Genomic DNA, 42,452 nt, shown 5'->3' with positions numbered 1-42,452 from the left:
AGATGAAGTAGCGCCGCGACGGCGCCTTGCCCATGTACAGGGTGTTGCCCAGGGCAGTCTGGGCCAGGTGGCGGATGAACTTGTTGAAGCCGCGGCCGTACATTTCGAGGATGTTGTTGGTGGCGTTGGCGAAAAAGCCGCCGCCTTTGCCGAAGTGGCGGTCCAGGCGGTTGCCAAAGACGTCCTGGAACTGGCCGCGCAGGCGCGTGGGGTCGCCCTTGTCGTCGCGCTGAACTTCGTCGGGGGTGGCGCGGTAGCCCCAGTAGAAGGGGATGAACAGGCTGGCGGCTTTTTTGGCTTCCTGGCGTTGATAGAGGTAGGTGTCAGGGTCGTCAACAACGTCCTTCCAGCGCGCGGTGCGCTCGTCTGCAGGTAAATCGCTGGCTTCTTGAAACCTTGCGCCATACACCCCTGGTTTCAAATCCACTCGATCCAACCGCTCATTGACCCCCTTGCATAACCCCGTTTCCACAGCCTCATAGGAAGCCCCTGGGTCATTGACGCCATGCAAAAAGATCACTACGCCTGGCATGTCGGCCGGGACCTCGATCCACTTGATGGAGTTCGGGATGGTGTTGAGCCGGGTAGTTCCCCGGGCAACGACTTGTTCGCTCATGTAGGGCGATGCTCCGTGTTGAAAAAAAGGGGGAATCAGTCGGCCTTGGGCTTTCGCAGTGCCGTGGCGTCCAGACGTTGCATCGATTCGCGCGCCACGCTGCTGCTGTGGCCCAGGGCGTCGGCAATACCGGCGAGTACTCCACCGTCGGCTGTCTGCAGTTGGAAGGGCTGGTCGGCTGCCGTGCGCGGCGCCTTGTCCGAGTGACCGGGGTAGTGGAAACCCACGCGCTGGTCCGCAGGGTCGCGTGTGAAGCTGGGCACGCGTGCGCTGTCGCTCTTGCCGTCGAGCCAGTCATGTTTTGCGGCGTGTACGATGGCCTTGCCCGGCGTGCCTATTTCCACCCCCCCGCCGCCTAAACGGATATAGCTACCATCGTCGGCCACCAGGCGAATGGTGGGAGCACTGATCAGCACTTCGCCCTCGGTGGCCGATACGTGAACGTTGTGCTGGGCATTGACGACCACGTTGTCCTCCTGGGCTTGCACCAACACCTGGCCGCGATTGGCAATGGCACTGATGCCGCCATCCTGGGCAAAGGCCGAGACGCCCTGGCCGGCCTGCAGGCGCATGGCAGCACCGCTGGTCAGGGCCAGTTGGTCGTGGGCGATGGTGTCGTGGTCGGTGCCTGCAAAGTGAGCCTGGCCCGCAGGCGTGGCGCTGACGATGCCGGCCGCGCTGGCCAGGGCCAACAGCGGGTCGCCGCTGGCGGTACTGTCGGCGGTGGGCCATTGCTCGGCGGACTTTTTCAGGGCATCCAGGCCTGTGAGGTTCAGGGCGCCCGCCCCGCGTGCTTCGGCGGTCTGGCCCAGCGCTGCGAACAGGTCGGCGCACTCGCCCAGCAGTTTGAGCAATTCGTCACGGTCCAGTTGGCCACCACTTGCCCGTTCCCGGGCATAGGTGCTCAACAGCAAGCCATGAGCCGCGCGAACGGCAATCGCGGCATCGCTGCGCAACTCTGCCCCTTCGCCACGTGGCTCGCTGCGGCCTTGCTGGCGTGGCGTGGCAAGTTTGCCCAAGTTGAGTTCCGAAGCGCGATGGGTGCTGGCCAGCCTTGTCCGCAGTGCGCCGGGGGTGTCATCGAATAACAACTCGTTGTAGCCGCGGCCCTCATGTTCGCGGCTGCGTATGCCGGACAGCGCCCGGTTGCCGGGCAAGCCAGGTTCGTTACTGAACTCTGGGGTGGGGTGATCGCCGTTGTACACCGCGGCACCGATCAGCGGGCGGTCGATATCCCCTGCGAGAAAGTGCACCAGCACCTCCTGGCCGACCCTCGGCAGAAACTGATGACCGAAGCCCTGGCCCGCACTGGGCATGGCAACCCGTAGCCAGGTGGTCTGCAATGCCTGGTCGTCAGGTGGTATCTCGCCGTCATTGACGCGCTGCCAGTGGAAGCGCACCTGGATGCGTCCCATCTCATCGGTGAACACCTCTGTGCCGGGTGGGCCGACGACGGTGGCTGTCAAAGGGCCAGCGATTTTAGGCCGAGCTGTCAGCAGGGGGGGGCGATAGGCAATGGTGTTGCGGATGCAGGTAAAGTGGTTTTCGTAGGTCGACTCTTGCCCGGTGAGATAGGCGTTGCTGCCTTCGTGTTCGACGCTCAACAGCAGGAAATGTCGGTCTTCGTCCGGGTCTCTATCGTGGACGAAGTGTTCTCGTAGTTCAAAGCTGGCGCCTGGTCGCATCGCCCTGCAATTGCTGGTGCCGCTAAAGGTCTTGGCCTGAACTTCCCTGGCCTCAATGCGGTGGCGCAACCAGCGATCTCCCTCTTCGCAGTCGACATGGCTGTATTGGGTGTCGCAACGGTAGTGCTCGTATGGGGTGACATCGCCCTGGTCGTTGAGCGTCTTGAGTCTGACTTCCATCCGGACCCTGGGCTTTTTGTAGTCGAAGCCTCGCGTGGTAAACAGGCCGGGCGCTACTTCGCGCTCCGCGCACCATTGGGTAATCGAGTCCTCCGTTTCGGTGACGCGTGCGCTGTGAAAGCGGATGCTGGGTTGTTCCGGTAGCGCTGATAGCCAGTCCGTACTGTCGACGATGATCAGGGTGTGCCGCTGCAAGCTGTGCTCGAAGTAGAAGAACAGTCCATCGGCTTCCAGCAGTCGCAGCACGAATTCCAGGTCCGTTTCGTTGAACTGCGTCAGGTAACTGTGTTTCTTGAGGGGCTTGCTGAGGCGAAATTCGTAGGCGCTGATCAGTTCATACTGGGCAAACACGGCGCCCAGCACATCACGAACGGTCTTTTCCTGAAAAATGCGCAGGTCGCTGCGCCGACTTAACATCCACAACCAAGGGCTGAGCGTGGCCTCGTAGCGAGCCACCCCGTTATCGCAGTCATGCAATGAAAAGGAAGTTATCAGCCCGTGCAAGGGGCGCTGGCTGCGGTCCGCCAATTCGATTTCCACCCTTGCAGGTTTGCCCATCATGGTTTTTAGCGGGCACTGAGCATCCTCGCTGAGCAGCACCAGCTTGAACTCGAACAGTTGTGATAACCCTTCACGACCCTTCAAGCTTTCAAGCCAGAGTTCGTCGTAGCGCGTCTCTTCAGTGTGAAACTTGATCAGGCGGTTATATTGAGCGCAAAGCCAGGCAGGACGGCTGGAAGACATGGACAGATTCCTCGCGTGGAAGGGTTACCGAGGCGAGAAAGGTATCGAGTGGCACAACAGCGGGTATGCAGGATGTTTCTGAAACTTGGTGGGAAAATTCGCTTTTTTTAATCAGAGGCACTTTGGGCCCGATAAATTAGGTTTGGAATGCAGAACGTTTCTGATGTTGCGTTGTATCCTGCCCGATGGCGTGTGCAGGCCCGCGAGCGGAAATACTCTCCGTAGCGTCGCTGACTGTTTCAGCGGCCGGTTTGACAGGGCGATCAATCGAGGCGCACGTGCCAAAACGCTCTGCACACCTCCTTCTAAGGTGCGCTGATTTGTTATGGCAACGGTGCGTGGGGCGCTCAAGGCTGCGCCGGGTCCCCGATTCCTGGTCTGTCAAACTGCACAGTTGCCACCCTCTTGTTCGACCGCCGGAGGCGGCGACTCTACCAATCGAGGAGTTGCCGATGGACCCTTTTGCTCAAGAACCTGCAGCCTCGCGCCCATGTGAAGATCGCCTCTGTCACCGCTAACCGAGCCTTCGGCGTGATTGATTCTGATGCCCGTCCCATGTTCCAGGTGGTCGGGGGCATAAGTGCCGAAGATGCTCTGGTCCACGCATCCCCCATTCTCAAATCTGCATACGAAACCGCCTACGAACTCACCGACAACGGCTGGAGCCACACTGGCTTAATCTGGTAGGGACTCGAACTGTTGTCTAGTGCACGGGCGTTGGTGGATGCGGTGGCGGAGGGGATAAGCGCCAAAGACGGCTGATGAGTGTCGAGGGCGTTCTGGTCAGATGATCTTTGTTGATACGGCTGGCCAGCGTAGCCCTGGCAGCAGCGGCTACTTTCCCGGAAGTCGCCCCCTCACACCTCCACCAACGCCCCCAACTCCCGCTCCAACTCCTCCATATCCCCCAGATTCAACTCAATGATCCGCCGCAAGTGCCCAATATCCTCCAACCCGATATGCAGGCACGCGAACCCCAGGTGGCCATGTTCTTCATGACGCAACTCGGCGTCCATGCGCACGTCGATCAGGTCGGTGAGGTGGATGTTGATCAGGAAGTGTTTGTTCGGCTCTACCGCCCAGTCATCGGGCCGCTGGATCAGTGCGCCGCGCAGAGACAGGTCGATGAGTTTCACCTGCCAGGTGCGGTCACCCTGGCTGATCTGGGTCTTGGCGTCGAAGGATACGCGCTTGAAGCGGCGGCGCTCGTCATGGTTATCGGTCATGGATACACCCTCTGCGATTCCCATGACTATAGCTTAGTGTCTCAAAGCCATCTTCGAACCCGTCGACAATACTGACGATAGGTGTCGCCGAACAGCTGTTCCAACTGCGCTTCATCGGGGCGGATGAAAGCCCGGTTCATGATAGCGACCAGCATGGCCAATAGCAGCCGAAAGGATCCCTAGCCATAGGGCGTTACCTGTGCAGGGGCCTACTTATCGCGACCGGCATTTGCCGCCGGTGTTCACTGGTCTGCTGGTACTTGCCAAGTACCCCGCAAGGGCGGATAAAAATGATGGTCGTCCTGTAATTAAGGGCTCTAGACCAATGTTGGGGGTGGCCTTTCCCGGCAGTGTCGCTAGACTCGCGGGGCTGACTTTCGTATCCACCTGGTTGGAATAAAAAAAATGAACAACAACAATAGTCCGCTGCGCCATCTGCCATGGCTCGTGGTGGCAGTTCTGGGCGCGTGCGCCCTGGGCGTCGTGGCCTTGCGCCGCGGTGAGCCGATCAACGCACTGTGGATTGTAGTGGCGGCGGTAGCGATCTACCTGGTTGCCTATCGTTACTACAGCCTCTTCATCGCCAATACTGTGATGCAGCTCGACCCGCGTCGGGCCACGCCTGCGGTGGTCAACAACGATGGTCTGGACTATGTGCCGACCAACAAGCACATTCTTTTCGGTCACCACTTTGCCGCCATTGCCGGCGCAGGCCCGCTGGTGGGCCCGGTGCTGGCTGCGCAAATGGGGTACCTGCCAGGCACGCTGTGGCTGATTGCCGGCGTGGTGCTGGCTGGCGCCGTGCAGGACTTCCTGGTGCTGTTCATGTCCACCCGCCGCAACGGGCGCTCGCTGGGTGACATGGTGCGCGAGGAGATGGGCCGCATCCCCGGCACCATCGCCCTGTTCGGCTGCTTCCTGATCATGATCATCATCCTCGCGGTGCTGGCGCTGATCGTGGTCAAGGCGCTGGCCGACAGCCCGTGGGGCATGTTCACGGTGATGGCGACCATTCCGATCGCGATGTTCATGGGCGTGTACATGCGTTACATCCGCCCGGGCCGCATCGGTGAGATTTCCATCATCGGCGTGTTGCTGTTGCTGGGCTCGATCTGGCTGGGGGGCCAGATTGCCGCGGACCCTTCGTGGAACAAGATATTCAGCTTCACCGGTATCCAGATCACCTGGATGTTGATCGGCTATGGCGCCGTGTCGGCGGTACTGCCGGTATGGCTGGTGCTGGCACCGCGTGACTACCTGTCGACCTTCCTGAAGATCGGCACCATCATCGCGCTGGCCATCGGTATCCTGATCACCACGCCGCTGCTGAAAATGCCGGCGCTGACCCAGTTCATCGACGGTACTGGCCCGGTGTGGAAGGGCGGCCTGTTCCCGTTCCTGTTCATCACCATCGCCTGTGGCGCGGTGTCGGGCTTCCACGCGCTGATTGCATCGGGCACCACGCCCAAGCTGCTGGATAACGAAACCAACGCCCGTTACATCGGTTACGGCGGCATGCTGATGGAATCGTTCGTGGCCATCATGGCAATGGTTGCCGCCTCGGTGATCGAACCGGGCGTGTACTTCGCCATGAACAGCCCGCCCGCCGTGGTGGGTTCCGACGTGGTGGCCGTGGCAACCGCGGTCAGCAACTGGGGCTTTGCGATTACCCCGGATGCGTTGATGGCGGTGGCCCATGATATTGGCGAGAACACCATCCTGGCCCGTGCCGGTGGTGCGCCGACGTTGGCGGTGGGTATCGCGCAAATCCTGCACCACGTGCTGCCGGGTGAGAACACCATGGCGTTCTGGTACCACTTCGCGATCCTGTTCGAAGCGCTGTTCATCCTGACTGCGGTGGACGCCGGTACCCGTGCCGGGCGGTTCATGCTGCAGGACTTGCTGGGCTCGTTCATACCGGCGCTCAAGCGCACCGAGTCGTGGGCCGCCAACATCATCGGCACTGCCGGGTGCGTGGCGCTGTGGGGTTACCTGCTGTATCAGGGCGTGATCGACCCGCTGGGCGGCATCAACACCTTGTGGCCGCTGTTCGGTATCTCCAACCAGATGCTCGCCGGTATCGCGCTGATGCTGGGTGTGGTGGTGCTGATCAAAATGAAGCGCCAGCGCTACATCTGGGTGCCGCTTATTCCGGCGGTGTGGCTGCTGGTGTGCACCACTACCGCAGGCTTCATCAAGCTGTTCGACGCCAATCCGGCCGTCGGCTTCCTGGCCTTGGCCAAGAAATACAGCACCGCGCTGGACGCTGGGCAGATCATTGCCCCGGCCAAGGACATCAACCAGATGCAGCACGTGATCTTCAACGCGTACACCAACGCGGCGCTGACCGGGCTGTTCCTGTTCGTGGTGTTTGCGATCCTGTTCTACGCCATCAAGGTGAGCATCGCTGCCTGGGGCAAGAAAGAACGTACCGACAAGGAAGCCCCTTTCCAGGCGGTGCCTGGTGCTTGATAACGAGGTAGGCAGACATGTTCAATGACCTGAGCCGGCTGGGCAAATACCTGGGGCAGGCGGCGCGCCTGATGGTGGGCATGCCCGACTACGACAACTACGTAGAGCACATGCAGACCAAGCACCCGGACAAGCCGGTGATGGACTACGAGGCGTTCTTCCGCGAACGCCAGGAGGCCCGCTACGGCGGCAAGGGCGGGCCGAAGTGTTGTTGAGTTGAAGATCATGCCCGCAGTCGTCAGATGGGCATGAATGGCTTTTGTGGGAGCGGTCAGAGCCCGCTCCCACATTCAGCCCCCCTGAAAAATGCTGGAGCATGTCATTTGTCTTCCCCCATACCCGTCACCATCCTCAGCGGCTTCCTGGGCGCCGGCAAGACCACCTTGCTGCGCCACCTGCTCAAGGCCGAACACGGCCTGAAAATAGCCGTGATCGAAAACGAATTCAGTGACGCCGGCATCGATACTCAACTGCTGGGCGATGCGCCGGTGCAGGTCATGACCCTGGCCAACGGTTGCGTGTGCTGCACCATCCACACCGACCTGACCAAGGCCCTGTACCTGTTGATGGAGCGCTTGGACAGTGGCGAGATCGCTTTCGACCGCCTGGTGATCGAGTGCACTGGCCTGGCCGACCCCGCGCCTGTGGCACAAACCTTCTTCATCGACGAGGAACTACGCGAGCGCTATATCCTCGACGGCATCATCACCCTGGTGGACGCGGCCAACGCCGAGGTACACCTGGCCCAGACCATTGCCCAGGCCCAGGTGGGCTTCGCCGATCGGTTGCTGGTGAGCAAGACCGACCTGGTCAGCCCGCACGCCTTCGAGGCCTTGAGCGAACGCCTGACTCGCATCAACCGCCGCGCACCGATACGCGTGGTGCGCCATGGCGAGATCGACCTGGCTGAGCTGCTGGACGTGCGTGGCTTCAACCTCAATGGTAGCCTCAACGTGCGGCCGGTGGTGGCAGCGGACAGCCTCGACCGCATTTCCAGCATGGTGCTGCGCACCGAACAGCCGCTGGATATCGACAAGCTCAGCGCGTTCATGAACCAGTTGCTGGAGGACCATGGTCGGCAGTTGCTGCGCTACAAGGGCGTGTTGAACATCGCCGGCGAAGACCGCCGGCTGGTGTTCCAGGGCGTGCTCAAGCTGTACGGCTTTGACTGGGACACCGAGTGGAGCGAAGGTGAGGTGCGCGAAAGCGTGATGGTATTCATCGCCGATGACCTGCCCGAAGCCACTATCCGCGCCGGCTTCAACGCGCTTACCTGATTGAATGGCTGGCACAAAAAAGCCCGGCGCATTGGCCGGGCCTTTTGCACATCAGGGTGCTGCTATCAGTTGCCGTAAACCGGCAGCTTGGCGCAGATGGCCTTGACCTTCTCGCGAACGGCGTCGATCACCGCTTCGTTGGAAAGGTCGGCCAGGATGTCGCAGATCCAGCCGGCCAGTTCCTTGCACTCAGCCTCTTTGAAACCACGGGTGGTGACGGCTGGGGTGCCGAAACGCAGGCCCGAAGTAACGAATGGCGAGCGTGGGTCGTTCGGCACGGAGTTCTTGTTCACGGTGATGAAAGCCTTGCCCAGAGCGGCGTCAGCGTCCTTACCGGAGATTTCCTGCTTGATCAGCGACAGCAGGAACAGGTGGTTCTGAGTACCGCCCGACACTACGTCAAAGCCGCGCTCGATGAACACGCTGGCCATGGCCTGGGCGTTCTTCACCACTTGTTGCTGGTAGGCCTTGAACTCAGGCTGCAGCGCTTCCTTGAAGCACACGGCCTTGGCGGCGATGACGTGCTCCAGTGGGCCGCCTTGGGCGCCGGGGAACACGGCGGAGTTGAGCTTCTTCTCGATGTCGGCGTTGGCGCGAGCCAGGATCAGGCCGCCACGTGGACCGCGCAGGGTCTTGTGAGTAGTGGTGGTCACTACGTCAGCGAATGGCACAGGGTTCGGGTAGACACCAGCGGCCACCAGACCGGCCACGTGGGCCATGTCGACGAACAGATAGGCACCCACCTTGTCGGCGATTTCGCGGAAACGGGCGAAGTCCAGAACCTGCGAGTAGGCAGAGAAACCGGCCACGACCATTTTCGGCTTGTGTTCAACCGCCAGGCGCTCGACTTCGTCGTAGTCGATCAGGCCGTTGGCGTCGATGCCGTACTGGACGGCGTTGTACAGCTTGCCCGACGAGGAAACGCTGGCGCCGTGGGTCAGGTGACCGCCGTGGGCCAGGCTCATGCCCAGGATGGTGTCGCCTGCCTGCAGCAGGGCCAGGTAGACGGCAGCGTTGGCCTGGGAGCCGGCGTGCGGCTGGACGTTGGCGTAATCGGCGCCGAACAGTTCCTTGGCACGGTCGATGGCCAGTTGCTCAACCACGTCGACGTACTCGCAACCACCGTAGTAGCGCTTGCCTGGGTAGCCTTCGGCGTACTTGTTGGTCAATACCGAACCCTGGGCTTCCATGACGGCAGGGCTGGTGTAGTTTTCCGAAGCGATCAGCTCGATGTGCTCTTCCTGGCGCTGAGCTTCTTGCTCCATGGCGGCAAAGAGATCGGCGTCGTACTTGGCAAGTGTCAAATCACGGCTGAACATGGCGGTCCTCAAGGATCGGGCAGGAAAAAGGTGAACAGGCGCGCATTCTACCCCATCGCGTTTTATCTGGCATATGAAAGGCAGTCATTGCCTTGACGAGTGGTGTTCATGCAGGGGGATCGGTGGCACGGCCTTCGCGGGCACAGCCCGCTCCCACACGTGGCGGTAACTCTGCTTTTGTGCGAGCGGGCTCTGCCCGCGAAGGGCGCGACACGGTGTTCAGTCGAACATGAAGAGCGCGTCGTTGCTGAACTGCGCCTCGAAGCGGCTGGCCTGCATGGGCCGGCCGAACAGGTAGCCCTGCACTTCGTCGCAGCCGTGCTCGCGCAGGAAGTCCAACTGCTCATGGGTTTCCACGCCCTCGGCGATAACCGCCAGGTTCAGGCTGTGGGCCATGGCAATAATGGCGCGGGCGATCTGCGCGTCCTGTTCGCCCTCGGGCAGGCCGTCGACGAAGGTGCGGTCGATCTTCAGCACGTCGATAGGGAATTGCTTGAGGTAGTTGAGCGACGAATAGCCCGTGCCGAAATCGTCCACCGCGATGCTCAGGCCCAGGAACTTCAGGCTGTCGAGGATCTGCATGGCTTCGTTGACTTCGCGCATCAGAATGCTCTCGGTCAGCTCAAGCTCCAGGCATGCCGGCGGCAGGCCGGTTTCCTTGAGGATATTGGCGATGCGCGTACCCAGTTGACCGTCGGAGAACTGCCGGGCGGAGATATTCACCGACACCTTCGGCACCCGCACCTTGGCCTGGTGCCAGGCGCGCAGCTGGCGGCAGGCCTCGGTCAGCACCCAATCGCCCACGTCCACCACCAGGCCCAGCTCTTCGAGCACGGGAATGAAGTCGCCCGGCGGCACCAGACCGCGCCGCGGGTGGCGCCAGCGCAGCAGCGCCTCGGCACCGGTAAGGCGCTTGCCGTCGCCGCTGAACTGCGGCTGGTAGTACAGCACGAACTCGTTCTGCTCCAGCGCATGGCGCAGGTCGCTTTCCAGTTCCAGGCGTTCCAGCGCACTGGCGTTCATGTCGGCCTGGTAAAACTGGAAGTTGTTCTTGCCGCGTTCCTTGGCGTGATACATGGCCGTGTCGGCGTTCTTCATCAACTGGCTCAGTTCGCTGCCGTCCTGAGGGCTCAGGGCGATGCCGATACTGGCGGTGACGAAGAACTCGCGGTTTTCCAGCACGAACGGCGTCACCAGGCTGGCCAGGATTTGCTCGGCCACATGGATGGCGCGGTTGAGCGCCGCCTCACGGGTGGGGCGTGGTTGCAGCAACAAGGTGAACTCGTCGCCGCCCATGCGCGCCACGGTGTCTTCGTCGTCGACGCAGGCCAGCAGGCGGGTGGCCATTTCCTGCAGCATGCGGTCGCCGGCGGCGTGGCCCAGGGAGTCGTTGATGGGCTTGAAACGGTCGAGGTCGAGGAACATCAGCACCACCCACGACTTCTGCCGCTCGGCCTGTTGCAGCGCGGTGTACAGGCGGTCCTGGAACAAGGTGCGGTTGGGCAGGTGGGTGAGGGCGTCGTAATAGGCCAGGCGGTGAATGCGCTGTTCGCTGGCCTTGCGCTCGCTGATGTCGCTGAAGAAGCACACGTAGCTGGCCAGGTCGCCTTCGTCATCGAACACCGCGGTAATACCCACCCACGCCGGGTAGTGCTCGCCGCTGCGGCGCTTGAGCCACACTTCGCCTTCCCAGGTGCCGCGGCTGTGCAGTTGCTTGATCACGTAGCTCAGGTGCGCCTGCTGCTGCTCATCCACGGTCAGCATGGTTGGCAACTGGTCCAGCACCTGGGCTACTTCGTAACCGCTGACGCGGCTGAAGGCCTCGTTGGCCTGCACGATGTAGCCGGCCGGGTCGGTGATGAGGATGGCCGAGGTGGAATGCTCGAATACCGTGGCGGCCATGCGCAGGTCTTTTTCCGCGCGGCGTTGCTGGCTGATGTCACGGGCCACGCCGAGGATGCCTTCGAAAGTGCCGTGGTCGTCCCACACCAGCACCAGGCGCAGCTCGATGGGGATCTTGCGGCCGTCGCCGCGCAGGCAGTCGAGCACGAACAGTTGGGTGGTGAGCTGGTTACGCAGCGCCAGCAGTTCGTCGGGCTTGTCCAAGACCATGCCGACCCGCTCGATCAACTGATAAATGCCGGTCAGTTGCTGGGGGTTGGCGATGGTCGACTGCCAGCCATTGTCGAATACCCATTTCACGTCGTAGCCCAGTACGGCCTGTACCGAGGGGCTGACGTAATTGAGTGACAGCTTGCTGTCGGTGGAAAAAATCACGTCGCTGATGCTTTCGGCCAGCATGCGGTAGCGCTGCTCGCTGTCGCGCAGCGATTCACTGGCTTCGATCTGGTCGGTGACGTCCTTGGCCACGCCGATGATCCGCGTGACGCGGCCCGAGTCGTCCCGGGAGAGGGCTTGTTCGCGAATGTCGAAGCGCAGCCAGCGGCCGTCCTTGTGCTTGAAGCGCAATTGGCATTGCAGCCGTTGCAGGTCGTCGTCCTTGCGCCGCGCCAGGCGCATGCGCTGATAGTCGCCGGCGTCTTCGGGGTGCAGCAGTATTTCCCAGAAATACTCGCCCATCTGCGCCAGTTCCGGCTTCGTGAAGCCCAGTGTCTGGCCCAAGTGGTGGTTGCTGTAGATCATCCGCTGGCTGACCACGTCCTGCACGTACAGGTGGTCGGGAACGGTGCGCACCACATCCGACCAGAAGCCTTCGCGCTCCACCAGTGATAGCTCGACGCTCTTGCGGCTGGTGACGTCATTGATGCTCAGAATCACCGAGCCGTAGTCGCCTGTCACGTGGGGCAGGCGCACGGTCAGCCACAGGTATTGGTCCTGGCCCAGGCGGTCGGCGATGCGAATTTCGGTTTCCAGTTCCTGCTGGTCGCTGAGCAGCGTGTCCAACAACTGGCGGCCCATGCTGGCGGCGTCCAGGCGTTCGTGGCCGAACAGGCGCTGCCAGGCACCCTGGCTGTCGGCGACGTTCAGCAGGTCCAGGGCCATCTGGTTGACTTCGGTAATGCGCAATTGCTGCAACAGCAGGCCCCGTGACGTCGGGTTGGCGGCAAGCCAGGCGTCCAGGTCGGCCACTGTGCTGATGTGCGACGTGCCCAGCAGGTCTTGCAGGGCGCACAAGTCCAGCACGCATAGGGCCACGCCGGTGCCTTCGAAAATGTCGTGATAGCGGCGGCGGCCTTCATGCAACTGGCGCTGGCGGCGGCGCAGGTTGAACAACGCCAGCAGCGGCAGCAGCGAACAGGCGCCCAGCAGCAGGAACTTGCCGATCAACGCGGGCAGCAGTTGCAGCTCAGCCCCGCGCTGGTCGAACAGGGTGCGCAGTTGCCAGTCGGTGTTGGGCAGCGGCACGGTGTTCACGCTCATGGCCTGTTCGTGCGCGGTAAGGGCCAGGCCGCTCTCGCTGCTGCGCGGGTCACGGCGCAATACCATCGTCGGCTCGCGGCTTTCCAGCAACCAGTGGGGCAGGGCGGATGGGTCTACGCGGTGGGTGAGGCTGGCGTAGATGGACGGGTCCAGGCGCAGCAACCAGTAGCCCTCGGCCGGTCGCTCGCTGGCGCTGACCAGCAGGTACACCTGGCGACCGTCCTGGCTCTGGCTGAAATGAAACGGCTGGCCCTGGCTGCGCTTGACCAGGCCTGCCAGGTCCTGAGCGGGGCCGGTGGCGGCGTTGTCAGCCTGCACGTTGCCCTGGCTGTCGAGGCGGGCCACGCTCAGCAAGGCGGACAGGTGGGGTTGCAGCAGGGCCTGCAAGGCCTGGGGTGTCTGCACGTCGCCGCTGGTGACCCGGTACAGCGCCTGCTGGCCTTCCAGGGCCATGTTCAAGCCCAGGTGCTCGCCCAGCACGGCAGTGTATTCGGCGGTGCGTTGCCGTTGGTCGGCGACGTTGTACTTGAATTGGTCCAGCAACTGCCACACCAGCAACGTCAGCAGCAGCAAGGCCAGCAGGGCCAGGGCGCTTTTTAGCGTACCGCGCGTCGGCTCGCCAGGCACGTTGGCCGGGGAGCGCAGGGATGACGGCTGAGTGAGGTTGGTCAAACTGTGATCCTGCGGTCTGGCTGACTGTGGCAAAGGGCTGGCAGAGGCGTCTGCAACCCGCTGCAGAGGGGCCCGCCACCATGAACAGCGCGCACTATAAGCCGGACGCCCGAAGGGCGGCTAGCATGCCTTATTTTATGGCCAGGTGCCACTACTGTTTGCCGCCCGTTTGCCCTGCCTCGCGCATTCCGGTAGCTTTGACCATCTCGCGGATTCTTCATCTGTCTACTGTCACCAGGTTTCTCATGGCTCAATACGTCTACACCATGCATCGGCTGAGCAAAGTTGTGCCGCCGAAGCGGGAAATTCTAAAGAACATTTCCTTGTCGTTCTTCCCCGGCGCCAAGATCGGCGTGCTGGGCCTCAACGGCTCGGGTAAATCCACGCTGCTGAAAATCATGGCCGGCGTTGACAAGGAATTCGACGGCGAAGCGCGCCCGATGCCCGAGCTCAACGTGGGTTATCTGCCGCAAGAGCCACAACTTGACCCGGCCAAGACCGTGCGTGAAGTGGTGGAAGAGGCCGTCAGCGTCATCAAGGATGCCCAGGCACGTCTTGATGAAGTGTATGCCGCCTACGCCGAGCCGGATGCCGACTTCGACAAACTGGCCGCCGAACAGGCCAAGCTTGAAGCCATCCTGCAGGCCAGCGACGGTCACAACCTGGAGCGCCAGCTGGAAGTGGCCGCCGACGCCCTGCGCCTGCCGGCCTGGGACGCCAAGGTCGAACACCTATCCGGTGGTGAAAAGCGCCGCGTGGCCCTGTGCCGCCTGCTGCTGTCGGCCCCCGACATGCTGCTGCTCGACGAACCTACCAACCACCTGGACGCCGATTCCGTCGCCTGGCTGGAGCACTTCCTGCACGACTTCCCGGGTACCGTGGTTGCGATCACGCACGACCGTTACTTCCTGGACAACGTGGCCGGCTGGATCCTTGAACTGGACCGCGGCGCGGGTATTCCTTACGAGGGCAATTATTCGGGTTGGCTGGAAGCCAAGTCCGATCGTCTGGCCCAGGAATCCAAGCAGCAGTCGGCCCATGAAAAGGCCATGAAGGAAGAACTGGAGTGGGTGCGCAAAGGCGCCAAGGCCCGCCAGTCGAAATCCAAGGCTCGTCTGCAGCGCTTTGAAGAAATGCAGTCGCAGGAATTCCAGAAGCGTTCGGAAACCAACGAGATCTACATCCCGGCCGGTCCGCGCCTGGGTGACAAGGTCATCGAGTTCAAGAACGTCTGCAAGGGCTACGGCGACCGCGTGCTGATCGACAACCTGTCGTTCGCCATGCCAAAAGGCGCCATCGTTGGCGTGATCGGCGGTAACGGTGCCGGTAAGTCGACCCTGTTCCGTATGCTGATGGGCAAGGAACAACCGGACTCGGGCAGCATCGAGATTGGCGAAACCGTGCAACTGGCCTGTGTGGACCAGAGCCGTGACGACCTGGACGGCAGCAAGACCGTGTTCCAGCAGATCTCCGACGGTTCGGACAACATCCGCATCGGCAGCTACGAGATCCCGTCGCGTACCTACGTGGGGCGCTTCAACTTCAAGGGCGGCGACCAGCAGAAGTTCGTCAAGGACCTGTCCGGTGGTGAGCGTGGCCGTCTGCACCTGGCCCTGACCCTGAAGGAGGGCGGCAACGTCCTGCTGCTCGACGAACCGTCCAACGACCTCGACGTGGAAACCCTGCGTTCGCTGGAAGAAGCCCTGCTGGACTTCCCAGGCGCCGCCATTGTGATCTCTCACGATCGGTGGTTCCTGGACCGCGTGGCCACTCACATCCTGGCCTACGAGGATGATTCGCAAGCCGTGTTCTTCGAAGGCAACTACACCGAATACGAAGCCGACCGCAAGAAGCGCCTCGGTGAAGCGGCCGCCCAGCCGCATCGGGTACGCCACAAGAAACTGGCGTAACAAGAAAACGTAGCCTCAGGGCCTGTGGTAGCGGGCTTGCCAGCGAGTTTTTTGGTTGTCCCAAAATCTCGCTGGCGAGCCCGCTCCCACAGCGTCAGGCCGTGGCGATATCGATTATCTCGATCGGCAGATCGCCCACCGGCCGTTTCCACACCACTTCATCGCCCACCTGCGCCCCGATCAACGCCCGCCCCAGCGGTGAGCCCCAGTTGATCAGCCCCTGCGCAGCGTCTGCCTCATCCTCGCCCACCAGGCACACCCGCTGTTCATTGCCCTCGGGGTCGCTGAAGGTCACCCAACAGCCTATCTGTACCTTGCCATTGTCCGCAGCATTGACCACCTGCGCGCTTTGCACGCGCTGGGTGAAGTAATGCAGGTCGGCCAGGCGCTGCGGGTCGGTGTCACTGCCCTGCAGGGCGCGTAGCCGCGTCTGGAGCAATTCCAGGCCCCGGGGGGTGACGTGATTGGGCTGGTCGCTGACCCTGCGCTCGGCGGCCTGGCTGACCTGTGCATGATCTTCATTGACGAAGGCTCGACTCACAAAATGCTCCCGGTTATCTAGCCGCTGCCGCCAGGCCGCGCTGGCCGGGGTGAACCCCGGAGGTCTCCAGCGGGGCACAGGGCCTGCGGCAGCGGTTACACGATTCGTTCAGGGGTGATAGGCGCGCCCTTCGCCCTGGGTTTTCTGCTGTTCCCAGGCGCGTTCGCGGTCGTCGCCGTGCTGCACGCTCCAGTCACTCTGATTGGGCTGCGCCGCGGCGCTGGCCTGGCATTGGCGGAAGCCGTCGTCCCAGCCGGTGGAGTAGAGTTTCTCACTGAGGTAGCGCGGCACGTTCTTCTGGAAGAAACCGTTTACCCCGGCCGCTTCCCGGCCGCTGCCACAGCCGTCCTTGAAGCCGTCGGCATAGGCGGGTGGGTAACCCTGGCTAATCATTTGCTCGTGGGTCGACTGACACCCCGTCAACGCCACCATCACACTCACCACCACCCAGCGCCACATGATCCGACTCCCGTTTCATGCCCACCGCTCCCGTCTGAAAACTGCGACGGTCAAACGGTGGACCCGTGAGTCAAGTCTAGGTTCGATTTCGTTGCGCAAGCGTCAAGCCCGTGTGATGGAATTGTCAGTAGTGGTACCACTTGAGTTCCAGCATCACCTCGTTGCGCGGCCCGGTGAGTTCGCTGAAGTCGCGTTGCGCGCTCAGGCGCAGGCCGAGGTTGCGCGAAAGCTCCCATTGCTGGTTGAGGCTGAGGGTGCGCCGTACCTCGCCATTGAGGAAGTAATCGCCCTGGGCTTCCAGGCGCAGGTTGCCCAGCGGGGTTTTCCACAGCAGGCCGCTGTCGAAACCGGCGGCCGGGGAAACCATGGCTGAGAAGTCGTTGTTGTGCTCAACGCGCACCGTGCCCAGGGCAAATGCCAGGGTGTCCTTGCCCAGCTGCCAGGTGCCACCGGCGCCGCCATTGACATGGCTGACCAGGGTCTCGTCGCCATGCTTGCCCAGCACGCGCTCAAGGCCGCCGGTGACTTGCCATGACCAGGGTTGCAGCAATGCATTGCGTGGGGTCATGGAGCGGATGGTGGCCAGGTCCAGGCGCTGCAGTTGCCACTGGTTGCCCTCGTACTGGCGCAGCTTCATGTTGAGAATTTCGATTTGCGCGCCCAGCGGGAAACCTTCGCTGTTGTCGTTGAGGTCGTGGTAGGCCATACGCAGCCCGTATTCGCCGAAGGCCTTGCCATCGCGGCTGCCCACGCCCACTTGCCAGGTGCGCGAGTCATGACCGTTTTCCGGCAGGCCGGGGCGCTCCACCGCCAGGGGCGGCGGTGGGTTCTGGCTGATGGCGCGCAACAATTGGTAGCTGCGCTGGGTGCGCCCGGCGTCGCGCGCCTGGCCCGTGGCGCGGTAGCGTTCCAGGCGGTAGGCAGCGTCCAGGATCAGGGCCTGGCGGTCGGCGGCCAGCGCCTTGAAACCGGTGCTTTGCAGCTGACCGGTATCCTCGGCCACCTTCAGTGCCCATTGCTGTTCGTCGGCGTTCAGCGGTTCGGCCCGGGCCAGCAACTCTCGCTCGCGAGAAGGGCGGTAGTCGATTTCACCCACCAGGCCTGCCTGCTTCACCGCCTTCACGGTGTCGGTGGGGATAGCGGTCAATGGAAACTGCTCGGTAAGGCGCAGGCTGGGGCGCGCCACTTGCAGCAACTCCAGCAGGCGATACGAGCAGTTTTCGTCGAAGAAAAAATAGCCGAAGCGGATCTGCTTGAGCTCCCACACATGCTCGACCATGCGCGCGGTTTCGGCAGGCGTCAGGTCCAGGTGGTATTCCCACAGGTCACGGTTTTCCAGGCTGCGGTATTCGGCCAGTTTCTGCTGGTAGGGCACCAGCGAGAACATTCCCGGGTAGCCGCCGGCGAGGCCTTTCCAGGCATAGAGAATGCTGTTGTCGTTGCCCTGGATGTAGGCACCGAAATTGATCGCGTAGCTCAGCAGCGCGGTCTTGTCCTGGCTGGCCTCGGCCTGGTCGATGCGCAGCAGCGTGTGGCCGAACATGGAAGAGGGGCTGTTCAGGTAGGCGGCTGGAAATACCAGCACCGTGTTGTGCGGCGAGATTTCCTTGTACCACTGGTGGAAATCGCTGCAGTCGGGCGCAGGCAAATCCTGCAAACCCAGTTGCTGACTCAGCCAGCGGCTGCGCGCCGGAAACACGCACTGAGCGTGCTGGTTGCCCAGCGATGCGGGGGCGTACAGCGCCTCGACGGTGGCGGCCAGTTCGTGGTCGGGGTGATGGGCGCCATCGGCAGCCAGGAAGAAGCGCCTGTCATTGACGTAGCTGCGCCAGCCGCCCAGCTTGGCCGGCGTGTAATGACCCAGGGCGAGCCAGTACGGGTCGTTTGCCAAGTGGCTGATGCGGGTGGGATCCACGTGAGGTGCGGCATGCAACGGGGCGCACACACAGAGCGCCAGGTAAGCAAGGCGTTTGAGCATCGTTGGCAACTAAGTCAGAGGGACGAAAAGGCGTGCCGCGGTGGCGTGAAAAGTCCCGCCCCGAAGGGCGGGCGAGTTCGAGCTTAGGCCTGGGCTGCGTACTTGGCCAGGCGTGGGTCGCTTTTGAGCACGTTCATGGTATTGGCGTGAACATCGTCGGCCGTCACATCGGCAGTCTTGAAGATGTCCTGAAAGTGCTGGTGAGTGACGGACTCGAAATAGGCGCGGTCCTGGGGCGCGACGCCCAGCACCACCGCGTAGGTGGTCAGCGCTTCGCCCTGGCCCTTGGCCATGTCTTCGGAGAGTTCGTTCATCATGCCGTTCATGGCGATCCACGACTTGCCGCCGTAGGTCAGCGCGGCGTTGGTGGAGCAGCCGTTGGTGCCCGAGGTCATGCCAAACGTGGCGTTACCCGAGGTGCCGTTGGTGGTGGAAGCAAGGAAGTGAGCCGGGGTGCCACGTTGGCCTTCGAACAACATGTTCCCCCAACCGCAGTCCGGACCGCCAGGCGCTTGGGCCATGGCATGGAACGAGGCGACGGTGAACAGCGTACCCAGAAGAATCCGTTTCATAGCTTTGTTCTCTTTTAAGGTGCAAAACCAAGGGGTTCAGGACTGCCTGGGACTGCCTTGCTCCAGGATGCAGGTTGGAGTTTAGGCAGTGATTTAAGGTTCCACCCAAAAACTGCCTTTTTGGGAGCTGCAAGCCTCAAGCGGAAAGCAGCAAGCAACTACTGTGCGCATGGCGTGTAGCTTGTCGCTTGCAGCTTCAAGCTCTTCAGCGCCAGAATGCCGTCATCTGCCCCGCCGAAGTAAGGATGCCCGATGCCTGATCCTGTTGCTGCCAGCTTGCGTCTTGCGCCAGAAGCGCTGACCCGTCCGTTTTCCGCTGAACAGTTCAGCTTCTCCACCACCAACGATCTGGAGCCCTTTCGCGGTGTGCTTGGCCAGGAACGCGCCGTAGAGGCGCTGCAATTTGGCGTGGCCATGCCGCGCCCCGGTTATAACGTGTTTGTCATGGGGGAGCCCGGCACTGGCCGTTTCTCCTTCGTCAAACGCTACCTGAAGGCCGAAGGCAAGCGCCTGCAAACGCCACCGGACTGGGTATACGTCAACAACTTCGATGAGCCGCGCGAGCCGCGCGCGCTGGAGCTGCCGCCCGGCACCGCCGGCGCGTTCATCGGCGACATCGGCGGGTTGATCGACAACCTGTTGTCGACCTTTCCTGCGGTGTTCGAACACCCGTCCTATCAGCAGAAGAAAAGCGCCATCGACCGCGCCTTCAACCAGCGCTACGACCGCGCGCTGGACGTGATCGAGCGCCTGTCGCTGGAAAAGGACGTGGCCCTTTACCGTGACAGCAGCAACATCGCCTTCACCCCCATGCTCGATGGCAAGGCGCTGGACGAAGCCGAGTTCGCGCAACTGCCCGAAGCCGACCGCGACCGCTTCCACCAGGACATCTCGGACCTGGAAGAGCGCCTCAACGAAGAGCTGGCGAGCTTGCCGCAATGGAAGCGCGAATCCGGCAACCAGATGCGTCAGTTGAACGAAGAGACCATCACCTTGGCATTGCAGCCGCTGCTGGCGCCGCTGTCGGAAAAGTACGCGGAAAACGCGGCGGTGTGCGCCTACCTGCAGGCCATGCAGGTGTACCTGCTAAAAACCGTGGTCGAACAACTGGTGGACGACAGCAAAACCGATGCCCAAGCGCGCAAGCTGCTTGAAGAGCAGTACGCCCCCAGCCTGGTGGTGGGCCACCCGGTGAGTGGTGGCGCGCCAGTGGTGTTCGAGCCGCACCCTACCTACGACAACCTGTTTGGCCGCATTGAATACAGCACCGACCAGGGCGCGCTGTACACCACCTACCGGCAATTGCGCCCCGGTGCGTTGCACCGCGCCAATGGCGGCTTCCTGATTCTGGAAGCGGAGAAAATGCTTGGCGAACCGTTTGTATGGGACGCCCTGAAGCGTGCCCTGCAATCGCGCAAACTGAAGATGGAATCGCCGCTGGGCGAGTTCGGCCGCCTGGCCACCGTCACCCTCACGCCGCAAATGATCCCCTTGCAGGTCAAGGTGGTGATCATCGGTTCGCGCCAGCTGTACTACGCGCTGCAAGACGCGGATCCGGACTTCCAGGAGATGTTCCGGGTGCTGGTGGACTTCGACGAAGACATCCCCATGGTCGATGAGAGCCTGGAGCAGTTTGCCCAGTTACTCAAGACCCGCACTTCGGAGGAGGGCATGGCGCCGCTGACGGCCGACGCGGTTGCGCGCCTGGCCACCTACAGCGCGCGCCTGGCCGAACACCAGGGACGCCTGTCGGCGCGCATCGGCGACCTGTTCCAACTGGTCAGCGAGGCGGACTTCATTCGTCACCTGGCCGCTGACGAGATGACCGACGCCGGGCACATCGACCGGGCGCTGAAAGCCAAGGCCACGCGCACCGGGCGAGTGTCGGCACGCATCCTGGACGACATGCTGGCCGGCATTATCCTGATTGACACCGCCGGCGCCGCCGTGGGCAAGTGCAACGGCCTCACGGTGCTGGAGGTGGGCGACTCGGCGTTCGGCGTGCCGGCGCGCATTTCCGCCACTGTGTACCCGGGCGGCAGCGGCATCGTCGACATCGAACGCGAGGTCAACCTGGGCCAGCCCATCCACTCCAAGGGGGTGATGATCCTCACCGGTTACCTGGGCAGCCGTTATGCCCAGGAGTTCCCCTTGGCCATCTCGGCCAGCATCGCCCTGGAGCAGTCCTACGGCTACGTGGACGGTGACAGTGCGTCGCTGGGCGAGGCCTGCACGCTGATCTCGGCCTTGTCGCGCACGCCGCTCAAGCAATGCTTCGCCATCACCGGCTCCATCAACCAGTTTGGTGAGGTGCAGGCGGTGGGCGGGGTCAACGAGAAGATCGAGGGCTTCTTCCGCCTGTGCGAAGCCCGCGGCCTCACCGGTGAGCAGGGCGCCATCATCCCCCACGCCAACGTGGCCACGCTGATGCTCGACGAGAAAGTCCTGCAGGCCGTGCGCGCGGGCCAGTTCCACGTGTACGCGGTGCGCCAGGCCGATGAAGCGTTGAGCCTGCTGGTGGGTGAAGACGCGGGCACGCCGGATGCCGACGGTCAGTTTCCCGATGGCAGCATCAACGCCCGGGTGGTGGAGCGCCTGCGCGAAATTGCCGAGATGATCAGCGAGGAAGACCTCAAGGAAGCTGAGAAGGAGGCCGCCGAAGCCGAATTGGCCCAGGTGAAGCCAGCCTGATCCGAAGAAGGGCGCCGAATGACCATTCGGCGCCTGACCCGGCAGTCGCACATTGCCAGCGGCGGTTTTCTTCTATCCTCAGGGCAAGGATAGCCACGGGTCGCAGGATTGAAACAGCCTTCCCCTGAAGGTTGAAGCAAAAGCTTTACCGAGGAGCGACGCCATGCCGCGCAACCTCAGCCTTACTCGCCAATGCCTGGGTCTGGTGACCCGAATCGAATGCAGCATACGCCCACTGGCCGGTGATACCGGGATGTGGACGCTACTTTTTGCCGCTGGCATGGCCGGCGAACAACCTTCCGCCATCAAGTCCCAGGGGCCTTTCCCAGGGTCCACCGTGGCTGAATCAGTGATGGATGCCATTGTCGACAGCCTGACCCTGCATGGTTACCAGGTAGCGGGAGACCCGCAGATCTGGTCGCTGCATTTGCAGGCGCAGTTGCGCAAGATCAATGGTGAGCGATGTCACCGCTGTTCCTCCTGACCACTATTGGTTGTGGGAGTGGGCTCTGCCCGCGAAAAGGCTAATGCGATCCGCCTGACGAACTGCAGTGGCCCTTTCGCGGGCAGAGCCCGCTCCCACGCGGCTACAGGTCGCAGGGGGGGCGGGAATGGCATTTGCGCAGGTATAATCGGCGCCCCGATTTTACCGCCCAGGTGCCGTTTTCAATGGAACGCTTTATCGAAAAAACCATGTACGCCTCGCGCTGGCTGCTGGCGCCTATCTACGTGGGCCTGTCCCTGGGCTTGCTGGCGCTGGCGCTGAAGTTCTTCCAGGAAGTCTTCCACGTCATTCCCAACGTGTTCTCCATGGGCGAGGCCGACCTCATCCTGGTGCTGCTGTCGATGATCGACATGGCGCTGGTGGGGGGCTTGCTGGTGATGGTGATGCTCTCGGGCTATGAGAACTTCGTCTCGCAACTGGACGTGGACGAAGGCCAGGAAAAACTCAGCTGGCTGGGCAAGATGGATTCCAGCTCGCTGAAAATGAAGGTCGCGGCATCGATCGTGGCCATCTCCTCGATCCACCTGCTGCGCATGTTCATGGACGCGCGCAACATCGAGCCCGAGTACTTGAAGTGGTACGTGATCATCCACATGACGTTCGTGATCTCGGCGTTCGCCATGGGTTACCTCGACAAGCTCACCAAGCACTGATTTCTCGGCTATCGGACAGGCGGTGTGGCGCCCGCCTTGTGCTTTGCGCACGGCTGTACGAAAAATGAGCGGCGCTATTCATTTCGAATACATTGAGGTGCAGTCATGAATTTTCAGGAACTGACCACCCACGCCAATGCCGGCCTGATCGACGAGCTCAACCTGATTTCGCTCGAAGGTGGAATCTACCTGCTGGAGGCCCGCATGCACGGCAAGGGCCACCCCTTGAACGACGCCACCGGGCACGCCATGCATCTGCGCTCGGTGGAGCATGCCCGCGACCTGCTGCATGCGTTGCCGGTCATGCCCTTTCACCTGATCCACGGCTCGGTACACGACGAGATGTGCGGCCTGGGCGACAGTGCCGAAGAGGACCTGCGCGTGCCTATCTCCTTCCGCTCGCGCCACTGACACAGCCTGCAAGGCTGGCAGGCTGAACTGGCACCTTCAGTGTGCTAGTCTGCTTGCCCTTTTGGTTTGGGCCCGGGGAGGCAGGTGACGTCATGGTTGCCCGCTGCCGGGCCCTGCAGCGGAGCACAAAGATGTCCGAAGTAAACCTGTCCACCGACGAAACCCGCGTCAGCTACGGCATTGGCCGTCAGCTGGGTGACCAGCTGCGTGACAACCCTCCGCCGGGCGTCAGCCTGGACGCTATCCTGTCCGGCCTGACCGACGCCTTCAATGGCCTGCCAAGCCGTGTCAGCCAGGAAGACCTGTCTGCCAGCTTCAAGGTTATCCGTGAAGTGATGCAAGCCGAAGCGGCTGCCAAGGCCGAAGCGGCCGCTGGCGCTGGCCTGGCGTTCCTGGCTGAAAACGCCAAGCGTGATGGTATCACCACCCTGGCTTCGGGCCTGCAGTTCGAAGTGCTGAGCGCTGGCGAAGGCGCCAAGCCGTCGCGCGAAGACAGCGTGCGTACCCACTACCACGGTACCCTGATCGACGGCACCGTGTTCGACAGCTCCTACGAGCGTGGGCAACCGGCGGAATTCCCTGTTGGCGGCGTGATCGCTGGCTGGACTGAAGCGCTGCAACTGATGAACGCCGGCAGCAAATGGCGCCTGTACGTGCCTAGCGAACTGGCCTACGGTGCCCAGGGCGTTGGCAGCATCCCGCCGCACAGCGTGCTGGTGTTCGACGTAGAGCTGCTGGACGTACTGTAAGTACTAGGCAATTGGCCCATTCTGTGGGGTCAATTGTCTTCTGTTGGGGCGGGTTCTACTCGCGAAGAATCGGCTGCGGTGATTCAGACACTGCGCGGTGATTTTTCGCGGGTAGAACCCGCTCCCACAACGTCAAAAGCTTGCCAAGAACCATAGAATCTCCCACAAGGGGCTTGTTCAGGTTCAATGCAGGCTGCTTACCGGGCGCAACGCTCGGGCATAGCAGAACAGAAACAGGTTTCGCACCAGCTCCTTGAGCACGATCGGCTCGCTGGAGTTCAGCCCCGTGAGGTCCAGGTCGCCTTGGTCGCGCAGTTCATCCAGGGCTTCTTCTTCCAACACCGCACACACTTCGCCCGTTTCCCGGTGCAGGATGCGCAGGTAAGGGTGTGGACGATCCAGCCAAGCGTCGATGAGATAAGTCATGATAGTTCTCCTTGAAAGCGTTCAATGAGAATAATTCTTATTCAAATAATAGCAAGGATCTATTGGCGGTATTTTTGCGGGCGTACGAAGAGAGTGGGGCGGAGGCCGCAGCGGGCAGCCTCGCAACCGTTCGTCGGGTCAGACTTTGCGGACGAATTCGGACTTCAGTTTCATCGGGCCGATGCCGTCGATCTTGCAGTCGATATCGTGATCGCCGTCGCACAGGCGGATATTTTTTACCTTGGTGCCCACCTTCACCACCAATGAAGTGCCCTTGACCTTGAGGTCCTTGATCACAGTGATGGTGTCGCCGTCCTGCAGCACGTTGCCTACCGAGTCCTTCTTCACGGCGTCATTGCTGGCCGCTTCGGCTTCGCCGCTGGCCGACCACTCGTGGGCGCATTCCGGGCACACCAGTTGGGTGCCGTCCTCGTAGGTGTATTCGGAATTGCATTTGGGGCAGGCAGGCAGAGTGCTCACGCGGGTTCCTCGTGGGGCGGGAAAATAAAGGCGCGCATTGTATAGGGTTTTTAGCCCGGAGGGGGAGTTGCGGGGAGGCTTTCGCGGGCACGGCCCGCTCCTGCAGGGTTGCGCTGTCCTGTAGGAGGGGCCGTGCTCGCGAATGGAGCGACGCGGTATCAGTGCGTTCGGGCTACGGCGAATTCGCTGAGTTCAACCAGCGCATCGCGGTATTCGCTTGGCGGCAGGGCGTCCAGGCAGGCGATGGCGCGCTTGACGTAGTCACGCGCCAGGTTGGCGGTGTAGTCCAGTGAGCCAGAGCTTTCCACGGCAGCGCGGATGCTTTCCAGGTCCTCGATGCCGCCTTTCTGAATGGCCTTGCGCACCAGGGCAGCCTGCTCGGCGGTGCCTTCGCGCATGGTGTAGATCAGCGGCAGGGTCGGCTTGCCTTCAGCCAAGTCGTCACCCACGTTCTTGCCCAGGGTCTCGGCGTCGCCCTTGTAGTCCAGCAGGTCGTCCACCAGTTGGAAGGCCACGCCCAGGTGGTCACCAAAGGTGCGCAGGGCTTCAGCCTGCTCTGGCGTGGCTTCGGCCAGGGCCGCGGCGCTGTGGGTGGAGGCCTCGAAAAGCATCGCGGTTTTGCCGCGGATGACTTCCATGTAGACTTCTTCGGTGGTGCTGGCGTCGCGTACCTTGGACAGCTGCAGTACTTCGCCCTCGGCGATCACGCGCGTAGCCTGGGACAGGATGCGCATGACCGGCATCGAGCCCAGTTCCACCATCATTTCGAACGAGCGCGAGTACAGGAAGTCGCCCACCAGTACGCTGGGGGCGTTGCCCCACATCGCGTTGGCAGTGGAACGGCCACGGCGCATGCCCGACATGTCGACCACGTCGTCGTGCAGCAGGGTGGCGGTGTGCAGGAATTCGATGGTGGCGGCCAGCAGGCGCAGTTCGTCGCCTTCGCGGCCCAGGGCCTTGCCGCACAGCAGCACCAATAGAGGACGCAGGCGCTTGCCCCCGGCCGACGTGATGTAGTCACCGATTTTCGACACCAGCGGTACGCGCGAAGTCAGTTGCTTCTTGATGATGACGTCGACGGCGTTGAAATCGTCCGCCACCGCGCGGTAGAAAGCTTGGGGTTGCATCAGCGACAGGTGCTCCAGAAGGGATGCGCGGCATGCTAGGTCTCAGGTCCAGCCCTGTCAAGGCGCGATGGACGGCCTATTGCAAGGTGCGCAGGGCTTGCGTACAATCGCGCACCCTGAACTTCCTGGGCAGCACCTGCCTTACGCAATTGCATTTGGGTCGTTCCACCCCATGCAGCCATGCCAGCCGACACTCTACTTATAAAGAGCTGGGTGAGCAGGATTATCGGAGAAATACCATGTCTTACGCAGTAATTGTTACCGGTGGCAAGCAGTACAAAGTCGCCCCGGGTGAATACCTGAAGATCGAAAAACTGGAAGTCGCCACTGGCGAATCCGTTACCTTTGATCGCGTTCTGCTGGTCGCCAATGGCGACGACGTCAACATCGGCGCTCCAGTTGTTGCTGGCGCTACCGTTGTGGCTGAAGTGATCTCCCAAGGTCGTCACGACAAGGTTCGTATCATCAAGTTCCGTCGTCGTAAGCACCACATGAAGCGTATGGGCCACCGCCAGTGGTACACCGAGATCAAAATCACCGGTATTCAGGCTTAATTTCAGCCTAATTCCTCACTAGGAGAATTGACTCATGGCACACAAAAAAGCTGGTGGTAGTACCCGTAACGGTCGCGACTCAGAAGCCAAACGCCTTGGCGTGAAGATGTATGGCGGCCAGGCTATCATCCCAGGCAACATCATCGTGCGTCAGCGCGGTACCCAATTCCACGCCGGTTACGGTGTAGGCATGGGTAAAGATCACACTCTGTTCGCTAAAGTGGCCGGCGTGATCAAGTTTGAAGTAAAGGGCGCCTTCGGTCGTCGTTACGTGAGCGTAGTCGCGGCCTAATCGCGAGTTCGCTTGGAAAGCCCTGTCTCGCGACGGGGCTTTTTCGTTTGTGGGGTGAGTCTCTTGCAAAGGTTTGCATGGGCCGCTGGCGCGAGTATCGTTGATGGGGTCCGCCGCGCTCATTTTTGCAAGAGCCTTATGTCTTTGCTTTTTTTGGCTCGTCCGTAAGGCGAGAGGCGTTTTTCATGAAATTTGTTGACGAAGTATCCATCCGGGTAAAAGCAGGCGACGGCGGCAATGGCTGCATGAGCTTCCGCCGGGAAAAATTCATCGAGAACGGTGGCCCCAACGGCGGTGACGGCGGTGACGGCGGTTCGATCTACATGGTCGCCGACGAAAACCTGAACACCTTGGTGGACTACCGTTACACCCGTCACTTCGACGCCGAGCGCGGTTCGAACGGCGGCAGCACTGACTGCACCGGCAAGAAAGGTGAAGAGCTGGAGCTGCGCGTGCCGGTCGGCACCACGGTGATCGACGCCGCTACCCAGGAAGTCATCGGTGACCTGGTCAAGGCCGGTCAGCGTTTGCTGGTCGCCCATGGCGGCTGGCACGGCCTGGGCAACACTCGCTTCAAGTCCAGCACCAACCGTGCGCCACGCCAGACCACGCCAGGCAAGCCGGGCGAGCAGCGTGACCTGAAGCTGGAAATGAAAGTGCTGGCCGACGTAGGCCTGCTGGGCTTGCCGAACGCGGGCAAGAGCACCTTCATTCGCTCGGTATCGGCCGCCAAGCCGAAAGTCGCCGATTACCCGTTCACCACCCTGGTGCCAAACCTGGGCGTGGTCAGCGTCGACCGTTGGAAGAGCTTCGTCATCGCCGACATTCCGGGCTTGATCGAAGGCGCTTCCGACGGTGCTGGCCTGGGTATCCGCTTCCTCAAGCACTTGGCTCGTACCCGCGTGCTACTGCACCTGGTGGACATGGCGCCGCTGGACGAAACCAATGCTGCCGACGCGGCTGAAGTCATCGTCAACGAGCTGACCAAGTTCAGCCCGTCGCTGGCCGAGCGCGAGCGCTGGCTGGTGCTGAACAAGTGTGACCAGATCCTGGAAGAAGAGCACGAAGAGCGCGTCAAGGAAATCGTTGACCGTCTGGAGTGGGAAGGTCCGGTCTACGTGATCTCGGCCATCGCCAAAGACGGCACCGAGCGCCTCACGCGCGACCTGATGCGCTACCTGGAAGATCGTGCTGACCGCCTGGCCAACGACCCGGCGTATGCCGAAGAGTTGCGTGACCTGGACCAGCGCATCGAAGACGAGGCGCGCGCCCAGCTGCAAGCGCTGGACGATGCTCGTACCCTGCGTCGCACGGGCGTGAAAAGCGTCCACGACATTGGCGAGGATGACAACTTCTGGGATGAAGAGGACGCTGAAGACGGTCCGGAAATCATCTACGTGCGCGACTGATCTGCGTCGCTCTTTTCGCGGGCAGGGCCCGCTCCCACAAGGGCGAGGTGTGTCTCGGCTTCTGTGGGGGCGGGCTGTGCCCGCGAAGAGGTGGTAACTGGCGCACCGCTTGATGCTGGACCCGTAGTAAACTACAGCGCCGCTCCCCAGGGAGCGGCGTTTTGGTTTCTACGAATAATTTCTCCCGGGCATAGGTTGGATGAACATGCGGAGCAAGGTGACGGGCGCGCAGCGCTGGGTCGTGAAAATCGGCAGTGCGTTGCTGACAGCTGACGGCAAGGGCCTGGATCGCGCCGCCATGGGCGTGTGGGTCGAGCAGATGGTGGCCCTGCATGAGGCGGGTGTCGAGCTGGTGCTGGTGTCCTCGGGTGCCGTGGCGGCCGGTATGAGCCGTCTGGGCTGGGCCAGGCGACCCAGCGGCATGCATGAGCTGCAAGCTGCTGCCGCCATCGGCCAGATGGGCCTGGTGCAGGCCTGGGAGTCGAGCTTTGCCGAGCACGGCCGGCACACGGCGCAGATCCTGCTGACCCATGACGACCTGTCGGACCGCAAGCGCTACCTGAACGCCCGCAGCACCCTGCGCACGCTGGTGCAGTTGGGGGTTATCCCGGTGATCAACGAAAACGACACCGTGGTCACTGACGAGATTCGCTTTGGCGACAACGACACCCTGGCCGCGCTGGTGGCCAACCTGGTGGAAGCCGACCTGCTGGTGATCCTCACCGATCGCGACGGCATGTTCGACGCCGACCCGCGCAACAACCCCGATGCCCAGTTGATCTACGAGGCTCGTGCCGATGATCCGGCGCTGGACGCCGTTGCCGGCGGCACCGGCGGTGCCCTGGGGCGTGGCGGCATGCAGACCAAGCTGCGTGCGGCACGCCTGGCGGCGCGTTCGGGTGCGCACACCATTATCGTCGGTGGGCGCCTGGAGCGCGTGCTGGACCGCCTCAAAGCTGGTGAGCGCCTGGGCACCTTGCTGTCGCCTGAGCGCGGCATGCTGGCGGCGCGCAAGCAGTGGCTGGCGGGCCACCTGCAAACCCGAGGCACCCTGACCCTGGACGCCGGTGCCGTACAGGCGCTCCTGGAGGGTCACAAGAGCCTGTTGCCGGTCGGGGTCAAGGGTGTGCAAGGCGGCTTCCGTCGCGGCGAGATGGTCGTGTGCGTGGCGCCCGATGGGCGTGAAGTCGCCCGTGGCCTGGCCAACTACAGTGCGGCCGAGGCGCAGAAGATCATCGGCCAGTCGTCCGAGGTCATCGAGCGTCTGCTGGGTTACATTGCTGAGCCTGAACTGGTACATCGGGACAATCTCATTCTGGTCTGAGGACTATCCATGCGCGTGATCAAGGGAATGCTGGGCCTGCTGTTGGCCTTGCCGCTGCTGGCTTCGGCCGAGGAAATCGGCCAGGTGTCGACGGTGTTCAAGTTCGTCGGCCCCAACGACCGCATTGTGGTCGAGGCGTTCGACGATCCCAAGGTGCCCGGTGTGACCTGCTACCTGTCGCGCGCCAAGACGGGCGGCATCAAGGGTGGCCTGGGGCTGGCCGAAGATCGCGCCGAGGCGTCGATTGCCTGTCGCCAGGTGGGTCCCATCCACTTGCCGGATGACCTCAAGGACGGCGAGGAGGTGTTCAAGGAGCGCACCTCGCTGGTGTTCAAGACCATGCAGGTGGTGCGCTTCTTCGACAAGAAGCGCAACACCCTGGTGTACCTGGTGTACAGCGACCGGGTGATCGAAGGCAGCCCGCAGAATGCGGTCACGGCTATTCCGATTCTGCCCTGGCCTCAGTCGTAAAACGGGAAGAGTGTTTGATTGAAAAAAAGGCGAGCTGGGCTCGCCTTTTTTTGTGCGCGCTATTTGTCGTTTTAATTGCATTGGGTGTTATTCCCTCTACCCACACAGGGCATTAACTGAGGGTGTTGATGTTCAAGGGAGTTTGCTTCCTTGGGGAAAGTACAGTTGTCGGCCTTTTTTCGGGCTGTTATGTGTCGGTGTTTTTGTGACGGCAAGTAACCACTCATAAAGCATGGCGCACGCCTTGAAGTTGGCTGCTTGCGACACGCCGCGGTGCTTCTTGATTGTGGGGCATGGCATCGTTTTGATGGGTTCTGCCAAAGTGTTTCGGTGCATTGACACGTTTTGCCTGCCTGCGTAGTGTCCCGCCGGTCGCACGCCGGCGCGACGGCGGGCCCGCCATGGTGGGCTCCGTCAGGGAGGAGGGTAGCGCTGTCCTTCTTGTATAAGTTGAAGTGTTTATCGAATGCGGGAATGTTATGGAAAGCCGGATCTTGTATCGGACGGTTGATAGTGCTCGGCTGATGGAAAGTTCATTGTTGGCGGAATTCTCCTTATTGGCGGGGCGTGCGCATCAGCGAGGTTGGGAGTTGCGGCTGCGTCGTATATTGACGCGCATGAGCTTTCGTTATTATTCGGTGTCATTTGGCGCGTTGATCAAGGGGGCTGAGGTGGTTCGCCCGCTTACCAACTATCCCAGAAGTTGGCTGGAGCATTATGAGCGGGAGGGGTATCAGGAACTGGATCCTGTTGCCCGCCACTGTCGCCAGCATCTGAAGCCATTATTCTGGGAGCGTGCCCAGCGTCGGGCGCGCGGCCGCTCGAAGGATTACTGGGAGGCTCTGGGGGTGCACGGCTTGCGCGGTGGGGTGAGTATTCCGTTGCGCGGAAAGACGCTGGTGGGCTCGCTGAGCGTCGCGCATTCGGCAGAAGGAGGGGTGGCGCAGTCCGGCGGTGATGAAGATCTGGGGTTGCTGTTCATGCTGGTGCCCTACCTTATCGAGGGTCTGCAGCGGCGCATGGCAATCGAGCAGGCGCCCGAGTCGTGCCTGACGCTCAAGGAGGCTGAATGCCTGGGCTGGGCAAGCATGGGCAAGACCAGTTGGGAGATAGGTCGCATCGTGGGTTGTGCCGAGCGCACGGTGGACTTCCATATCGCCAACGCCGGCCACAAGCTGGGCTCCACCAACCGCGGGCACGCTATCGGCATCGCCGTGTCCCAGGGCCTGATCTCGTTCTAGCTCGTGATATAGCCCCCCGGGAGCTGCCGCAAGGCTGCGAAAAAGGTCCGCAGGGCCTGCGGCGGTGCCATATCGATCGCGGGCACGCTGTGCGCGCCTTCGCAGCCTGGCGGCAGCTAGAGGGGGGGGGCAGGTAGATGCTGAAGGCTATGTCGAGTGGTGTGCCGAAATGGCTTTTCTACGGGCAACAAAAAACCGACCCTGAGGTCGGTTTTTGTTACATCAAGCATTAAGCTTAGGCGGCAGCCTGAGCCAGTGCTTTGATGTGGCCATTCAGACGGCCTTTATGGCGAGCAGCCTTGTTCTTGTGGATGATGCCTTTATCGGCCATACGGTCGATGACTGGCACGGCCAGAACGTAAGCAGCTTGTGCTTTTTCGGCGTCTTTTGCGTCAATGGCTTTGACTACATTCTTGATGTAGGTGCGGACCATGGAACGCAGGCTGGCGTTGTGGCTGCGACGCTTCTCAGCCTGTTTTGCACGTTTTTTGGCGGAAGGTGAGTTGGCCACCGTCGAGCTCCTCGAAAGACTTTTTAAATAGCAAACAAAATAGGCCGCGAATCATGCCGATGACTGAATCTCTTGTCAAGGGTGCGTGAGACGTTCCGCTGAGTGGTCACTCTCGAAAGTGATGATTCACTTCTGTCGCATGACCTGTAAACTCGCGAGTTTTGGCTCTGCCTGCTGATGCGGCGCGGAGTATCGCACAGTTGCGCGCATTCTCGCGCTGCTCTTTGTCCAGAAGGCAGAAAAATCTTTCGATGAATCTTCTCAAGTCGCTGTTCGCGGTCAGTTCCATCACCATGATCTCGCGAGTACTGGGCTTCGTGCGCGATACCCTGATCGCCCGTATCTTCGGCGCCGGCATGGCCACCGATGCCTTTTTCATTGCCTTCAAGCTGCCTAACCTGCTGCGCCGAATCTTCGCTGAAGGCGCATTCTCACAGGCTTTCGTGCCTATCCTGGCCGAATACAAGAACCAGCAGGGCGAGGAAGCCACGCGCACCTTTATCGCCTACGTGGCCGGCATGTTGACGCTCATATTGGCGCTGGTGACGGTGGCGGGAATGATCGCCGCACCGTTCGTCATCTGGGCCACCGCGCCGGGGTTTGCCGACACGCCGGAAAAATTTCAGCTCACCGCTGATCTGTTGCGGGTGACCTTTCCCTACATATTGCTGATTTCGCTGTCTTCCTTTGTGGGCGCGATCCTCAATACCTGGAATCGCTTTTCGGTGCCGGCTTTCACGCCAACGCTGCTTAACGTTGCCCAGATTCTTTTCGCATTGTTCCTTACGCCCTATTTTCACCCGCCCATCATGGTGCTGGCCTGGGGCGTGCTGGCCGGTGGCCTGGCGCAACTGTTGTACCAACTGCCGCACCTGAAAAAGATCGGCATGCTGGTGCTGCCGCGTTTCAGTTGGCGCGACACCGGCGCGCTGCGGGTAATGAAGCAGATGGGCCCGGCCATCCTGGGCGTGTCGGTGAGCCAGATTTCGCTGATCATCAACACTATCTTCGCCTCCTACCTGGCGGCGGGGTCGGTGTCGTGGATGTATTACGCCGACCGCCTGATGGAACTGCCGTCCGGCGTGCTGGGTGTGGCCCTGGGCACCATCCTGTTGCCCACCCTGGCCAAGACCTATGCCAATAAAGACCGCCACGAGTACTCGCGCATCCTCGATTGGGGCTTGCGCCTGTGTTTCATCCTGGTGCTGCCGTGCGCCGTGGCCCTGGCGCTGCTGGCCGAGCCGCTCACCGTGGCGCTGTTCCAGTACGGCAAGTTCGGCGCCTTCGATGCCGCCATGACCCAGCGTGCGCTGATTGCCTACGCGGTGGGCCTGCTGGGCATCATCCTGATCAAGGTATTGGCGCCTGGCTTTTATGCGCAGCAGAACATTCGCACGCCGGTGAAGATTGCGATCTTCACCTTGGCCGCCACGCAATTGATGAACCTGGCGTTCATCGGCTCGCTGGCCCATGCCGGCCTGGCCCTGGCCATCAGCGGCGGTGCCTGCCTGAATGCCGGGCTGCTGTACTGGCAACTGCGCAAACAGGACATGTTCCAGCCGCAGCCGGGCTGGATGAAATTCTTTATCAAGCTGTTGCTGGCTGTCATCGTCATGGCAGCGGTGTTGCTGGGCATGATGCACTTCATGCCGGCCTGGTCCGAGGGGCAGATGCTGGCCCGATTCCTGCGCCTGGGCGCTTTGGTATTGACAGGCGTGGTAGTGTATTTCGGTGTGTTGTTCGCGTTCGGCTTCCGGTTGCGGGATTTTGCCCGTCGAGGGTTGGCCTGACCCGGCGGCACGTCAAACGTCGGTTTTCCGGTTTCCTGCCCCGCACATGGAGGTGGCGCCTGTCGCCAGCGCCCGTGTGTGGTTATAATCGGCCACTTTATGAGCAAGAAGCGCGTTATGCAGCTGGTTCGAGGCCTCCACAACCTGCGGCCCCAACATCGGGGCTGTGTCGCCACTATTGGCAACTTTGACGGTGTTCACCGTGGCCACCAGGCTATCCTGGCGCGGCTGCGCGAGCGTGCCCGGGAGTTGGGCGTGCCCAGCTGCGTGGTGATTTTCGAGCCCCAGCCGCGCGAGTACTTTGCCCCCGAAACGGCCCCCGCGCGCCTGGCGCGCCTGCGCGACAAGCTCGCGCTGCTGGCCGAGGAGGGCGTGGACCGGGTGCTGTGCCTGGCCTTCAACCAGCGCCTGTGCAAGCTCAGCGCCGCCGAGTTCGTCGACACCATATTGGTCGATGGCCTGGGTGTGCAGCACCTGGAAGTAGGCGATGATTTTCGCTTCGGCTGCGACCGCCTGGGGGATTTCGATTTCCTCATGCAGGCCGGCGTGGTCCAGGGTTTCACCGTGGAGGCGGCGCAAACCGTCGAACTTGACGGCGTGCGGGTCAGCAGCACGCAAGTGCGCAAGGCCCTCGCCGCCGCCGATTTTTCCTTGGCCGAGCAATTGCTCGGCCGCCCGTACCGCATTGCCGGGCGGGTGCTGCACGGCCAGAAGCTGGCCCGCCAACTGGGGTGGCCAACCGCCAACGTGCAGCTCAAGCGCCGTCGCGTGCCGTTCACCGGGGTGTACCAGGTGAGCGCTGAAATCGATGGCACACTATGGCCGGGAGTCGCCAACATAGGCGTGCGGCCAACCGTTGCAGGTGATGGCAGTGCCCACCTGGAAGTACATTTGCTGGACTTTGCCGGTGACCTTTATGGCCGGCGTTTGACGGTGGTGTTCCACCACAAGCTGCGTGATGAGCAGCGTTTCGCCTCCCTTGAGGCGCTGAAGTCGGCGATCGATGCGGATGTCGCCGCCGCCCGAGCCTATGCCCTTGAGCATCGGCCAACTGCTAACCCAAGAGCCTGAAATGACCGACTACAAAGCCACGCTAAACCTTCCGGACACCGCCTTCCCAATGAAGGCCGGCCTGCCCCAGCGCGAGCCGCAAACTCTGCAGCGCTGGGACAGCATTGGCCTGTACCAGAAGCTGCGTGAAATTGGCAAGGACCGTCCCAAGTTCGTGCTGCACGACGGTCCTCCGTACGCCAACGGCAGTATTCACATCGGTCATGCGGTCAACAAGATCCTCAAGGACATGATCATCCGTTCCAAAACCCTGGCCGGCTTCGATGCGCCGTACGTGCCGGGCTGGGACTGCCATGGCCTGCCCATCGAACACAAGGTCGAAGTCACCCACGGCAAGAACCTGGGCGCCGACAAGACCCGCGAACTGTGCCGCGCCTACGCCACCGAGCAGATCGAAGGCCAGAAGGCCGAATTCATTCGCCTGGGCGTGCTGGGTGACTGGGCCAACCCCTACAAAACCATGAATTTCACCAACGAGGCCGGTGAAATCCGTGCCTTGGCGGAAATGGTCAAGGGCGGCTTCGTGTTCAAGGGCCTCAAGCCGGTGAACTGGTGCTTTGACTGCGGTTCGGCCCTGGCCGAGGCCGAGGTCGAATACCAGGACAAGAAGTCCGACACCATCGACGTGGCCTTCAATGTCGCCGACCAGCAGAGCCTGGCCGATGCCTTCGGCTTGCCGGGCCTGGAAAAGACCGCCGCCATCGTCATCTGGACCACCACCCCGTGGACCATCCCGGCCAACCAGGCCCTCAACGTGCACCCTGAGTTTACCTACGCCCTGGTGGACGTCGGTGATCGCTTGCTGCTGCTGGCCGAGGAACTGGTGGAGTCGTGCCTGTCGCGCTACGAGCTGACCGGCAACGTCATCGCCACCGCCAAGGGCGCGGCCTTGGAACATATCCACTTCCAGCACCCGTTCTACCACCGTACTTCGCCGGTCTACCTGGCTGACTATGTAGAGCTGAGCGCCGGTACCGGCGTGGTCCACTCGGCGCCTGCCTATGGCGAAGACGACTTCGTCAGCTGCAAGCGCAACGGCATGACCAACGATGAGATCCTGACCCCGGTGCAAAGCAACGGTGTCTACGCCGAGAATCTGGAGTTCTTCGGTGGCCAGTTCATCTTCAAGGCCAACGCCAACATCATCGCCAAACTGGCTGAAGTCGGCGCGCTGTTGAATACCCAGGCCATCACCCACAGCTACATGCACTGCTGGCGCCACAAGTCGCCACTGATCTACCGCGCCACCGCGCAGTGGTTCGTGGGCATGGACAAGCAGCCCACCGAAGGCGCCACCCTGCGCAACCGCGCGGTGAAAGCCATCGAAGAGACCAAGTTCGTCCCCACCTGGGGCCAGGCGCGCCTGCACTCCATGATCGCCAACCGTCCCGACTGGTGCATCTCGCGTCAGCGCAACTGGGGCGTGCCAATCCCGTTCTTCCTGAACAAGGCAAGCGGCGAGCTGCACCCACGTACCGTCGAACTGATGGAAATCGTTGCCAAGCGCGTTGAAGTCGAGGGCATCGAAGCCTGGTTCAAGCTGGACGCCACCGAACTGTTGGGCGCCGAGGCTGATCAGTACGACAAGATCAGCGACACCCTGGACGTGTGGTTCGACTCCGGCACCACCCACTGGCACGTGCTGCGTGGTTCGCACCCCATGGGCCACGAGACCGGCCCGCGCGCCGACCTGTACTTGGAAGGTAGCGACCAGCACCGCGGCTGGTTCCACTCGTCGTTGCTGACCGGATGCGCCATCGACAACCACGCGCCGTACCGCGAGCTGCTGACCCACGGTTTCACCGTGGACGAGAACGGCCGCAAGATGTCCAAGTCGCTAGGCAACGTCATCGCCCCGCAGAAGGTCAACGACACCCTGGGCGCCGACATCATGCGCCTGTGGGTTTCGGCCACCGACTACTCGGGCGAAATGGCCGTGTCGGACACCATCCTGCAGCGCAGCGCCGATGCCTACCGCCGTATCCGTAACACCGCGCGCTTCCTGCTGTCGAACCTGTCGGGCTTCAACCCGGCCACCGACCTGCTGCCAGCCGATGAAATGATCGCCCTGGACCGCTGGGCCGTGGACCGCGCCCTGTTGCTGCAGCGCGAGCTGGAAGAGCACTACGGCGAATACCGCTTCTGGAACGTGTACTCCAAGGTCCACAACTTCTGCGTGCAGGAGCTGGGTGGTTTCTACCTGGACATCATCAAGGACCGCCAGTACACCACCGGCGCCAACAGCACCGCACGCCGTTCGTGCCAGACCGCGCTGTTCCACATCTCCGAAGCGCTGGTGCGCTGGATCGCACCGATCCTGGCCTTCACTGCCGACGAGCTGTGGCAGTACCTGCCGGGCGAACGCAACGAGTCGGTCATGCTCAACACCTGGTACCAGGGCCTCACCGAACTGCCGGAAGGCTTCGAGCTGGGTCGCGAATACTGGGAAGGCGTGATGGCGGTGAAAACCGCGGTCAACAAGGAACTGGAGAACCAGCGTGCGGCGAAAGCCATCGGTGGCAACCTGCAGGCCGAAGTCACCCTGTACGCCGACGAAGCCGTCAGCGCCGACCTGACCAAGCTGGGCAACGAACTGCGCTTTGTGCTTATCACGTCCAAGGCCACCGTGGCGCCATTTGTCGATGCCCCAGCCGACGCAGTGGTCACCGAAGTGGAAGGCCTGAAACTGAAAGTGGTCAAGTCCGGCTACACCAAGTGCGCCCGCTGCTGGCATTTCAGCGATGACATCGGCGTGAACGCCGAGCATCCGGAAATCTGCGGTCGTTGCGCCGACAACATCAGCGGTGCAGGCGAGGTGCGTCACTATGCCTAAGGCCGATACCGGGCGCTTCGGGCGCCTGGGTTGGGTCTGGTTGAGCGTGCTGGTCCTGGTCCTCGACCAGGTCAGCAAGTTCTACTTCCAGAGCAACCTCAGCCTGTACCAGCAGATGGTGGTCATCCCCGACTACTTCAGCTGGACACTGGCCTACAACACCGGCGCCGCCTTCAGCTTCCTGGCTGACAGCTCCGGCTGGCAACGCTGGCTGTTCGCCCTGATCGCCGTGGTGGTCAGCGCCGTGCTGCTGGTGTGGCTCAAGCGCCTGGGCCGCAACGAAAACTGGCTGGCCGTGGCGCTGGTGCTGGTACTGGGCGGCGCGCTGGGCAACCTGTACGACCGCATTGCACTGGGCCACGTGATCGATTTCGTGCTGGTGCACTGGCAGAACCGCTGGTACTTCCCGGCGTTCAACCTGGCCGACAGCGCCATTACCGTGGGCGCCGTGATGCTGGCCCTGGACATGTTCAAGAGCAAGAAAACCGGAGAAGCGGTCAATGACTGAGCAGCGTATCGCTCAAAATACCGAAGTGACCCTGCACTTCGCCCTGCACCTTGAAAACGGCGACACCGTCGACAGCACTTTCGACAAGGCCCCGGCCGTGTTCAAGGTGGGCGACGGCAACCTGCTGCCAGGTTTCGAGGCCGCTATCTTCGGCTTCAAGGCCGGCGACAAGCGCACCGTGGTGGTCCCGCCGGAGAATGCCTTCGGTCAGCCCAACCCACAGAACGTGCAGATCATGCCACGCTCCCAGTTCCAGGACATGGAGCTGTCGGAAGGGCTGCTGGTGATCTTCAACGACGCCGCCAACACTGAATTGCCTGGCGTGGTGAAGGCGTTCGACGACGCGCAAGTGACCGTCGACTTCAACCACCCACTGGCCGGCAAAACCCTGAACTTCGAAGTGGACATCATCGAGGTCAAGGCTCTCTGAGCCCTGACCCTGCGCGCAAGCACGAGGCACAGCATGCAAATCAAACTCGCCAACCCCCGTGGCTTCTGCGCAGGTGTGGACCGGGCGATCGAAATCGTCAACCGCGCCCTGGAAGTCTTCGGCCCGCCGATCTATGTGCGTCATGAAGTGGTGCACAACAAGTTCGTGGTGGAAGACCTGCGCAACCGCGGTGCCATTTTCGTCGAAGAACTGGACCAGGTGCCGGACGACGTCATCGTCATCTTCAGCGCCCACGGTGTTTCCCAGGCCGTGCGCCAGGAAGCGGCTGGCCGTGGCCTGAAAGTGTTCGACGCCACCTGCCCGCTGGTGACCAAGGTGCACATCGAAGTGGCGCGCTACAGCCGCGACGGTCGTGAGTGCATCCTCATTGGCCACGCCGGTCACCCGGAAGTGGAAGGCACCATGGGCCAGTACGACGGCAGCAATGGCGGCTCGATCTACCTGGTGGAAGACGAGAAGGACGTGGCCAGCCTGCAGGTGCGCAACCCCGACAACCTGGCCTTCGTGACCCAGACCACGCTGTCGATGGACGACACCAGCCGCGTCATCGACGCCCTGCGTGGCCGCTTCCCGAACATCGGTGGCCCGCGCAAGGACGACATCTGCTACGCCACGCAAAACCGCCAGGACGCAGTCAAGCAACTGGCCGACGAGTGCGACGTGGTTCTGGTAGTGGGCAGCCCCAACAGCTCCAACTCCAACCGCCTGCGCGAATTGGCCGAACGCATGGCCACCCCTGCCTACCTCATCGACGGCGCCGAAGACATGCAGCAAGCCTGGTTCGACGGTGTGCAACGCATCGGCATCACCGCTGGCGCCTCGGCACCGGAAGTGCTGGTGCGCGGCGTGATCAACCAGCTGCACGCCTGGGGTGCCACCGGTGCCGAAGAGCTGGACGGGCGGCCGGAGAACATCACGTTCTCGATGCCCAAGGAACTACGCGTCAAGGCGATCTGATTGCTGAATTGAACAAAGGGCCTGAGTGGCCCTTTCGTTTGTCAGGTGCACGCGGCCGCTCTTGGCGATCACCACCTGGTAATGACTCTCCCCGGTATGCCCGTCGCAGACATGCACCGTACCGGCCTGAAACGCCCCGCTGTCTTGTAACGCCCAGCCTTGGGCGGTAAAGCGCACCTGCGCACGCACCGGCGAATTGCCGTAAACCGCCAGGCGAGGATCGCCCTGATTTACCCGCAACACCGGATTGCGTTCATCACTGGCGCCCTGGCCACTGTGGTCGGCAATGATCCGCCAACCGCTGGACCAGTCGCCGTCCAGTGCATGAATGACCACGTCCTGGTTACGCAGTACCGCCTCGGTACGTGCCACGCGTAACCCAGTCAACAACTCGTGGGCGGCTATCTGGCGCCGCTGAGCCTGAGTCATGGCTTGATAATGGGGCAGCGCCAGGTGCATCAGCACTGCCGCTACCGTTACCGCCACCATCAATTGAACGAGACTGAAACCGCGCTGCTGCATGCCGATGCTCCCTGCTTGGCAAACCTGAGACGACTTTGTACAGATGAACGCTGATCCCTCTGGAACAACCGTATATCCTGTGCCGTGCTTTTGCGCAGGCACTGCTGGTTTATAGTCCAGCGCATTCGGGGGGAGCGGGGCAGATGGATTCAAGACGTAACGGATTCACGATGGTGGAGATGCTGGTGACGGTTGCGATATTTGCCATCATGGCCGCGATTGCACTGCCGTCGTATACCACCATCATTGCCAATAACAGGGCGGACACAGAGACCGGAGAATTCTACCGGGCACTCAACTATGCGCGCCTGGAAGCCATCAACCGCGGTTTGAGCGTGCGCATCACCCCCTCCACATCCGGCGTCTGGACCAGCGCCCTGAATATCACGCTCAGCAGTGCAGGCACGTCCTTGAGGGTCATTCCCGCCATGTCCAGTTCAGCCGCCCTGAGCTTCAGCACCACGGCGGCCTACATTGAATTCAACAATCTGGGCGGGCTGACGTTCCCAGCTTCGGCGTTGACGTTGACCTACACCCAGGGAACGGTGAGCCGCAACCTGGGTGTTTGCCTCAACGGGCGGGTGGTCTTGAGCGGGACGTGCACATGAAGCTCAAACCACTCCAACGCGGTTTTTCCCTGATCGAAGTCCTGGTGGCAATGCTGATCATGACCATTGGTTTGATGGGCGCTGCCGCCATCCAGCTCAATGCGCTGAAATATACCGACAGCTCGGCCATGCGCACCCAGGCCAGCTTCATTGCTTACGACATGCTGGACCGTATCCGTGCCAATAACCTGGTCAACTACAGCATCGCCTCGGCCATGGCAGCGACCACGACCACCGCAACGTCCGACCCCCGGGCTTTGGACTGGTCCGACTTCAAAGGCAATATCACCTCGGGCCTTGGCGGCACCACCAATAATGCCGACGGCTCGATCGTGATTGCCAACAACGTCATTACCATCACCATCAAATGGGGAGACTCGCGCGCGGGTAAAACGTTGAACGCCATCAATGCCAGCGCGGTGGCCAACGACACCTCTGTCCAGACGTTCACCCTGGTTTCCCGAGCCTTCAACGACGCCACGGTGACCCAATGAAAAAGCACTCGGCTGGTTTTGGCTTGATCGAACTGATGGTGGCGCTGACCTTGGGCCTGATTATTCTGCTGGGGGTGTCGCAGATATTCGTGGCGGCCAAGAATACTTACCTGTCCCAGAACGCCGCGGCGGCCATGCAGGAAGATGCTCGTTATGTGTTGAGCAAGATGGTTCAGGAAATTCGCATGACCGGGATGTTCAGCTATGTCGTGCCAACGCCTGACAGCACGGCCCTGGATTTTACCCTCGCGTCGACCACGCCCTTCAATTATGTCGCCACCACGGTCGGCACTGTCACGACAGGCGTAATGACCCTGCTCACCGCCGATGTTGGCGGCAATGGCAGCGCGCCAACCTGGACCATTCTGACTGACCCTACGCTGAACACGGCTACCGTGACCGCAGGGGCGAAAACGACCGCGGGATTGATCTCGATGCCGATCCGCCGGGTGATCTACACCTACGACAGTACCAACCAGCGCTTGCTGACAACGATTGCCGGTGTGCAGTCCGTGCTCATCAGCAACGTCAGCGCCATGAGTATCCTGTTTGGCATCAGTGGCGGCAGCGGGGCCATTACCTCCTACACCAGCACGCCGCCCGCCACCACAGCGGGGCTTGCGAACGTCCTCAGTGTACGTATTTCCCTGACCTTGTCAGACCCCAACAATCGCGTGAAGCCGCAGGCGTTCAGTGTTGTCGCCGCCATCCGTAACCGTCTGCCATGAGAGCCTTGTCGATGCCCCGCCCCCCCCTTGCTGGTTTTCGAGGTCCTGGCGCTGCCCGGCAACAGGGTATGGTGTTGCTGGTTGCGCTGGTGATGCTGTTGCTGATCACCATGATCGGTATTTCCTCCATGCAGAACGCCACATTGCAGGAAAAAATGGCCGGTAGCGTGCAGATGCGCAACACCACCTTTCAGGCCGCGGAGGCTGCATTGCGGGTTGGAGAGAATGCCGTGGCCGCCACCGGCTACACCCTGGTCCAGTGCACCACTTCGCTGACCTGTTCGCCTCCCCCCGCCACGGAATACAACAACGTGACCGCTGCCGGCACCACCGGAACTTCGGGTATCGCCTGGGTTGCGGTGGGCACTACGGGGTTTTATGGCGTGCAGTTCCTCGGCATTCCCGCGGCAGGCACGATACCGAACACCACGTCCAGCTCGTCGCTCTATCGCATTACCGCCATAGGCTTTACCGCGGCAACGCCTTTGACCAATCCGCGCACCGTTCTGGAGAGTGTGTATGGCAAGTAATGGATGGTGGCCGGTGCGCGGCCTGCTCAAAGCGCTCCTGGGAATGCTGCTCGGGATATTCATCAGCGTGCCGGCGTTCGGCTT

General features: G+C 61.8%; 40 protein-coding genes (1 of these 40 running past the window's edge). 26 read left to right on the top strand and 14 right to left on the bottom strand.

All coding sequences use genetic code 11. From position 1 onward, the window contains the following. The 3 genes from PMM47T1_RS18420 to PMM47T1_RS18405 form a co-directional block, all read right to left on the bottom strand. Positions 1-616, bottom strand: a 616-nt coding sequence (locus PMM47T1_RS18420) for a T6SS effector phospholipase Tle3 domain-containing protein (RefSeq protein WP_043301244.1), incomplete at its 3' end; no start/stop codon positions are given. A gap of 35 nt (positions 617-651) precedes the next feature. After that, positions 652-3,225: a type VI secretion system Vgr family protein gene (locus tag PMM47T1_RS18415; protein ID WP_008371628.1), complete on the bottom strand. Its 2,574-nt coding sequence runs from the start codon at positions 3,223-3,225 to the stop codon at positions 652-654. A gap of 857 nt (positions 3,226-4,082) precedes the next feature. Next, positions 4,083-4,451, bottom strand: coding sequence for a PilZ domain-containing protein (locus PMM47T1_RS18405; protein ID WP_008371624.1), 369 nt, complete (start codon positions 4,449-4,451; stop codon positions 4,083-4,085). A gap of 405 nt (positions 4,452-4,856) precedes the next feature. Between PMM47T1_RS18405 and PMM47T1_RS18400 the strand changes: the two genes are divergently transcribed. The 3 genes from PMM47T1_RS18400 (at position 4,857) to yjiA (ending at position 8,200) form a co-directional block, all read left to right on the top strand. Further along, positions 4,857-6,923, top strand: a complete 2,067-nt coding sequence (locus PMM47T1_RS18400) for a carbon starvation CstA family protein (protein WP_008371623.1) — start codon at positions 4,857-4,859, stop codon at positions 6,921-6,923. 17 nt (positions 6,924-6,940) lie between these two features. Next, a complete protein-coding gene (locus PMM47T1_RS18395) occupies positions 6,941-7,138 on the top strand; it encodes a YbdD/YjiX family protein (protein ID WP_008371622.1) in 198 nt (65 codons plus the stop codon). 108 nt (positions 7,139-7,246) lie between these two features. Continuing rightward, a complete protein-coding gene (yjiA, locus tag PMM47T1_RS18390) occupies positions 7,247-8,200 on the top strand; it encodes a GTPase (RefSeq protein WP_008371620.1) in 954 nt (317 codons plus the stop codon). 65 nt (positions 8,201-8,265) lie between these two features. Here the strand turns inward: yjiA and glyA are convergent, their stop codons facing one another. Both glyA and PMM47T1_RS18380 read right to left on the bottom strand, forming a co-directional pair. Further along, on the bottom strand, positions 8,266-9,519 hold the full coding sequence (gene glyA / locus PMM47T1_RS18385) for a serine hydroxymethyltransferase (protein ID WP_008371618.1): 1,254 nt from the start codon (positions 9,517-9,519) through the stop codon (positions 8,266-8,268). 219 nt (positions 9,520-9,738) lie between these two features. Beyond that, positions 9,739-13,572 (bottom strand): sensor domain-containing protein, encoded by a 3,834-nt coding sequence (locus PMM47T1_RS18380; protein WP_008371616.1) that lies wholly within the window; start codon positions 13,570-13,572, stop codon positions 9,739-9,741. A 245-nt stretch (positions 13,573-13,817) separates the two neighbouring features. Here PMM47T1_RS18380 and ettA point away from each other — a divergent pair, with 245 nt between their 5' ends. Beyond that, complete coding sequence (gene ettA / locus PMM47T1_RS18375; RefSeq protein WP_008371614.1) at positions 13,818-15,482, top strand: energy-dependent translational throttle protein EttA; 1,665 nt, start codon at positions 13,818-13,820, stop codon at positions 15,480-15,482. A 94-nt stretch (positions 15,483-15,576) separates the two neighbouring features. Here the strand turns inward: ettA and PMM47T1_RS18370 are convergent, their stop codons facing one another. The 4 genes from PMM47T1_RS18370 to PMM47T1_RS18355 all read right to left on the bottom strand — a co-directional run bounded on the left by PMM47T1_RS18370 (position 15,577) and on the right by PMM47T1_RS18355 (position 19,032). Continuing rightward, positions 15,577-16,023 (bottom strand): GreA/GreB family elongation factor, encoded by a 447-nt coding sequence (locus tag PMM47T1_RS18370; RefSeq protein ID WP_008371612.1) that lies wholly within the window; start codon positions 16,021-16,023, stop codon positions 15,577-15,579. 108 nt (positions 16,024-16,131) lie between these two features. Beyond that, entirely contained in the window at positions 16,132-16,482 is a 351-nt protein-coding gene (locus PMM47T1_RS18365) for a hypothetical protein (RefSeq protein ID WP_008371611.1), read from the bottom strand. 124 nt (positions 16,483-16,606) lie between these two features. Continuing rightward, on the bottom strand, positions 16,607-18,460 hold the full coding sequence (locus PMM47T1_RS18360) for an Lnb N-terminal periplasmic domain-containing protein (protein ID WP_008371608.1): 1,854 nt from the start codon (positions 18,458-18,460) through the stop codon (positions 16,607-16,609). Positions 18,461-18,543: 83 nt separating this feature from the next. Continuing rightward, positions 18,544-19,032 carry a DUF3015 domain-containing protein gene (locus PMM47T1_RS18355; RefSeq protein WP_008371605.1) on the bottom strand — a complete coding sequence of 163 codons (489 nt, stop codon included), beginning with the start codon at positions 19,030-19,032 and terminating at the stop codon, positions 18,544-18,546. 252 nt (positions 19,033-19,284) lie between these two features. On the opposite strand from PMM47T1_RS18355, the gene PMM47T1_RS18350 reads away from it, so the two are divergent. The 5 genes from PMM47T1_RS18350 (at position 19,285) to PMM47T1_RS18330 (ending at position 24,041) form a co-directional block, all read left to right on the top strand. Continuing rightward, entirely contained in the window at positions 19,285-21,723 is a 2,439-nt protein-coding gene (locus PMM47T1_RS18350) for a Lon protease family protein (protein ID WP_008371603.1), read from the top strand. A 163-nt stretch (positions 21,724-21,886) separates the two neighbouring features. Continuing rightward, the gene (locus PMM47T1_RS18345; RefSeq protein ID WP_008371601.1) at positions 21,887-22,207 is read left to right on the top strand and encodes a PA4575 family protein; all 321 of its coding nucleotides are present in this window, start codon (positions 21,887-21,889) and stop codon (positions 22,205-22,207) included. Between the two features lie 185 nt (positions 22,208-22,392). Next, positions 22,393-22,881, top strand: coding sequence for a TIGR00645 family protein (locus tag PMM47T1_RS18340; protein WP_008371599.1), 489 nt, complete (start codon positions 22,393-22,395; stop codon positions 22,879-22,881). 105 nt (positions 22,882-22,986) lie between these two features. Next, positions 22,987-23,292 (top strand): DUF6482 family protein, encoded by a 306-nt coding sequence (locus tag PMM47T1_RS18335; protein WP_008371597.1) that lies wholly within the window; start codon positions 22,987-22,989, stop codon positions 23,290-23,292. A gap of 131 nt (positions 23,293-23,423) precedes the next feature. After that, positions 23,424-24,041: an FKBP-type peptidyl-prolyl cis-trans isomerase gene (locus PMM47T1_RS18330; protein WP_008371595.1), complete on the top strand. Its 618-nt coding sequence runs from the start codon at positions 23,424-23,426 to the stop codon at positions 24,039-24,041. A gap of 183 nt (positions 24,042-24,224) precedes the next feature. On the opposite strand, the gene PMM47T1_RS18325 is transcribed toward PMM47T1_RS18330, so the two are convergent. The 3 genes from PMM47T1_RS18325 to PMM47T1_RS18315 form a co-directional block, all read right to left on the bottom strand. Next, positions 24,225-24,467 carry a PA4570 family protein gene (locus tag PMM47T1_RS18325; protein ID WP_008371594.1) on the bottom strand — a complete coding sequence of 81 codons (243 nt, stop codon included), beginning with the start codon at positions 24,465-24,467 and terminating at the stop codon, positions 24,225-24,227. 138 nt (positions 24,468-24,605) lie between these two features. Then, positions 24,606-24,947 carry a zinc ribbon domain-containing protein YjdM gene (locus PMM47T1_RS18320; protein WP_008371592.1) on the bottom strand — a complete coding sequence of 114 codons (342 nt, stop codon included), beginning with the start codon at positions 24,945-24,947 and terminating at the stop codon, positions 24,606-24,608. A gap of 158 nt (positions 24,948-25,105) precedes the next feature. Then, positions 25,106-26,074: a polyprenyl synthetase family protein gene (locus PMM47T1_RS18315; protein WP_008371590.1), complete on the bottom strand. Its 969-nt coding sequence runs from the start codon at positions 26,072-26,074 to the stop codon at positions 25,106-25,108. 239 nt (positions 26,075-26,313) lie between these two features. On the opposite strand from PMM47T1_RS18315, the gene rplU reads away from it, so the two are divergent. The 6 genes from rplU to PMM47T1_RS18285 all read left to right on the top strand — a co-directional run bounded on the left by rplU (position 26,314) and on the right by PMM47T1_RS18285 (position 31,365). Beyond that, positions 26,314-26,628 (top strand): 50S ribosomal protein L21, encoded by a 315-nt coding sequence (gene rplU, locus PMM47T1_RS18310; protein ID WP_007950961.1) that lies wholly within the window; start codon positions 26,314-26,316, stop codon positions 26,626-26,628. Between the two features lie 34 nt (positions 26,629-26,662). Continuing rightward, positions 26,663-26,920: a 50S ribosomal protein L27 gene (rpmA, locus tag PMM47T1_RS18305; RefSeq protein WP_008371588.1), complete on the top strand. Its 258-nt coding sequence runs from the start codon at positions 26,663-26,665 to the stop codon at positions 26,918-26,920. A 185-nt stretch (positions 26,921-27,105) separates the two neighbouring features. Further along, the gene (gene cgtA / locus PMM47T1_RS18300) at positions 27,106-28,329 is read left to right on the top strand and encodes an Obg family GTPase CgtA (protein ID WP_008371586.1); all 1,224 of its coding nucleotides are present in this window, start codon (positions 27,106-27,108) and stop codon (positions 28,327-28,329) included. A 205-nt stretch (positions 28,330-28,534) separates the two neighbouring features. After that, positions 28,535-29,653 carry a glutamate 5-kinase gene (gene proB, locus PMM47T1_RS18295; protein ID WP_008371584.1) on the top strand — a complete coding sequence of 373 codons (1,119 nt, stop codon included), beginning with the start codon at positions 28,535-28,537 and terminating at the stop codon, positions 29,651-29,653. Between the two features lie 9 nt (positions 29,654-29,662). Then, a complete protein-coding gene (locus PMM47T1_RS18290) occupies positions 29,663-30,124 on the top strand; it encodes a CreA family protein (RefSeq protein WP_008371582.1) in 462 nt (153 codons plus the stop codon). Positions 30,125-30,603: 479 nt separating this feature from the next. Then, positions 30,604-31,365 (top strand): LuxR family transcriptional regulator, encoded by a 762-nt coding sequence (locus tag PMM47T1_RS18285; RefSeq protein ID WP_043301239.1) that lies wholly within the window; start codon positions 30,604-30,606, stop codon positions 31,363-31,365. 235 nt (positions 31,366-31,600) lie between these two features. On the opposite strand, the gene rpsT is transcribed toward PMM47T1_RS18285, so the two are convergent. Then, positions 31,601-31,876, bottom strand: a complete 276-nt coding sequence (gene rpsT / locus PMM47T1_RS18280; RefSeq protein WP_008371580.1) for a 30S ribosomal protein S20 — start codon at positions 31,874-31,876, stop codon at positions 31,601-31,603. Positions 31,877-32,127: 251 nt separating this feature from the next. On the opposite strand from rpsT, the gene murJ reads away from it, so the two are divergent. The 6 genes from murJ (at position 32,128) to ispH (ending at position 39,486) form a co-directional block, all read left to right on the top strand. After that, positions 32,128-33,666 (top strand): murein biosynthesis integral membrane protein MurJ, encoded by a 1,539-nt coding sequence (gene murJ, locus PMM47T1_RS18275; RefSeq protein WP_008371579.1) that lies wholly within the window; start codon positions 32,128-32,130, stop codon positions 33,664-33,666. A 117-nt stretch (positions 33,667-33,783) separates the two neighbouring features. Beyond that, entirely contained in the window at positions 33,784-34,737 is a 954-nt protein-coding gene (gene ribF / locus PMM47T1_RS18270) for a bifunctional riboflavin kinase/FAD synthetase (RefSeq protein WP_008371578.1), read from the top strand. 1 nt (position 34,738) lies between these two features. Continuing rightward, positions 34,739-37,570 carry an isoleucine--tRNA ligase gene (gene ileS / locus PMM47T1_RS18265; protein ID WP_008371577.1) on the top strand — a complete coding sequence of 944 codons (2,832 nt, stop codon included), beginning with the start codon at positions 34,739-34,741 and terminating at the stop codon, positions 37,568-37,570. Beyond that, on the top strand, positions 37,563-38,078 hold the full coding sequence (gene lspA, locus PMM47T1_RS18260; protein WP_008371576.1) for a signal peptidase II: 516 nt from the start codon (positions 37,563-37,565) through the stop codon (positions 38,076-38,078). The genes ileS and lspA overlap by 8 nt, the downstream gene beginning before the upstream one ends. Further along, entirely contained in the window at positions 38,071-38,508 is a 438-nt protein-coding gene (fkpB, locus tag PMM47T1_RS18255; protein WP_008371575.1) for an FKBP-type peptidyl-prolyl cis-trans isomerase, read from the top strand. Before lspA ends, fkpB begins: the two co-directional genes overlap by 8 nt. 33 nt (positions 38,509-38,541) lie before the next feature. Continuing rightward, a complete protein-coding gene (gene ispH / locus PMM47T1_RS18250) occupies positions 38,542-39,486 on the top strand; it encodes a 4-hydroxy-3-methylbut-2-enyl diphosphate reductase (RefSeq protein WP_008371574.1) in 945 nt (314 codons plus the stop codon). Here the strand turns inward: ispH and PMM47T1_RS18245 are convergent. Further along, positions 39,466-40,008, bottom strand: a complete 543-nt coding sequence (locus PMM47T1_RS18245) for a GspH/FimT family pseudopilin (protein ID WP_008371573.1) — start codon at positions 40,006-40,008, stop codon at positions 39,466-39,468. The genes ispH and PMM47T1_RS18245 overlap by 21 nt on opposite strands. 143 nt (positions 40,009-40,151) lie before the next feature. Between PMM47T1_RS18245 and PMM47T1_RS18240 the strand changes: the two genes are divergently transcribed. The 5 genes from PMM47T1_RS18240 to PMM47T1_RS18220 form a co-directional block, all read left to right on the top strand. Next, positions 40,152-40,616 (top strand): GspH/FimT family pseudopilin, encoded by a 465-nt coding sequence (locus PMM47T1_RS18240; protein ID WP_043301238.1) that lies wholly within the window; start codon positions 40,152-40,154, stop codon positions 40,614-40,616. Next, on the top strand, positions 40,613-41,110 hold the full coding sequence (gene pilV / locus PMM47T1_RS18235) for a type IV pilus modification protein PilV (RefSeq protein ID WP_008371571.1): 498 nt from the start codon (positions 40,613-40,615) through the stop codon (positions 41,108-41,110). Before PMM47T1_RS18240 ends, pilV begins: the two co-directional genes overlap by 4 nt. Continuing rightward, complete coding sequence (locus PMM47T1_RS18230) at positions 41,107-41,838, top strand: PilW family protein (protein WP_008371570.1); 732 nt, start codon at positions 41,107-41,109, stop codon at positions 41,836-41,838. The genes pilV and PMM47T1_RS18230 overlap by 4 nt, the downstream gene beginning before the upstream one ends. A gap of 68 nt (positions 41,839-41,906) precedes the next feature. Then, positions 41,907-42,368 carry a pilus assembly PilX family protein gene (locus PMM47T1_RS18225; RefSeq protein WP_008371569.1) on the top strand — a complete coding sequence of 154 codons (462 nt, stop codon included), beginning with the start codon at positions 41,907-41,909 and terminating at the stop codon, positions 42,366-42,368. Beyond that, positions 42,358-42,452 carry the beginning of a pilus assembly protein gene (locus PMM47T1_RS18220; protein ID WP_238536633.1) on the top strand. The gene runs 3,052 nt beyond the window's last position, so only the first 95 of its 3,147 coding nucleotides appear in the window; its start codon is at positions 42,358-42,360; the stop codon falls past the right edge of the window. The genes PMM47T1_RS18225 and PMM47T1_RS18220 overlap by 11 nt, the downstream gene beginning before the upstream one ends.

The organism is Pseudomonas sp. M47T1 (assembly GCF_000263855.1).
In the GTDB taxonomy this organism is placed as follows: Bacteria; Pseudomonadota; Gammaproteobacteria; order Pseudomonadales; family Pseudomonadaceae; genus Aquipseudomonas.
The sequence above is the reverse complement of the archived record's forward strand: the minus strand, read 5'-3'. Positions and strand labels throughout refer to the sequence as shown.

Excerpts from the sequence above, each read along its gene's own strand:
- PMM47T1_RS18290 (WP_008371582.1), top strand. The coding sequence starts at position 29,663 with ATGCGCGTGATCAAGGGAATGCTGGGCCTGCTGTTGGCCTTGCCGCTG.
- PMM47T1_RS18240 (WP_043301238.1), top strand. The coding sequence starts at position 40,152 with ATGGATTCAAGACGTAACGGATTCACGATGGTGGAGATGCTGGTGACG.
- PMM47T1_RS18355 (WP_008371605.1), bottom strand. The coding sequence starts at position 19,032 with ATGAAACGGATTCTTCTGGGTACGCTGTTCACCGTCGCCTCGTTCCAT.
- PMM47T1_RS18395 (WP_008371622.1), top strand. The coding sequence starts at position 6,941 with ATGTTCAATGACCTGAGCCGGCTGGGCAAATACCTGGGGCAGGCGGCG.
- PMM47T1_RS18345 (WP_008371601.1), top strand. The coding sequence starts at position 21,887 with ATGCCGCGCAACCTCAGCCTTACTCGCCAATGCCTGGGTCTGGTGACC.
- cgtA (WP_008371586.1), top strand. The coding sequence starts at position 27,106 with ATGAAATTTGTTGACGAAGTATCCATCCGGGTAAAAGCAGGCGACGGC.
- PMM47T1_RS18315 (WP_008371590.1), bottom strand. The coding sequence starts at position 26,074 with ATGCAACCCCAAGCTTTCTACCGCGCGGTGGCGGACGATTTCAACGCC.
- rplU (WP_007950961.1), top strand. The coding sequence starts at position 26,314 with ATGTCTTACGCAGTAATTGTTACCGGTGGCAAGCAGTACAAAGTCGCC.
- PMM47T1_RS18330 (WP_008371595.1), top strand. The coding sequence starts at position 23,424 with ATGTCCGAAGTAAACCTGTCCACCGACGAAACCCGCGTCAGCTACGGC.
- PMM47T1_RS18335 (WP_008371597.1), top strand. The coding sequence starts at position 22,987 with ATGAATTTTCAGGAACTGACCACCCACGCCAATGCCGGCCTGATCGAC.
- PMM47T1_RS18365 (WP_008371611.1), bottom strand. The coding sequence starts at position 16,482 with ATGTGGCGCTGGGTGGTGGTGAGTGTGATGGTGGCGTTGACGGGGTGT.
- PMM47T1_RS18225 (WP_008371569.1), top strand. The coding sequence starts at position 41,907 with ATGGTGTTGCTGGTTGCGCTGGTGATGCTGTTGCTGATCACCATGATC.
- lspA (WP_008371576.1), top strand. The coding sequence starts at position 37,563 with ATGCCTAAGGCCGATACCGGGCGCTTCGGGCGCCTGGGTTGGGTCTGG.
- ileS (WP_008371577.1), top strand. The coding sequence starts at position 34,739 with ATGACCGACTACAAAGCCACGCTAAACCTTCCGGACACCGCCTTCCCA.
- PMM47T1_RS18405 (WP_008371624.1), bottom strand. The coding sequence starts at position 4,451 with ATGACCGATAACCATGACGAGCGCCGCCGCTTCAAGCGCGTATCCTTC.
- PMM47T1_RS18245 (WP_008371573.1), bottom strand. The coding sequence starts at position 40,008 with ATGCAGCAGCGCGGTTTCAGTCTCGTTCAATTGATGGTGGCGGTAACG.
- glyA (WP_008371618.1), bottom strand. The coding sequence starts at position 9,519 with ATGTTCAGCCGTGATTTGACACTTGCCAAGTACGACGCCGATCTCTTT.
- PMM47T1_RS18360 (WP_008371608.1), bottom strand. The coding sequence starts at position 18,460 with ATGCTCAAACGCCTTGCTTACCTGGCGCTCTGTGTGTGCGCCCCGTTG.
- murJ (WP_008371579.1), top strand. The coding sequence starts at position 32,128 with ATGAATCTTCTCAAGTCGCTGTTCGCGGTCAGTTCCATCACCATGATC.
- ispH (WP_008371574.1), top strand. The coding sequence starts at position 38,542 with ATGCAAATCAAACTCGCCAACCCCCGTGGCTTCTGCGCAGGTGTGGAC.
- PMM47T1_RS18415 (WP_008371628.1), bottom strand. The coding sequence starts at position 3,225 with ATGTCTTCCAGCCGTCCTGCCTGGCTTTGCGCTCAATATAACCGCCTG.
- PMM47T1_RS18400 (WP_008371623.1), top strand. The coding sequence starts at position 4,857 with ATGAACAACAACAATAGTCCGCTGCGCCATCTGCCATGGCTCGTGGTG.
- PMM47T1_RS18285 (WP_043301239.1), top strand. The coding sequence starts at position 30,604 with ATGGAAAGCCGGATCTTGTATCGGACGGTTGATAGTGCTCGGCTGATG.
- proB (WP_008371584.1), top strand. The coding sequence starts at position 28,535 with ATGCGGAGCAAGGTGACGGGCGCGCAGCGCTGGGTCGTGAAAATCGGC.
- ribF (WP_008371578.1), top strand. The coding sequence starts at position 33,784 with ATGCAGCTGGTTCGAGGCCTCCACAACCTGCGGCCCCAACATCGGGGC.
- PMM47T1_RS18350 (WP_008371603.1), top strand. The coding sequence starts at position 19,285 with ATGCCTGATCCTGTTGCTGCCAGCTTGCGTCTTGCGCCAGAAGCGCTG.
- fkpB (WP_008371575.1), top strand. The coding sequence starts at position 38,071 with ATGACTGAGCAGCGTATCGCTCAAAATACCGAAGTGACCCTGCACTTC.
- PMM47T1_RS18340 (WP_008371599.1), top strand. The coding sequence starts at position 22,393 with ATGGAACGCTTTATCGAAAAAACCATGTACGCCTCGCGCTGGCTGCTG.
- PMM47T1_RS18230 (WP_008371570.1), top strand. The coding sequence starts at position 41,107 with ATGAAAAAGCACTCGGCTGGTTTTGGCTTGATCGAACTGATGGTGGCG.
- ettA (WP_008371614.1), top strand. The coding sequence starts at position 13,818 with ATGGCTCAATACGTCTACACCATGCATCGGCTGAGCAAAGTTGTGCCG.
- PMM47T1_RS18325 (WP_008371594.1), bottom strand. The coding sequence starts at position 24,467 with ATGACTTATCTCATCGACGCTTGGCTGGATCGTCCACACCCTTACCTG.
- rpmA (WP_008371588.1), top strand. The coding sequence starts at position 26,663 with ATGGCACACAAAAAAGCTGGTGGTAGTACCCGTAACGGTCGCGACTCA.
- pilV (WP_008371571.1), top strand. The coding sequence starts at position 40,613 with ATGAAGCTCAAACCACTCCAACGCGGTTTTTCCCTGATCGAAGTCCTG.